This is a genomic window from Bacillus cereus group sp. BfR-BA-01382 (assembly GCF_022663475.1).
Lineage (GTDB): Bacteria > Bacillota > Bacilli > Bacillales > Bacillaceae_G > Bacillus_A > Bacillus_A thuringiensis_S.
Genome location: NZ_JAKUFQ010000040.1, coordinates 1 through 46,166 on the forward strand (window position 1 = coordinate 1; position 46,166 = coordinate 46,166).

Here is a 46,166-nt window from a genome sequence, read left to right on the forward strand (position 1 = left end):
CCTCCGCCACAACCGCCACAGCGACCACAACCCCCACAGCGACGAGCAGCATCTTCAATATAGTAATATGGATATTGATTTTGCTGGTCCCAATAGACAATATTTCCAGATCGGTAATCATTAAGGCTTAACGCTTGTATTTCTTGTTGAAACTGATTCATTTTCATAACCTCCGTTTATAAAATACAACCTCATTGATGCTTCCCTATATTTCTGTTCGTTACATCTAAGTAGAAATAGCGCTATAAACTAAGTTCAATACGTACACCAACAAAGTATGACTTATCACTAGATGATGCACCTTGTTCATATACCTATTTTTACTATGGGCTCATTTTTATAAATAGAAATTATAAAATATAAATTCTAGCGTCATATCTTCATACTTACTAAGCTCAATTAATTTCTCAATAATCACGCGGACAAATCCTATATATTTCCATATATCACTTAGATTTTCTTGTACTGTAAATGCCTTTGCTATAACACCTCTAAGTAACCGGTTTCTATGACGGTTAAGAAATTCCTATAAAGAAAAAAGCCCTAATTAGGGCTTTTTATTCTATTTCTCCAGCAAAGCTCTCTATGAAATTTCTAATTGAAAAAAGACACACTTAGATTGATGCGTCTTTTTGTGATGCCTCTTTTGTGAAATCATATAATGCAATTGCGCCTAAAAGAACAAGTATACCTTGAGGAACATCTAGTAAAATAGTTTTCCAAATTTCTGGAATTACCCATTTAATATCTGCTGCTGTTTCAAGATATGTTTGGAAATAGCTGATTGTAAAATTAATTATCCCTAAAAATACAAACAACGATAAACCAAATCGAATTAATTTCTTATTTGTAAACATATAACACCTCTCAAAATTCATTGGATATTCCTGCTTTTGCTTCTTTATATTTACATATCTCTATATTTGATTTTAACACACAAAGAACTCAAAAAAATACAATATGCAAATTTGCATATTGTATGAACAGCACTTCATGTTAACTTAGAAATTCCTGCAAAGAAAAAACAACTCCGTTACAGCTAACAGCTCGGGTTTCTTTTCTTATTTAACTTCATACCACCAACATTTACGTTCTTTAATTGTAAAATAAATGTGACAGAAGTTTATCCAGTTAATGCGTAGACAATTAAATGAGCTAAATTATCGATATTCTATTTCACCATATCCGTAGCACTAATGACTTTACGCAAATTTGACAAGAAAAAATATAGAGATAGGTATGATCCATACCTATCTCTAACATTACTTCTATTCTTTATCCAATTACGTCTTTTACGTCTGTATCCACTGGCCACTTTTCTAATGTATAAGCCATTTCCCAAAATGAATATTCATATTGACTGCTAATAATAAAATGCTGTTTCATACGCTTGCGGTCTGCCTCTGTTACTTTTTCAGCAATAGTATCTAACCGTGTAATTTGTTCTTCAACTAGCGTACGGAACCAATCAGATCCATAAGCAGAAATCCATTCGTTATAAATTGGCTCTTCCGGCTGACATTCTTTTAAACGTTCCCCAATTTCGTAATACAACCAATAGCAAGGTAAAATTGCTGCAATGATATCTCCTAAATGCCCTTCATACGCAGCACGATACATATGTGAAGTATACGCATATGCAGTTGGCGCAGGAATAAAATTATCTTTTTCTTCTTTTGTTATCCCTAGCTTTTTAGCAAAATTCTCATGTAAAGATAACTCGGCCTCATATGTATTTTGAGCATGATGTGCCATACGAGCTGTCGTCTCTAATTCAAGAGCTTTTGCAGCTCCTAAAGTTTGTACTCTAGCAAAATGACTCAAATAATATGAATCTTGAAGCACATAATAGCGAAAACTAGCTAAATCTAACGTTCCTTCACCAAGTTTTTTTACAAAAGGATGGTTAAAACTCGCTTCCCAAATTGAATCTACTTCTTTACGTAATGATTGTGAAAAAGTCATTTAAATCCCTCCAATAATGTATAAAATATAAGTATTTATCCACAATTATTAAAGCTGTAAAATAAAAAAACTTTCTTTACAGGCGTAAAGAAAGTGAAATTGACAGTATTTATTTACTCATTAAATAGCAACGTCTTTCCCACTTCCCTACGCTGGCATTAACCAGATCAGGTACTAAGAGTCTCAAAATCACATTTGATCTCAGCCTATAAAAGGCCCCCCTAGTGGATAAATATTTTGTTTTTATAATGTATTCATCATAGCATACTTCGTGAAACTGTCAAAAGAATTAGTTATATAATCCCCTTAAAACCCTTCTTCTTTTCTAACTTTTAATGATGTTTCAATAATCATATCTAATAGTTTGCTATAACTAATTCCCGCTGCTTCTGCACTTTTTGGCAATAAACTTGATTGTGTCATCCCTGGTAATGTATTAATTTCCATTACATATGGAATTCCATCCTTCACCATCATATCAACTCTTGCATAAACACTACATTTTAATGCTTTATAACAAGCCAGTGACGCTTTATTTACACGTTCATTAATTTCCGCTGGAAGTTCGATAACTTCCTCAACTGTACTAGTATCATCATATTTTGCATTGTAGTCAAAGAACTCGGCTGCATGTCGAATTGAAACTATAGGTAACTGTTTTCCATCCAGAATGGAACATGTAATTTCATCACCTTTTATATACTTCTCAATTACTACTTCAGAATCCCATTCAAATACAGTTTCTAGCATTGAGATCAATTCATTTTTATTGTAAACGATTTTCACCCCGACACTCGATCCGCCAGAGTTTGGTTTTACCACTAATGGAAATCCTAACTTATCTAACTCATCAAGCTTTAGATCCTCCATTTTTGTAAGTTCAATCCAATCTGGTGTTTCTACACCTTCATAACGTAAAATCTTTTTCGAAATATTCTTATCCATACATATACTACTAGATAACATATTACTTCCGCTATAAGGAATCCCTAAACTCTCCAGTGTTCCTTGAACTGTCCCATCTTCTCCATATTTCCCGTGTAATGCGAGCAACGCAAAGTCAATGTCTTTCGCTTTTTCAATTAAATCCATTTTTTCATTTAATGTAATTGGGACTATTTCATACTTATTTTTATCTAAATGAGCAATCATTTCATTCCCTGTCATAATTGAAACTTGTTTTTCAGACGATACCCCGCCCATAATAACACCGATTTTCATTTTCTCAACTCCAAATTTCATTTTTTAATGTATCACCAATTATTTTAATTCCCCGAACTATTTCTTCTTCTTTCAAGCGCGAAAACCCTAATCGGAAAGTGTTCGCCCCTTCTCCATCAGAGTAAAAAACATCTCCAGGTGAAAACGTAACGCCTTTCTCATAACACTTTTGTAAAAGTGTGCGGGCATTCATATGCTCTTCTAGCTCTATAAATAAATGAAGTCCACCATCTCCAGTCATTCTTTTGAAAGGAATGAACTGATTACACGCGCCGACAGCTAACTCATATTTTTTCTTATAAACCGATCTTGCCTTTTTTAAATATTTCTCAAAATACCCCTCATGTAAATATTGAAATAGAACCGCTTGATCTAACGTAGATGTGTGGATTGTTCTTGCTCTTTTTACGCTTTCTAAATAATGAATCAGCTCTTTATCTGCAATAATCCAACCTACACGTAAACCAGGGAAAAGTACCTTTGAAAAGCTACTAATATAAATCACATTATTGCCAGCTCCAGCAAAAGTTAATAAGGGAGCTAAATGTGAACCTGAATAACGTAATTCTTCATTAAATCCGTCCTCTATAATAGGAACCTTATATTTCGAGAATAACCTCATCAATTCCGTTCTTTTCTCTGAACTCGTAACAATACCGGTTGGATTATGATAAGAAGGAATTAAATAAGCAAAATCAAAATCTTTTTCACGTAAGCTTTTTTCAACTTCATTCGTATCAATACCATCCTCATTCATATCAATCCCATGAACTTCAAGTCCATGTAAACGGAACAGCTTTAGTGCAGCGTGGTGAGTTGGATTCTCACAAATGACACGACCGGATTTTTTTGATAAAGAAGAAAGTACAATATCCAATCCTTCTGTAAATCCATTTGTAATTAGAATATCTTTATTCGAAATGTCTACACCTTTCATTTCCATGTAATGAAGTAAATAATTCATTAACGGTTTATATCCCTTTGCATATCCGTAGTTCAATACGATGTCCCCTTCAATGGACATACGAGTAAGAAAAGCTCTTTTGAAGTTTTCAACATCAAATAGCTTCTCATCCGGGGCTATACTATTAAAAACAATCATTCCCTTTTCCCAACGAACACCATGTTTCATTAAATCTAATTCATCCGCTAATGCGGTCACTGTATTAAGTTTATTTTTCCAATCTATTTCAACAGACGAAGTGTTAGATATATCTACCTTCGCAACAAAGTTCCCTTTTCCTTTAACTGCATAAATGAGTCCTTCTTGCTCTAAATCTGCATAAGCAGCAAGTACAGTGTTTCTACTCACACTTAGTAATTCACTTAGTTCCCTTGTTGATGGGATTTTTTGATTCCCGAGCAAGTGCCCTTTCATAATCATCTTCTTCAAATAATCTTTCAATTGAATATAAACGGGACGATCTTTAACAACTTTAAAATCCTTAAACAATTCCTTACCCCCTGCAATCATTTTTGCATATTTATTTCATTCACAAAAGGTCCACGACATATGTATTTTTTATAAAGGGCGGTACGGTCTTACAAGTCTTTTCGATATAAGTTAATTACATCTTTTAAAGCTGCAGCTGCAGCGCCTCGTGGATTAGAAGCCCCACCAATTGTAGTAACTTGTCCCATCGTATCTGTAAAGAACGTAATTCCTTTTTCGGTCCCATTTACTTTTGCTAACGGATGATCTTTTTCTATTTCGCACGGTTCAACATTTAAATTCACATTGCCACCCTCATCCTTATATATTGATGCTATTAATTTAATAATTTTATGTTGTTCCTTAGCATTTTGTATTTGTTGTTTTGTAACGTGCTCGATTCCTTTTATATGTATATCAGTAAGTGTTTTCTCTGTTTCCATTAAGCTGTTTGTCAAAAGTAACAATTTACACGCACTATCTGAACCACTTATATCTAATATAGGGTTTGTCTCAGCAATTCCTTTATTTTGCGCTTCTTTCAGTGCTTCTTCAAATGTCATATCTTCCTCATACATTTTCGTAAGAATATAATTAGTTGTTCCATTTAATATTCCTTCTATTTTTTCAATACTGCAACCGGCTAAACTAAATTGTCCGATATCTAGCGTCGGTAGTGCAGCGGCTGTTGCACCGCTATATCGAATTCGTACATTTACGCCTCTTGCTGCTTCATTTATTTCTCTCCAGTTTGTAACGAGTGCACCTTTTGAAATTGCTACTATATCCATCTGTTTCTCAATCGCTTGTTTCATATATTGTTTCCCTGGATTTCCATCTTTAAGATTTGTAACTGTTGATTCTACCAATACAGTACCACTTATGCTAGTTGTTGCACGTTCCTTCGGATGATACTCTAAATATTTTTCAATTGCAGCGGTACCGCCACCATACATCAATAAATGATGAAGAGATAAGCCGTCTTCATTATGTATTGCAATATTTCTTCCTAATACGCCACTTACAACTAATTGAATCCCATATGTTTCATATATATATGAATACTTTTCATTTAATAATTTTATAAACTCTCTGCCTACTGTTCCGTATCCTGATAATACAACTTGAATCTTCATAATATCCCCCCATATTTTTCTACCAAACCCCTCTTTCAATATAATATAAAGCGCTCTCGAATTCCATCGAGAGCGCTTTATTATTACTTATTTCGGTAAACGTGATAGCTTTTCAGCAATTGTTCTATAAAACTCTTGAATGCTAGAAAAACCTAACGAGTCTGAAACACTTAATCCTACCATGTCGAGATGATCCCAATTCGCTTTCGTTTCGATATGATTCCATTTTCCAACCTGTAATGACTCATGATTATTTACAGCAACATTAGAAATTGGTGCAATCATAGAATTGGTATTTACTACACCATCATTTTGCCACCAAGAAGTATCAACTAACGGACGGTTTTCTTCATATCTCGCATAAGAACCTAAGAAAAATGCATTCCCCATCAACACTTTATTCATCGTTATATGAGGCAAATGTAAACCTGTAATAGGTGCTGCTTGTGATGCATGTCCACTATAAGATAAGTAATAAACATCCGGTTGCGTCTTTACCCAATTATTTAACTCCTTTGCACCATCTGTACTTAAATCCCATTGACTTATATCTTTTGTATTTTTCCAAAGTGAACTATTTAGAATACGATTACTATATTGGAAAAAGGACTCTCCAGCAATCTTCTTTATACCCCATTGATCCAATTTAAAATCATATAAAGATAAATTATTGTTTCCTCCAAAGCTCGCAGCTGTAATGAGTAAATCTTTAACGAACGGCAGCAGAAGACTACCATCCGCAAGTGTTGTACCGTTGTGAGGGGTTGCTAATGTTGTAACACTATGAACATATGATTTTCCGCCTTCAAATAGTGGTGATATTTTGGTGTCTGGGTGATTTTTCGCATAATTCTTTTCTTCAAAACTACCTTCTTTTAATAGCTGTACTAATGTTCTAATCGTTTGTCCACCCATGCTATGCCCAACTAAATGAACTTTATTTGTTTCACTCCAATTCGGCGTAAAACCACTATAAGTTCTGCCAAAACGATTATGTCCATGTTTCTCAGCATGCGAGGCACCATAGTCTACTGTGCCACCGCTAATTTGCGCATACAATTCACATGCACGATCCCAGTTACTAGAAACAGGTCCAACAGCTGCGGTATGTACCGTATAACCATTTCGTTTCAAATCTTCCTGTATATCATGAACACCACCCCAATACTTTACGCCAAGCATTTCTTCTCTACCCCATCCAGCAAATCCATTCACCAATATGATAGGATAATTATTTGGTTGCCTCTCTTCAGCATATGATATTTTCGCTACGAATGAACATAAGGTCACTAATGCGAAAAAACATATTTTTAAAAATAACTTCCCCATACTTTCTCCCCCTAATAAAACGTTTACATTTTTCTTCTAAAAATTAACACAATGTTTTAACAACTTAAACATAATGTAAAGTATTTTATATACGTTGTATATATAGAAAACATATACAATTGTTGATAAATATTAATTCAAGTGAACATTTACTTTTTACAATACAACTTGTAAATCTGTTTATTTGAATTTATAATTAGATATAGTTTCCTCATGTTAAAAAAATTTAAAAACCATAAGAAAACTAATCTCATTGCTTGAAAAGGAGGAAAAAGCATGCAAATCGGATCAAATATTCATACATTATCTCAACCTACTAAAATAACTCCATCTACTCTTGAGCATAATACTATCTCTTCTACTAAACTGGAAAGTAAGAAAGTAAATGATCCTATCAAGTTTGATATTCGTTCATCTGAAAAAGAAATGAAACAGCCTGAGCATAAATTTAATGAATTAGATTTATGGAAGATGTTAAAGGATAAAGGTGTTCCTTTATGGATCATCCTTGAAATGCTACAAAAGGCTCGTAAAGAAAAAGAAGCCCAAAATAATTCAGTTCAAAATTCAAATGCGATTGAGGAAACAAACGAGACTCGATTAAATGAAGTAATGTAAAGCATAATATTTGATTGGTCTACAAACTAAAAAGAGTTCGGGGGTGATAAAGTTTCTATCAACCTCGAACTCTTTTTTTATGATTTTTCTCCAATCGTTACAAACTGGAAAGATACTTTTCCTTCCAAACCTTTAATTAGTTTTTTTACTTTAACATTTTCATTAACCAATGTATTATCTGTCGACATTTTAGGTTTTTCGTCACCTAGAGATTTTTTCAAATGAAGAAGATGCATTTTCATTTCATTTGCCTTTATTTCTTTATACACACTATTTTTTGCTACAATCATATACCATTCCGTTGAATATTTACGATTGTTACCTATCCAGGCATCACTATCGTATGTAACAGGAATCTCTTCCCCTCCTATTTTAATACTTTTCATAGTCTTATCGTCTTCACTTGTAAATAATAGTGACCCTTCTTTTGGGAATTTCGGTAACGTATCTATAATATAATTGGAGCCATTATCTTGTTTTCGAAAAAGTTTTTCTTTAATCAATGCTTGTGCTGTAGATTCATTTAAAATTAAGACATTTCCATTTCCAACTTCCCCTTTTTTCACAGAAAACACTTCATTTTCTTCCGTAATTTCCTGATAACGATTAATAATTGGTGAAATATTATTTTCATCTCCAATAATTAATACACCGTTTGCAGGAAATGAGTTGTCCTTTTTAGAACATGCACTAAAGCTTATTAAAAGTATTATAGTTAACATAAAAATAGTTAATATTCTTTTCATCACGATTCCTTTCATCATACAGTTCATTTTTCCACATACTTTAGTGTAGTCTTACAAGCTAATAAATTCTATTGCTCCATAACCTTATAAAGCTTTTGCAGGTAACGCCAACGGGTTATAAAGAAATATAAAACTTGTATACATATAAATGAAATTAAAATAACGATAGAGCTATTTATGATAGAAAAATCGACTAATTGCTGTAATGCTATATAAGCAACTACAGTATGAATCACTGCAACGAAAATTGGTAAAAAGAACATTAATAATAACTGCCTCGTTACAACTTTTTTCAACTCACCTTTACTTAATCCCATTTTCGAAATCATTTTATATTGCTGTTGGTCGCGATCCAAATCTGTATATAATCGGAAATAAATAAAACTAGCGGCGAATGTAAAGAAGACGATTCCAACTAAAATACTTACCATAAGTAATAAACCATTCTTTTGCTTTGCTTCCAACAAGTTTAATGTTAAAGCTTCAAAGTAGAAATCTCTGTCCCTAAGATTTTTATCGAATATACTCTTTAATTGATTTGAAATCTCTTTCGTTTTTATCCAATCATCTACAACAAATCCGTAAGTACGATATGGAATTTCTTTATTAACTGGGTCACTAGTAAGAGGTATTCCATCATATACCTGATCTTGAACAGCGATATAAATAGTTCTAGAATCATGTGGTAAAACTAAATTTTCTACAGCTTTTTTCACATGAAATGTCTTTGTCCAGTCACCTTGAATGACTTCTATATTCTTTTTATACTCGCCATTTTTAAATTCTTGTTTTTGTGATACGACTCCAGGAATTAATAAAATTTCATCTTCTTTTTCAATTGTTTCTTGTTGATAGCCTAGTGCTTTAGCAAGATCGTTGTATTCACTTAACTTCATTACATTTACGCCATTTTCTGTGTATATATATGAAGATGAAGCCATTCGATACGGAATATTAGCATCAGAAAGGTGTTTTTTTATAATAGAAAGATTTTTATTCAATACTTTGTCATTTTCAAAACTTCCATACAAAAATGTATACGGATTTGTCATCCTTACCAAATCCCTATTTCCAATTGCGGCCGTTGTACCAATTGCTGTAAATGCAACTGCTGAAACAATAGATACTATAAAAAACATCGTTGCATTATCTTTCATACGGTAAATTAATTCAGAAAATGTTAATATATTTGTTCTCTTTAAAAAGAAAGATTCTCTCCTTTTAGCAAGGTGCAGTATATACACGCTACACTGTGTATATAAAAAGTACGTTCCTATGATTACTAGAAGCACACCTATTCCAAGCGTAATAAAATTGGTACTTGGTATGAAGCGAAATACTGAAAAATATCCATACCCTATACTAATTAAAGAAAGTATCGATAATAAAACTGAAGATTTCGGTTCAGGTTTTGGCTTTTCCTCTGCTCGAATAAGTTCCACAAGTTCCGTTACTTTTATCATTTTAAATGTAAATAATGAAACAATTAAAAACAAGAAAAGAAATGTAATAACTGTTAATAATACAGCCTGCACTGGTATATAAAAAGGTAAACCATTATTAATCATTAATACACTTGCACTTATCAATAAGACTAGTTTAGAAAATATGAGTCCAATGAAAATCCCTATACAAATTGAACCAAGTCCAATCAACATATTTTCAATTAATAATAATTTCTTAAGCTGTCTCATTGACATACCTTGCATCATTAAAATACCAAATTCTTTCTTACGCGTTTTTAAAAACGAACTAACTGAATATAGAATGAAGAAAAATGAAAATACAAAAATCAATCCTTGCGAAACTGAAAATCCCAATGTACCAAATGCACTTATTGTTGCACTTGTCGATTTCAACTCACCTTGTAAATCAGGATGAAATAATAAAAGAGCATACGTAAAGAAAATCATAATAGAAAATGCACTACTTAAAAAATGGGCAGCATATGTACGCTTATTGCGAAAAATATTATTAAATGCGAACTGACGAAAAGTCATGCCTTTTCCCTCCTAACAAAGAAAGGACATCCATAATCTTTTGATAAAAAGTTTGCCTACTTTCACCACAATAAATTTCGTTATATAGTTGACCATCTTTAATAAAGATTACTCGGCTGCAAAAGCTCGCTGCATACGGATCATGTGTAACTAACATCATCGTTGCTTTTTCTTCTTTATTTAGAGTATCAAGCATCTCCATTACATCATTTGAAGATTTAGAGTCTAAATTCCCTGTTGGTTCATCTGCAAGTAACAATTGCGGCTTATGAACGATCGCACGAGCAATTGCTGTTCTTTGAGCTTGTCCCCCTGATATTTCAAACGTTCTTTTACTCAATATATCTATAATGTTTAATTTCTGTGCAATCTCTTCCACTCGTTTGTTCATATCTTGCACAGAAACACCATCTAAAGTCATCGGCAATACGATGTTTTCTTTTACAGTAAGTGTGCTAAGAAGATTAAATGATTGGAAAACAAATCCTAATTGTTTTCTGCGGAATAACGCTAATTCTTCTGATGATAATTGGAAAGGATTTGTACCATTAATAAATATTTCTCCCGATGATGGAGAATCAATAGTAGATACCATATTTAATAACGTTGTTTTCCCACTACCTGACGGGCCCATAATTCCTACAAATTCACCTTCTTGAATTGATAAATCAATATCTACTAATGCTTTAAAAGGTACTTTCCCTCTATATACTTTACTAATACTATTTGCCTGCAAAATTTCCATTTATATTCTCCCTTCATTTCCACCGCTCACTATAGAGTGTAAATGAATTGTCTTACAGCTCATATTGATTCATCTTTCATTTATCTTACACGCTTGTAAGATTTCTAAAAAAACTGATAACAAACCTATTTTCAATCTATAAACAAAGCATATCTATCTTATAATATTTGCATATTGGTTTGAATTACAATGCTATTTTCTAATCTTTATTTTATTAATATGAAAAGACCGATTTTTATCGGTCTTTTTACTTTCAAATATTATATTTTAACTGTTGTATGTAGTTAAAGCATATTTGAGTTACCCATTAAATACTATTTCACTTTATAATAACCTCTGCAAAAAAAAATGAGTGCTTCGGTTTCATTGCAATCAAAAACGAATTGTAAATATCTGAGGCGGAAATGAATGTGTTTATCCAACATATAAATAATAAAATTGATTTAATATTTCCTGATACAAAGAACGACATCATGGCAGGTACTACTGATAATACAATAATAGGCAAGCTCATAAAGACCCAAAATCTCGTTTTGGATAAGACTGCATTTGTATTTAGCCCAAAAAATCTTTTACTAAATGTTAAGCTAATATCCCCTTTTTTACTTATTACTAAAATGTGTAAACATTCGTGAATGATAAAGATTAAGGTACCTATGCGGGATAAAATGAATATAAAAAAGCTTAGAGTTTTAGCTCTAAGCTTTTTTATGATTTCGTATTAATTCCTTTTACTGCACAATATTTTTTATCCATTCAGATTTACTCAATACATAATGATTATATAGTTGATTTGCTATCTTGTGTTCACTCAAATAAGTAAACCCGCATTTTTTAATAACTTTATTTGATGGTACATTGTTAATTAAAGTAATTGCGTTAAGGACAATTAAATTTGTTTCTTTAAACAAATAGTCAATTAAGCCTTTAGTCGCTTTTGTAGCATAGCCATGATTTTGATGTTTATTTGAGATAGCATACATTATCTCTCTGTTTGGTGAAGGGAGTTCTTCTTTCATGCCTGTGCAGCACCATCCAATGCATTCATTTGTAGCTTCCTTAAATATTCCTAGCTTTAACATATGATTATCTATGTTATTCGTAGTTTTCACTGCCTCAAGAAATGCTTTGTTTGCTGGTATTTCATAATTTGCAATCCAATCCACCCTTTGTTCTTTCGTCGATTTCCAGTCTGGTAAAAACTTTTCTATTTCCGGTTGATTGGCTATTTTATAAATACTTTCTGCATCTTTGACCATAAACCCTTGCAAGTATATATCTCCACAATCTATTCTAAATAACTTAGTTGAACTCTCTTCTCCCATGTTAATTCCCCTTACTTACGTTATAACGCCTTTATCTGCTTCGTAAGTTCTATAAATCGTTCATCAAGTTCTTTATATTCTTTGTCGTTAGAAGTTAAAAAGCTTAATTTCCCTAATACTTCTTGTCTCTCTGTTTCTAACGTTAAACGTAGCTCTTCAATATTATCTCTTGTTTTAGTAGGTTCTTCTAGCTGCTTTTGTATCGTATTGTTTAAAAACACGAGTTTTATGTTAGTTGTTTTCTCTAGAAAATATCGATCGTGAGAAACAATTATTAATGTTCCGTTATACTCAGCTAATGTATTTTCAAGTTGTTCACGTGAAGGTAAATCCAAGTGATTCGTCGGTTCATCTAAAATGAGTACATCTTTTTCATCTAAAATATAAGCCATTAGCTTACATTTTACTCTTTCTCCCATACTCATATGCTCAATCGGCTCTTTCCATTGAGAAGCTTGGAACCCTAAATGTTTCATTAAATTTTGGACTTTTCCTCTTTCTTCAAACGTCTCTTTAAAAAATAAATCTTCTGGCGTTTTGTCCAGTGGCAAATCAAAAACCTCTTGTGTTAAATAACCGATGTTTGCAGATGGTGAAATCCATATTTCTCCTTCAGCAGTTTCCGCTCCCATAATCATCTTCAGTAATGTTGTTTTCCCGCTACCGTTTGGTCCAACAATTGCAACTTTCTCACCGTGCTGAATTGTAAAATTAACGTTTTCAAATAATGCTTTTCCATTAAATTCTTTTTTTAATTGCTTTACTTCTAAAAAGCGTTTTCCTACTTTTTTACTCGCTTGAATAGAGAACTCAATTGAATACTCTTCTTTCACACGTTCTACTTTCGTTTTCTCCAGCTCTTTTTCGAGACGTTTTCTTTTTGACTTCACTTGCGCATCCATTCGTTTCGCTTTTACACGATAAAACTCTTTAAAACTTTCTTGTTTTGTAGACTGCGCGTGTGCCTTTTGTGACCATGAACTTAATTCTTTTATATGTGTTTCTACTTGTTCTATCTTTTTTTGCTGCTTTTCATATTCTCGCTGCTGCGACTTCCTTCTTTGCTCACGTGCTTTCATGTAACTTGTATAATTACCACTATGGTCAATTAATTTTTTGTCCTCAATTGACCATATTTTTGTTGCGACAACATCTAAAAAATATCGATCATGCGATACAACGATAACTGTACCTTTCATATTTTTTATTTGTTTAATGAGAAATTCCGTACTCATTTCATCTAAATGATTTGTCGGTTCGTCTAATATTAAGACATTAGGATTTTTAGCAAATCCTTTTGCTAATCGAATTTTTAACTTTTCACCACCACTTAAAGTATGAAAATCGTTCGTTGGCACGCCCCATTTCGCAAGCAGTTCTGCTTCTTTTGCAATTACATCGTTACTAATAAAAGATTCTATTTCTTGCTCAACATATGCGGTTGTCATATTCATTTGCTGCCATTCAACAATCCCTTTTGAAGGCTCAATCTTTCCATTTATTAATTGAAGTAACGTTGATTTACCAGCACCGTTTTTACCAATTAATCCGATAACATCCCCTTGTTTTACTGTCACATTCATTTTCTCTAACAACATATTTTCTTTTATTTCAACATAAACATCATTTAATTTTAATAGTTCTTTCATAATACCGATCCCTTTCATTAAGGGAGAATAAAAAAATCCTCCCAAATAAATTTGGCAGGATTAGTCGTTAAAATATTTACACCCAAATAAGCTATTACGCAACATAAATAGCAATACCGTTGTATGGAAATCGGGCAGACTAATCCTATTTTTTAGAAATTGAAATTTATTGAATTTCAACATTTAAAAATAAGATTAGTTAATCATCGTCCACCCATCATTCCTTTCCCTCATTAGTAACCATATTGTACCATAATAGTACTGTATGAGTAAATGCAATTATTTGTGCTGCTAAAAAAGATTGCTTTCTTTTAAGGTCTATTCATTATTTCTTCACTTCATATCGAACAAGTATCAGCCACATTTGTTGTACTACTTGCTTTAGCTTTCCCTAGCAATAAAATTGTAAGCATTCCCTCTTATATAAATTTTATATAAATTCATCATAAATCATATATTATACATACTAAATTTCAGTTCTTATAATAAAGGTATCATTTTTAAGGGGTGGTTCTACAATGGAATTTAGTAAACTAGGAAACAGTGGATTAACAGTAAGTAAAATCGCATACGGGAACTGGATAAACCATGGTGGAAAAGTAAACGAAGATACTGCAAATGATTGTGTAAAAGCCGCACTAGATGTTGGAATTACAACGTTCGATACTGCTGATGTTTATTCGGACACGATAGCTGAGGAAGTACTTGGCCGATCTTTGCAAGGTATACGCCGAGAAAGTATAGAACTATGTACAAAAGTATGCCATCCGACCGGTCCTGGAAAAAATGATCGTGGATTATCAAGAAAACATATTATAGAAAATTGTAATGCATCGTTAAAACGATTACAGACAGACTATATCGATATTTATTATGCACATAGATTTGATATAACAACTCCTCTTGAGGAAACAATGTTAGCTTTCTCAGATCTTGTAAGACAAGGTAAGGTTCTCTATTTAGGCGTAAGCGAATGGACATCAGAACAAATTACCCGTGGTGCAGCACTTGCACGCGAATTGAACATTCCATTTATCGCTAGCCAACCTCAATATTCGATGTTATGGCGAGTTATTGAAACTGATGTGATTCCAACATGTCAACGTGAGGGACTTGGCCAAATCGTATGGTCGCCACTTGCACAAGGTATTCTTACAGGAAAATATCAACCTGGTAAACCATTACCGAATCAATCGCGTGCTAACTCCGATGCTGGAAAACCGTTTTTTGACAAACTCGTGCAACGTTGGATGAGTGATGATGTGCTTACCGCTATCCAGGAAATTAAACCTATCGCACAAGAAATTAACCTTACCTTATCTCAACTCGCAGTTGCTTGGGTATTACAAAATCCAGCTGTTTCTTCTGCAATTATTGGTGCTTCAAATCCGGAACAAATAAGAGAAAATGTAATTGCTTCTAGTGTTAAATTGCAACCTGAAATTATGGATCAGATTGACAGTGTATTAAAAGGTTTCGCTGAGTATGATACTAGTAAAACAGGTTGAATCATGAGTAAGTTTTATCTATAAATAAACACCCCTTGCCAACTTCCCACAGCCCATCCTATAAAGATGGGCTGTGGGAAGTCATATAAACCTCTCTAACAACTGTTAAAAAGTTCTTTAACACGACAGACTTTTCATCCTTCCTCCATCCAGCATATAAATTTATTTCCGGTGTATTTTCTAGAATATCTTTATACATCACTCCTGATTTTTTATAGCTTTCCACCGAGGATGGAACGACAGAAATCCCCATTCCAGCTGCAACTAAGTTTACAATCGTTTGCATTTGAACTGCTTCTTGAACAATATTTAAACTTACCCCATATTTCCAAAAGTAACTAATAATTAAATCATAAAAATTTGTACCGAAATGACGAGGAAATAAAATGAATGGTTCCTCCACTAATGATTTGATTGAAATATTAGGTAACGAAACGAAAGGGTGATTTTCATGCAAAACCAACTTTAAACACTCTTCAGAACAAACTTCAGAAGATAATATTTCATTATTTTGCTCCGAACGAATAAATCCAATATGAATTTGTTTTTCGTAAAGCGCTTTTATTTGTTGGTCTGTTGTCATCTCACGTAATATGAGCTGAATTTTTGGAAAACGTTCTCGAAATGTTTTTAATATGCCTATAACTGTTTCTGTAGAATCGACAAAACCGATGATTAAATGCCCGATTTTCCCTTCATCTGCAAGCTGTGTTTCTTTAATCGTTCTATCTACTTGAAGTAATGTTTGCCTAGCACCTTCTAAAAAGACTTTCCCCGCCTCGGTAAGCTCAACCATCCTTTTTGTCCGGTGAAAAAGTTGAACTCCTAATTCTTCTTCCAATTTTCGAATTTCTTGACTTAAAGGCGGTTGTGCCATCATAAGACGCTCTGCTGCACGACTAAAGTTTAATTCTTCTGCCACCGTTATGAAATATTTCATTTTACGAATATCCATTTCAAGCCTCCTATCATTCGCAACTTCTATAAGATTCTATTTTTATTATAAAAAATGGTTCATGTATGTAGTCTTACATTTATTCTTATTGGGTTCATTTTGCCTCTCTTATCTATAGAATATTTCATTCTCCAATGTTATCAAGGGTACAAAACAAGGCTAAAAAACTTATCTCCAAAGTTCTTTAGCCTTGATTACTTTTTACACATTAAAAAATATTACTCGCACTACCGTACCTTTACCAACTTCTGAATGGATTTCCACACTATGTCCTAATTGTTTTGTAATTTCATATACAAGATATAGCCCCATTCCTGTTGATTCTTTAAAATCTCTACCGTTTTCTCCTGTAAAGAAAGGTTTGAATACTCTTGGTAAATCTTGCTTCGGTATACCTACGCCATTATCAGCAATTTCAAGTATAACGGTATTACCTTCCTTACAAGCTTTCATTTTAATCTTTTCTCTACTACCTGATGAATACTTAATCGCATTCGATAGTATTTGTCCGATTAAAAACTTTAACCATTTCACATCACTTTCTACAGTAATGTCCTTATCAATTTCAAGCTCTGGATATACAAAATTCCGTATAAAGAAACGTTTATGTTCATGTACCGAATCATTCACTATTTTATGTAGTTGTAACCTTTCTACATAAAAATCTTGTGTGAACGCTTCTAATCGTGCGACATATAGAGCCATTTCCAATCCCTTTTTTAATCGGTCTGTTTCCTCATTTATACTTTCAAAACGTGAATCTACTTCATCCTGTGTAATTAATTCTATTACAGATAAAGGTGTTTTCATTTGATGGATCCACTGATTCATAAAGGTTAAATGGTCATTATTTTTTCTCTCTTGTATTTGCAGCTGATTTTGATAATGTCGATATTGCACCTCAAGTAGTTCTTGAAGAGCAGCCGATACAGCTGCAAAATCAGATTTTTGAACAGATTCATCTAAAGATTGCATCGGGTTTGCTAGGCGCTCATAAAAAGAACGATGTGTAAAATAACGAAATACTAAATAACTTCCCATAAAGAAAACACCTAGAAACATTGCGTATAACGCCGTTGTAATATGATTATGCCCATCAAACCAATATACGAGAAATATAGCTAGTAGTTGAATTATGGTAAAGCAAATAACTGGTATATGATCACGTATAAACAACCTTATCATTTTTCTATACCATTATCCCAAGTAATGTGCAATCTATATCCAACACTACGAATCGTTTCAATCGCACCTTCTATATGTAACGTTTGTAACTTTTTACGCACACGTGTTGTATTTACACTTAATGTATTATCATCAACATAAGATTCACTATCCCATAATTTATTAAGTAACACTTCTCTACTCACAACACGCGGATAATTTTTCATTAATGTCTCTAATAAAATAGCTTCGTTTCTCGTTATATCAATTTCGTCGTTTCTAAGTTTCAATACAAGCCTTTCAGGATATAAACAAAGGCCTTGTTGCTCAATCATTCGCTCTTCTAGTTTCGGTGCATAATCTCCATATGCACGTCTTAAATGACTACGAATTTTCGCCACTACAACTTCATAATGAAAAGGCTTCGGAATAAAATCATCGCCACCGTTTTCTAACGCCATAACTTGATCCATCGTGCCTTCACGGGCCGAAATGAATAGTATCGGACATGTTGAAACTCCGCGAATTTGACGACACCAAAAGTACCCATCAAAACTCGGTAAATTAATATCTAATAAAACTAACTCTGGTTGTTCTTCTAAAAAAATGTTTAATACATTTTGAAAGTCCGATACAATAACTCCTTGATAACCATATTTCGCAACATGTGTCGATAATAGTTCTGCAATTTTCATATCGTCTTCTACAATCATAATTTTGACCATTATTGAACTCCTTTTTAATCCACAATCTCAAATATACTTATATAAAATAAATACTACCTCTTTTCACAAAATCAGTAAATTAAAAAAAGGATGCTTTTATACGAAAGTATCCTTTTTCGTCCCTTATCTATTTAATATGAAATTTACTAAAAGTAAATCCTAGTTTCTCCACATAATCCATTCCTAGTTCCATACGCGCTGTTTTCAGCGGATCCACAACTTGGCAAACTTTTAAATTACCTGCTGCCGATAATAAAAGCGTTGCATCAGCTTTAGACATTGCTAATTCTTCATGTAAAAATGTCACCATATTACGTACAGCACGATTTGCTGCATCATCTAACAATTTCTCTGAAGCAATCGTCATCATTTTTCTTTTTGAATAGCCATTGGTAATGGCCATTGTTTTCCTTTTATCGTTTGAACTGTTACCGTTACCTCACCAGTAACCTCTACACCACTAACACCAATTTCACCATCACCCATTGCTGCGTGTAAATCACCTAATGCTAATAGTGCTCCTGGGACATTAACTGGTAGTAGTAGTGTTGTTCCTTCTTTAATTTCTTTACAGTCCATATTCCCGCCGTGATCATGCGGTGTGCCACATGAAATGCTCTCTTCTTTCGGTGCAGTACCAATTACCCCAATCATTGGATTAATCGGGATTTGTAGTTCACTTGAAAACAAAACATATTCATTATGTATTGGGACAATTTTCACTGTATTTTCATTTAACTCATCACCCATTACACCAAGGTTTGCACCTGTAGTTAAAACGCCCTGCTCTGCAATTTCAATTTTTTCAATCGTTACGACTAATATATCGCCAGGTTCTGCTCCTTTAACATATACAGGTCCAGTCGCTGGATTAATTCGGTTCCAATCTAATTCTTGTAACACAACATCTTCAGAATCGATTTGATTTTCAAAGCAATCATATGTTTCAAATACAAGACTGCTCCCAATTTCTACTTCCATACACGGCTTATTTTCTGGTGACATTGAGTAAATGATATGGTCTTTATGAATTCGATACATAATACCTCTCCCTTTTATATTTATCTACTATTACTAATTAGCTTTTTTTATACAAGCTCCTCTTAAAATTAAATGTTATTTTCATGTAAAAAAGCACGCAGATTGTTTTATAACATACACTCTTTACTATAACAGAAAGGTGGTATCACTATGCCCCTTATTCCATACAACGAAAGTGATGTTGATTTACTAGCTCGATTAATTCGTGCTGAAGCTGAAGGCGAAGGTCGCCAAGGTGAGGAGTTAGTTGGATGCGTTGTAGTAAACCGTGTATTTTGTGATTGCTTAGATTTTAAACAACTCCGTACCGTACGAGACGCTGTATATCAAAGCCCCGGCGGATTTGAAGCAGTACAATATGGATATTTTTATCAACGCGCTCGTGAATCAGAAAAAGAAATCGCACGAAAAGTTTTACAAGGTCAATGGCGCTGGCCTGCACGATGGGCTCTTTGGTATTTCCGTCCAGTTGGAGCTTGTCCGCCTGAATGGTATAATCAGCCATTTGTAGGACAGTTTAAAAGCCATTGTTTTTATGAACCAAGTGGTGATGAATGTCCGAAAATGTATTCACGATAGTAAAATTTGCAACGCAAGTACTTAGAAATTTTGGTACTTGCGTTGCTTTTAACTGTGTTTTAGAAATCTAATAGTGTGATGAAATTTTCTATGCCTACTACATGTATTAATAATGGTATACGAGGACCATTTGATTGATTCATAATGAGCTTATATATAATAGTGAATAATTGTTTTTGATTTTCTTTCATTATTTTTTTATTTTCATGATGACAAATCGCATATAATTGCTCCATTAAGTGAGAGTAATCTTTGTTAGAACGAAGTAGATCGCAAACTTCTACTAACCATTCTTTCTGTCTTTCATCCAATGTGTTGTAAAACTCTGTATTTCTCTCTTGATTTACCGCAATTAATTTTTCAGATTGAAAATTTCTTATCCAATACTCTGTGCGATTACTCACCGCTCTCATTTCATCTAATGCATAGCTCCTATCTATTTTCTTTAATATCCCCTGTAAAATAGTTGAATCAAAATTTAATAATGGTAACGTTCCTGCTACTTGATTAAATTTCGGATATTCTTTAAACCCGATAGTAACTCTAGAAAGTTTAATTGCATCAAGTAAATCTTCATTTTTGAGCGTTTTATTTTCATAACTATCTTTCAATCGCTCATATTCTGTATAATTGCGAATCACATCTTTATCAAGACCGATATGAAAAGCTGCGTTTGGTCTATATTTTGCAAACATAAACAGAATTACTTCTGGTAAATACACTTTTAACAACTCACTAGGTGTAATACTATTTCCTGAAGAACTAGACATTTTTTCATGATTGCCTTTAATTCCAATAAAATCATAAGCAACATAATGAGGAGCTTCACGATTGAATATTTTCCTTGCAATTTCTTTTGATACATTATAACTACCCGTTTCTGCTGAATGGTCTCTGCCACCCGGCTCAAAAACAACCTCCTCTATCATCCATCTCATCGGCCAATCGATTTTCCAATTTAGTTTCATTTTATTTGTATTTAATACGGATAACTCTTTTTCATTTCCGCATTCACATTCATACCGGATTGTTTTTAATACTTCATCAAAATGTGTAATAGTTGTTGTATCTTTTCCGCATCTCTCACAATATAATGTAGCTGGATAAAAGCTCTCTCGCTCTTCTTCACTACACTCTCCAGTTTTAAAACCCATTAAAATATCATATATTTCTTTTCGTTTATACAAGGTCTCTAATATATTTTCGTTATATCTTCCGCTTCTATATGCATCATGTTGATAAATAAATTCTACTTCAATTCCAAATGCTTGAAGCGATTTTTCAAACTCTTTTTCAAAATGCTCCGCATACGAGTTATGACATCCATACGGATCTGGAATATCACAGTATGGCATACCAATATACTTTGCAAAAGATGGATCAATATTTTTTGGAACTTTTCTAAACCTATCATAATCATCCCACGAAAATATAAAACGAGTCTTTTTCCCTAAATCTTGAAGTGCTCTTACTACGAAATAAGTCGTTACGATTTCACGAAAGTTCCCAATATGAACAGAACCTGACGGACTAATTCCAGATGCACAAACAAACGTTTCTTTATTTGGATGTTTCCTAATTAATTCATGTGCTACTTCATACGCCCAATGCATATATTACTCACCTCAATTATTTTTTTGTTTTCTAATTTCCAGTTTTATGCAACAAAAAAACTCTCACCCCCAAGATTATTCATCTTGAGGACGAGAGTTGTTAGCTTCGCGGTACCACCTCAGTTTGTTAATATGTCACCATACTAACCTCTTCAGGTACGGCAAAATATGCTTATACCCTATCTCTATAACGGGAGAACCCGTCGCACCATCCCTAAATAAATTAGTTCTTTGCGCAGCTCCAAGTCTTTTTTCGTTAAGATGTATACCGCTCTTTCTCAGCTACCAGAGCTCTCTGTACGTATTCTTTCTTAACTACTCTTCTCTTCTATGCCTTAAATATTAGTTTTTTAATATGATAATTTATAACACTTTTATTGTCAAACTTTTCCGAATCGAAATCGTAAAATTATCTAAAAAAATTCTTTATCGCTTCTAATTGAATTTTGTGGCTACACTCATCACAACAATATGCCCCTTTTGGTTTCTCTTTAAATCGCTTATATTTTTCACTACCTTCGTAAACACGAAATATATTCTTACAAGAAAAGCAAACAATTTCATAAAACATCATATGCATTTTCCTCTCCTTGTTTATACACTTTTTTAATCACTTGTGAGAAGGTCATTTTTCTACATTATAAATTTTAATATCCTTTGACTAAAAGGTTTACCTCTATTCTTATCGAATTATATTAATATCTTATAACGCGAGGTGAACATCTTGTTCAGTAATATAGAATTAGTTTTAGATGCTAAAGCAAGTTTAGCTGAAGGACCATGTTGGAATGAAAAAAAGCAACTTTTATATTGGGTTGATATTATGGAGAGAAAATTATGCATATACAATCCTACCGCTAATACGAACCGAGTAATTGCTCTCAATCAACAAATTGGCTGTGTTGTTCCATATTTAGAGGATGTACTACTCTTAGCTATGGAAAACGGCTTTTATTCTATTAATGTAAATACAGAAAAACTGACACATATTTTTGACCCCGAACAACATTTAATAGAAAATCGTTTTAACGATGGAAAATGTGATCCCGCTGGTCGTTTCTGGGCAGGTACTACAGATACATACGGTATTAATGCTGCAGGTTCCTTATATTGTTTACATAATAATTTGAGTGTAGAGAAAAAAATTTCACATGTAAATACTTCAAACGGAATGGCTTGGTCACCTGATCATACATACCTTTACTTTATAGATACACCTACTAAAAAAGTGGTTCGCTATCAATATAATATACGTACTGGAGAAATTCATAATCCAAGTGATGTAATCATTTTCTCTGAAAATGACGGTCTACCTGATGGTATGACAATTGACGAAGAAGGTTGTTTATGGATTGCACATTGGGGAGGTTCAAAAATAACTAGATGGAATCCCTCTACTGGAGAACAAATATTAAGTATTCCAATTCCTGCGTTATATGTAACATCATGTACGTTTGGTGGGCCTAACTTAACTGATTTATATGTTACAACAGCCAGAACAAGAATGACGGATGACGAATTAAAACAGTATCCACATGCTGGTGGTATTTTTCGAATTCAAACAAATGTTAAAGGCTGCCCCACCTATTCATTTTGTAATGAAAATATTGGAACTGACACAATATGAACCGTATCGATTACATAAGACAAGAAGAAAAGGAATATCACGATCTTTGCTATGAACAATATAAACTATTTGAAACTGGATCTTGGCTTCACAAGCCGGTTAAAACAGTTATGGATTTAATGGACTACTTTGAAGAGAAAAACAAATTACAAGTGCTTGATCTTGGCTCTGGCGTCGGTAGAAATAGCATTCCAATTGCACAAAAGATTAAAAATGCTAGCGGAACTGTTACATGTGTTGATTTACTTGATTCCGCTTTAACAAAGCTACAAATTTATAGCAAAGAACATGACGTATTCGAGGTTATAAAAACAGAACAAGCAGCAATTGAAAACTATCATATTAGATCTAATACTTATGACTATATCGTTGCAGTATCAAGTTTGGAACATGTCAAATCAGAAGAAGATTTTAAAAATGTACTCCAATCTATGAAAAGAGGTACAAAAAACGGCGGTATTAATTGTTTAATTATTAACTCTAACATACAAGAAATTGATTCAATAACGAATGAAGAATTAGAAGCTTTAATTGAAATTAATCTTTCAACCGAAGAAATGATAAGTGCTTTAAAAAGCATTTATAAAGAATGGAAAAAACTAAAAGTTGAAATAAAGGAATTAGCTTATAATATAGTTCGTAATGAAAGACACGTTCAATTAAAAACAAATGCCATTACGTTTGTCGTTCAGAAATAACACTATAAAAAGTAAGAATATTTCCTCATATATTCATAGGAATACCCTTACCTTTTATTTTGTTATTAGTTTTCGCATTATCTAAAATATAATTTTCATTCGAAATACTACTCAGCTATTAATTGAATTCATTAACTGGAAGAAATATTCCACTTCATGAGTCTCATTCAATTTATACCATGAATGAAGTGTATCCGGCGCAAATACATCTAATTTCCTTAATACTTCCATGGCAAATTCTAGAGGTGCTACACCCGATGCAGTAATAAGATTTTCACTGGATGCTACAGGTCCTACTTCATAAAAATTTTCTCCTTTATAAGTAGGACAAACCATTTTCATATAATCTAAATTATTACTTGTGTGATTTATAGAATCCAAGTAACCGTAATTTGCAAGACCTATAGTTGCACCGCAAATGGCAGCCACAATTGTACCAAGCCTTAAGGCTTCACCACCTTTTTTCAAAATAGGTTTATGTATTTCTTCACTCCAAGTATTCCCTCCAGGTAAAATTAATAGACCGTTACTCTCAAGGATACATTCATCTAGGGAAATATCCGGCTTTATATTCAAGCCCCCCATTGAAATAATCGTTTCTTTATTTATTCCAACTGTTACTACTTTAAAAGGCGCTACATCTTTTTTGAAATATCTTCCTGTATTAAGTTCAGCAATTAAATGTCCGTATTCCCAATCAGACATCGTGTCAAATACATATAGATATGCTTTTCTTGTTTGCATTCAATAACACTCCATTCATATACTACAGTTTTAAATAAAAAAAGTACTCTTTTCAAGTTTAACATTTTATGCAATATTTATGGTTTAAAATTCCAAATAAAAGAGCACTTGTTTCCGCAAGTGCTCTTTTCGGGGATTTTGAGATACCCTATTAACGAAAGTTAAGGTTACTTAAAGTTAAGAGGTATTTATACTATATGCTTGTCCTTTATATTTGTGCATAATCAATATATAAATATCTTTAGAAATATTTAAAAACTTTTATTTATAGTTCTGTCTGGCATTTTATCATTAAGAAATTTATTGAAGGTTTATTCTCCATGTTCTTATTTGGTTCATCAATTTCGGAAACTTGTACTAGTCCATATTTATTAAAATCTCGTTTTATAGATTCAGAATTATAGAAGAACATTTTTATGCCTTCCATTATTTCGAAATAGTCTTTATCCAACTGTTTCCCCTTCCCAAACATTGGGGCTTTTTGAGAAACAGTTGTGAAAACCATATATCCACCTGGTTTTAGCTGATTATAACAACCTTTAATAAATTGCTCTCTCTCTTGCTTATTCAACAAATGTAGAAGTGCATGACTATATATACCCTCATATGATTTGTTATTAAAAGGCATCTCATTTACCGAACCGTGATAGATACTAATATCTTCTAGGCCATTTTGCATTGCTAAATTAATGGCTGTTTTTGAAATCTCAATACCTGTTACATTTATACCATTATCGATAAAAACCTTTGCATTTCTTCCATATCCAATACCAGGAACTAATATATCCTTAACGTTCTTTTCAAGGAAAAAATCTTTTGTACAAATTGCAGATTCTGTAGGTTCAAATCCCCACATCGTTTGTTTTTCAATAAAACTTGATTCCCAAAATTCCATTATGTATCTATCTCCTTATTTTCAATCCATTTTTAGTATCAAATTAAAAGCATTTTTGTATTTGCTATACAGTTTTTTCTTCTACTTATACCACTTACCTTAGTCATCGTAGCTCCATTGAATATAGCATAATAATAAGCCCATATCTAATATAAAGATTGGTTAAAAATCTACCCTATTTTATTAATCCTTACGTTTATAGAAAATAAAAAAACAGCCAATATTTTTTTGGTAGTATTGGCTGTTTCTCATGAGAAATTATCTTTTTATATTGTACCGATCTAATACTTTTTCTAACATTTCTAAAGTTATTGGTTGTGCTTCTTTTATTAATTGATAACCAATACGCCCATTCGGTTCCGCTGTAACTTGCTGTAAACTCTTTACGTCATGAATCCCTTTTTCTCTTAATTGCATATAAAGTTGTTGTTCCGACATTTTTGCCTGCATCAAATTCTCTTTTACAATCTCTCCGTTTTCAACAATTATAATGCTACTTCCATTTAGGAATTGTTCCACCTTCCTTGATTTCAATTCAAAGAAATGAATGATAAGTAATATGCTTGCAAATATGATAGCCGCAAATATAGATGGGACTACTTTTCTACTTAATACAGGTTCTACAATAATACGGCCAATTGATACAACTATAATGATTTCAGCTCTTGTCATTTGGCTGGCAGATGTACTACCTGTCATTTTCAAAACAATTATTCCAGTAAAAGTTAATATAATACTTTCCAAAATTATATTCATAACTACCCAATCCTTTAATGGTGTATTTTACTATCATTCCCATTAAAGGTGTGTTTTACTTACCTATTAAGTTGTTAAATCCTTCAGACCATGATGGAAATAAAGGTATCCAACCATACTCTTTACGTGCCTTATTATTGGAAGCTCCTCTTTCCCAACTATTTTTCCCATCTTGAACTTTAGGCTGAGGTGCCCCTATCGCTGCTGCATATATTGGTAACCATTCTTTACTAGTTGCTGGATAATTATCTACAATATTTACGATTCCTGAAGGCCAATTAAGGGCTAGCATAGTAGCTCTTGCAGCATCTTCAACATGTATAAACGAGCTTATCCCGTCTGATGCGATAATTTCATTATTACCATCAGAAAGTATACATATTTGTCCATTAGTTTTAAGAGCTTTTTGCAATGCATGAAATCCACTATTTGTAGCAGAACATTCGAAACCATAATTATATGTTTCTATTATTTTTTCTTCTGAATCATATATGTTTTTCGCACCAAAATTCTTTGCAAAATCTCTTCTATTTTTATTAGGCTCAACAACATCCACGTGCTCAACGCCTACATAGTATTTTAAGAAATAACAAGCGAGTAAACCAATAACTCCCATTCCAGTTATAAGTACTTTTTCATCCTGTTGCGGGTTTAGTTTCAATACTCCTTTAGCGGCATCACACGAAAGAATAGATAATAAAGCAACTTTAGGTTGTATAGAACTAGGCACTCGAATTACTTTATGCCCCTTAACTATCCCTATTGTTTCATGTCCATAAAAAAAAACTACTTTATCGCCTACGTTTACATGTGTTACTTTATTACCAACTTCAATCACTTCACCATAACTTTCATATCCAGTTTTTCTTGGATAAAAAGGATTCGTATCCGTAACATCGGATCCATTATACTGTGGTAACTCGGCCCCAATGCTTATAGCTCCTGCAATTGTTTTAACAATAATTTCATCGTCCTGTATGGATCTAATTTTACCCGGTTCCCACTTAAGTTGTTTCGCACCTTCTAAAACTAACTTATACTGTTCCATTCATATCCTCTCACTTTATAAAAATATATTCTCACTAAATTTCAAACAATGTATAATAGATTCATCCAAAATTAAAGCTATAACGTTGGCTAGCACCCAACAGTGATAACATGATAATTGAATTTGATGGATATAGAATAAACGAGTATGTTATTGGCCGTAACTGTTCTATTAACGAATTAATAACGATGTATTTAAATGTAAGAAATGAAGAGATATCTAATGAGGATCTGCTACGCTTATTTTGTGTACGATATTATTACAAAAAAAATCCAAAGTTACTACAAGAAGACGTCACTAGCAATGTTGTCATTGATTTAGATACGGACTATATTTATATCCCAAATAGATAACAGTAAACTAGATTGATTAGTATTTATGATTCAGCTAAATGTTTAATAAAATAAGTAATTGCCCAAATTAATGTAGCAAATTGAGTGACAAAATACATTGTCCATTCAAAGCCAGTCAGTTTTCTCTCTCGTTTAACCTTCTTTAAGTATCTGTAAAATATGAGTGTACTTAAAAACATAAGTAACAATGATAATTGCTGTAAATCATCGACTATACGTACCCCCATAGACTCCATCGCCCTCCTATTCAAAATAAAAGCTATACTTTAAGAGTATCATTAATTGGTAGTTTATTTCCATTTTAAACAATTATGTCATAAATAAAAAGAGCACTCAGCTATTGAGTGCTCTAAAAAATATTAATTAAACTCAGTTCCTTGTAATGGTTACATGTAATTCCCCTTACTTTTTATAACTCAGTTCTATTACTTGTGGTATATACTTACTATCATATTTTCTCGTATAGATTTCTCCATCTGGAGTAACTAATTGTAAAACAATCTCACCACAAACCCCATCTAGTATTTCAAATTCACCTTGTGCATTTGAAATACTGCGTTCCTTACTTTCTTCAATTGAATCTTCATATATTTTCACATTAGATATAGGTTCGTTATTTTGATCTACGATAATACCTCTTGAATACTTACCAACCGCGATGCATTGGTCATCTTTTTTATAATATTTAGTCACAACTATAGCTCCAATTATTATAGCGGCACACACAAACAAGAGAATTATTTGGCGCCTCACAACAAACCTCCTAATTCAAATTATTCTTTTCTAAACTGAAAATTCAAGTGTCTTGATTGGTTGATTTCCTCAATTACTTTACGAATACCTTCTTCAATCTTATCTTCTTTTACATTCGAAACATTTAACTTTAACAGTTTTTCTTTAGGAAAATTCCTCATATAATTCTTATCAATAGTATCGACACTTATTTGCATGTCACCTAATTTTTGTATAAGTGTTTCTGTAACTGTGTTTTTCTGCATTTCTAAACAAGTGTGTATTCCAAATGTGTTTTGTCTATTATATGTAAATAATGATTGATCTTCATTTTGCACTTTTTCTAATGTTTCTGCTAGTTTTATTGATCTATTGTAGTAGGAAGAATTAATTTTACTTTTATGACGTTCAAACATACCGCTCTTTATATAAATTTCTAAAGCCGCTTGAGAAATCATCGGACTATCAATATCTAGTATCTTTTTGTATGTATAGAAAACATTTGCAATGGATGGTGGGATGACTGCAACTCCAACCCGTAAACCAGGAAAAATAATCTTCGAATAACTTTTCAAATATATGACATGACTACAATTATCCAAGCTATATAACGGATCTGCTTTTGAATCAGTTTCTAAATCTGCTAAATAATCATCTTCCACTATAAATACATTGTATTTCTTAGCCAATAGTGCGATTTTTTCTTTCTCATCTTTAGAATAAGAAGTTCCAAGCGGATGATGATATCTCGGTATCGTATAAAAGAATTTTATTTTTCCAGTTTGAAATATTTGCTCCAATTCATTCAAATCGATACCTTCATTCGTACGTTTAATACCGATTACAGGAACTTTATTTATTTCTAGATAATCAATATATAGATGATATGTTGGCTGTTCAATTAATACAGTTTCATTTCCATTCGGAAATGGTATAGAAGTTAATATAGCAAGCGCCTGCTGCACACCTGACGTTATAAAAATATTGTCTTCTTTCGTGAACACTTGATAATTTGCCAACTGTTTTTGAATGACTGGAATTAAAGATGGTAACCCTTTCGGTGTTCCGTATACGAACAAATCATTTTTATAAGTATCAATAGCCTTATTAATGCAATGCTGAAAATCTAAATATGGGAAAACATCTGGATCTGGTGCTGAAGAAGCGAAATCAATTATCTCGTTATTTTCTATGGTACTCCCAGATTTCTTAACAACGTAGTATCCACTTTGAGGGACAGAATATATAATGTGACGCTTTTCTAATTCATGAAGCGCACGTATAACTGTTGCCTTATTACATTCATATTGCGTAACGAGTGACCGTATAGACGGTAATTTCTTCCCTTCTTTTATTTCTCCATTTTGAATCATATTTTCTATGTCATTTAAAATATGTAAATACTTATACATATTACACCTCCTCCAGCAATTCTATATTTAATTACATCGGTTCTCTATTCATATAGCATTCATTCCTCAATTAGTTAATTTTCCGATCATCTATATCGTAAATCCCAATAGCATATGAATCATTTTCAATCCATTTCTTTACTGCTTCTGTTTTAAGTACCCCTTCAACTTCTTTTTCTATTTTCTGTCCAAGTTCTCTCGCCCCTACTTCATCATCGCTAAGCTTAGTTTTTATATCAATGGTAACAGGTTGATTCTTTTTATAATTTATTTGCTGAATACCAAACCCTTCATATCCATTTTTTCTGAATACGTCATCAAATATATGTCCAAAAACTTGATTCCATCTACTCTCTGCCTTTACAACTTCTCTATTTCTTTGAGTTATATTGATTTTATAAGACGTTACACCTTGTATCACCAATCTTTTATTAATATCATTTTTTATTTCGTTACTATCTTCGCTATCAGCAATCTCTAAATCTAATATTCTTTCTTTTTCATCTCTTATAGCAGCACTAAAAAAAGATTCCTCCTTTACCGCGGCGCTGTAGCAATATCCATCACTATAGACTCTTCACTTTTAGCATCTTCAATCTCATTCTCACAGGCACATAATAAAGTGAAACTTTAATCATTGGGGGTTTTGTTCATCCCCAATGATTATTAGTTGAACCAATCGGGCTTTTACGGGCAGTTGATCCCCCCACCTAACTTCTTTCGCTGAATTTTGAGGTGGGGATCTTACTGCCCGTTAATGCGGGATAAAACAAGTGGAAATAAAAATACAAGTAACTTCTTTCCCTTTCTCATGCAGCACCCCTCCATATATTTTCATTTACGATAAACTTTTTACTTTGACATATAAATACTTTCTTTAATTATTTAAATTTAACATTATTTCACATTTACCCCACTTAACAAGGGAATTACAATTAATAAATAGAATATCTCTATGAATAAATAAAAAGTGAGGGATATATAATGCAACGTGTAAATACGATTGATATTAGTAATGTACTACAATTGGAAAAAACTCTTTCGACTTTATTAAATAAAATGATTTCTTCAAAACTAGACCTTGAAAATTGGTTAAAAGAGCAGTCAAAAGTAATTTGGGACATCGAAGAACAATTAAGATCACATTACATCGCCTTTCAATGTAATACGGATGATGAAGAAATAAAGGATACTTTTGAACATGATCAACAATTTGTAAAGCCACTTTTAAAGCGGTACCAAAATTTATTGGATAATAAATATTTAGAGTCACCTTTTCGAATGGAATTAGATTCTAACGTATATGGTTTATTAGATACAAAAATAAAAAACGCTCAAAAGTTATTTTGTGAGGAAAATATCGAATTAGAAATAAAGGAAGACAAATTAATCACAGAGTACTTTGAAATCACTGGAGGATTAAGTGGAATTTGGGACGGAGAAGAAAAAACGATAACAGAATTACAATCCTATTTACAAGATTCGAATCGTGACACCCGTAAAAAGGCAAAAACCATTATTTCTGAACAATTTTTATCTGTTGAAAAAGAACTCCAAAACATATTAAATCAATTAATTGAAATTCGCCATCAAAAAGCAAAAAATATTCAACTAGAGAATTATCGCGATTATATGTTCAAAAAATACGAGCGTTTTGATTATTCAGCGAAAGATTGCTATGAACTAGCTGAATCCATACGTAAGTATGTTGTGCCTCTTAAAGATAAAATATTGCTAGAGAAAAAAGATAAACTGCAAGTTGATACGCTTCGCCCGTGGGATGTATCAGCTGTAACTCCAGATCAAAAAGTACTTAAACCTATTGCAAATGAAAATGATTTAATTGAAAAGAGCACTCATATCTTTAATAAACTAGATGTTGAATTTTCAGCACTTTTAAACCGAATGTATAAACACAATTGTCTTGATTTAACAAGCCGCAAAGGAAAAGCAGCTGGTGGCTTTTGTGAGTACTTACCAACTTCACAATTATCTTATATTTTTATGAACTTAAATTATACACAAGATGATATTGTCACTTTTATACATGAAATGGGTCATAGTATTCATAACGAACTCATAAAACCATTAAAATTACGACAGTATATAGAAATTCCAGCTGAAACAGCTGAGCTAGCCAGTATGACAATGGAGTTATTCTCGCTTAATTATTGGGATACCTTCTATACAGACAAAAAAGATTTAAAACAAGCAAAAATTAATTTCTTTAAAGATGTTATTTCATATTTACCTATTATGCTTATTGTCGATCAATTTCAACACTGGCTGTATGAAAATCCAAGTCATACTTCTGAAGAAAGAAATGAAAAATACTTACAACTTCAAAAACATTATCAGTCTAGCGTCATACATATTGATGGCTACGAAAACTGGATAGCAACGAGTTGGTTACCTGTACTCCATATTTTTGAAGTACCATTTTATTATATTGAATATGCGATCGCCCAACTTGGTGCATTACAAATGTATAAACAATATAAAGAGGATCCTAAGCAAGCGCTAGAAAATTATAAAAAGGCATTATCACTAGGAAGCTCGCAATCTATAAAAGAAGTGTATGATGCAGCCGGTATTCGTTTTGATTTTTCTGGTGAAACAATTAAAGAACTAATGCTATTTGTAGAAAAAGAATTAGAATTACTTGAGCAATTATAAGAAGAAAGCTGCACCTATATTTTTGGTGTAGCTTTCTTCTTTATTTTATTAATCAGCTCTATGTACTGAGTATCTCCATATCCGATTGTTGGAAAAAGATAAAACAACTTTATTAATAATTCACGAGTTGATAAATCTTTATTTTTAGAGATGAATTTCATTACTGCATTATCTTCTGTTAACATTTCTAAAAATAAGTCTATAGCCTGATACATTACAGGTGGTACCTTATGAGAGGTCTTTTTATGGTTTACTAATACTTCATTGTATATAGAAGAGTAATTCCCCAATTCAAGTTCAATTTGATTTACTTTAAATTCATCCTCTCTAAAGCTATTTAAGTATACCTTCCCTTCATAAGCAGACTGTTCAAGGTGAGAAAGTATGGTAAGTAGGTTCATTTGGCAAAACATATCTTCACCAAACCATAGAACAATACATTTATACTTTTTCGTAAAAAGGTTTTCTAACGGATCTATAACCTTTTTTATATAACTTTCTACTGAACTGTTATGTCCTTTCGCTCTTGTTTTAATAAACTCTTCATTAAAAACTTGAGTAGTAGCCGAGTTCACACACATTGCCTCATTAAATGGTGCATAATCAGAATCACCCATTAGCTTTTCGTTTTTAAATTCTTCATACATAACTTGACCATTTAATATGTTAAGTACCTCTTTATCAAATAGCTCACTCTTCCTATTTCGTAACTGCTCAACCTCTATTTTTCTAGAAATATTCATATTAAACGCCCCTTCTTTATTTAAATTTAGTTTAACAAATGATTGAATAGGCATTTTGTTAAGTTGGTATTCTCTTGGATTCATTCCAAAAACATTTTTAAAACTTCTACTATAAACCTCTTGGGAAGAGTAATCGTAATCCAATGCGACCTCAATTATCTTCCTACCATTCTTTAAATCCTCCGTAGATAAATACAACCTTCTAAGAAGAATATAACGTCTAATACTGAAACCCGTTACTTGATGAAATTTAAAAGAGCAATAATAAGGAGAATACCCCATGTAACGAGATAATTCATCTAATGAAAATCTCTTTTTTAAATTGCTCTCAATCCAATTAATCATCTGCTGTATATGTTCATTCATTTCCTTCACTCCTTATTTAAAAGTATAGGAGAAGTGCGTTTCTTTCTTTTGATATTTCTTGTGTTTTATAACATGAGCCTTTCTCTAAAGTCTTTATAATCTATATATAAGTATTAATTTTATATTTTTTCATCTATCTTATTTTGTCATACCTTCTATTCATTTTTCAATTTAGCGTTAATGAGTATGTTGGCAACACCTTACTAATTATTAAAGGTCAATTTACATCATATTTCATTTTAAAGGATTTCAAAAATTAAACACGAATTTTATAAAATAAAATTCTTTTAATTCCCAAGTTAAAAAATTAAGGTTTGGAAAGGACGTTTCAATGAACAAGCTAGAAAAAGAAATACTTCAATTCATAAATGAACAGTATCCGTTGAATTTTATTAACATTAAGCCAATAACAAATGAGATGTATGAATGTCTTACAGAACAAGGTACATACTTCAGTAGAATTACAAACTACAAAACATATGAAGAACAGATAGAGGAAGTTTTATATACAAATTTTTTATATCAAAATGGTTTAGGTGTTCCACCAATAATCCCTTCATTACAAGGGAATTTTGTAGAAAAATTCACATTAGACAAGGAGATTTTTGCTGTATTATATAAAGCTGCTCCTGGTATACATTTACCAAGGTCTGAATGGAATTCTAATATATTTAAAAAACTTGGTAAACAAATTGGAAAATTACATCGTATATCTAAAAGCTTTGAAAAGATTAAACCAGTAAAACATATAAACGATTGGTATGAAAATGAAGAATATAATTTTCTTAAATATATCCCTAAAGAAGAAAATACAATAAGAGAAATTGCATCTGACGTTTTAACTTCCATAAAAGAGCTACCAAAATCCCCTTCAAATTACGGCTTAATACACGGAGATTTATGGTTAGAAAACATTTTAGTCGAAAATAATTCAAACTTAACAATGATAGATTTTCAAGACTGCGAAAAACATTTTTACATATTCGATTTAGCCGTTCCTATTTATAGTGCAATAGAATATTCATTTGCTGGAAATGGGAATATCGTTGACTATGAGTATTCTATTACAAAAGCACTATTTGAAGGCTACCAAGAGGAAAATGAGCTACCAAAAGAGATGAAAGACAAGTTTCCGTTATTTATTAAATTAAAGGAGATTTTTGAATATAGCTTAATGCATATGTATTGGGATAAAGATGAATTAACGGAGGAACAAGTACGGATTATGAACCTTTATAGGATGAAGATCGAAAATAAGAATACCTATATCAATATTTAAGAATACTGTTGTTTAACTACAAGGAAACTTTGGTTAAACAACAGCATTTATTAATTAGCTGACAACCTTTTTTATGACTTATAAATACTGATTCAATAATCTTTTCAAATACACTTCATTTTGCGGTGATACTTTTTCAGAAAATCTAGCTGCAATAATAATAGGAGCCCATTGAAAAACTTCATCTCTTGATATGCCGGTACGACTGCAATATATATGTAAATACATCTCAGCTAATTCTACCGAAGATTGTGAGTACAACAAGTATGTTCGAAATACATCTGCGCGAATATCACCTGAACTAGCATCTACCCAATCTATAACTTTCACTTTCTCTTCCTTACTCAAAATCAAATTAAATGGATGAAAATCTCCATGACATAGCCTAAAATCAAATGTAATAGATTCTAATTTTTGTAATATATCCTTCTTTTTGCGTTCATCCAATTTATGCACAGATTTAATTTGACGCTCTAACCTTTCCCTCATTAACTCCATTTCATCTGTATTCACATGTATAGCATGGATCTTTTTTTGCTCATTAACACAAAGGCCGATATAACGCTCTGCCTCATTTAAATTATTAAGCAGAAGATCACCAATGTTGTCCCCTTTTACATGTTCCATAATAATTGCCTGTCTATTTTGTATCTTTGTCACTTCGAATACGTTTGGAGCTGGCAGCCCGCATGAATAAGCATATTTTTGTTTTTTTGCTTCATTCATAGACTCTGTATCTGGGAGGTAATCTTTAAATAATTTTACAACCTTATCATCAGTTAAATAAATTTCTGCAGTATTCCCTTTTGCAATTGGATTACCTAGATTCACTTCATTTCTCTCCTTAAAATAAGTTTGAATAACGCTTAATCCTTTTCTTTGCATTCACTCTAATCATAACGAAAACCTTCTTCACGAAGATATAAAAAACTTACCACTTTCTATCCTTAAATAGAAAGTGGTAAGTTTAGTTCTTTAGGAATATTGGAATGAAACTCTGGTGTATACACAATAGAAAATGAATATCCCTGCTCAATAAATGATACTTCATTATGTTTACATTCAAAGGGAACATTATTTTTCTTAAAGTTATTTTGGATGTGCTGTAAAAATGCTGAATCCGGTGTTCCGAAAGAAACATGAACTTTCGGTGGTAAAGCTTTCATTGCGATTGGAATCCAAGGTCTCTGCCACCAAGTCGCGACGATATATGCAGTGCCACCTATAACAAAGTTAAAAATATCCCCATCTTCCATCGTTTTCATATTTAGATTTGATTTTAACCATTCCGTAAAAACAGGTACACTTTTAACAGGAAGACCAATTTCCCTTACGTATAAAATGTTTAAAGGTGAGTGTGGTACTAATACATCTTCTTTAACATAACTATGCGCGATAATTTCGAGAAGATTTCCATCGCCATCTCTGAAATATAAGTTGAATCGGCCGCTCTCTTCATCAATTGTATGACCATCTTTCCATTTTACAATGAGTAATCCAGACTTTTCAAGCCATCTTGCAACTTCATGAAATTTTGAATATGGAATCTCAAAAGCAAAGTGCGCAGGTGCAATTGGTTCATATAATTCTTGAAAACTAATTGTAGTGTACGGTGTTACTTTAAATTGAATAAATGATTCTGTTTCTTTTTTTATTGGAAAAGATAATATGTCCCTATAAACTTGTTTTACCCCTTCTATGGAAACCGTTTGTAATTTTATATCTAATATATGTGTAATCACGTTACATTCCCCCTTGTTTCTTATTATCTATTCGTATTGTATTACACTTATAAATAGATAAAATCAAACGGAAGGATGGATTTTTCATGTAGAAACTACAACTTTAGTATGAATATGTTAGCTCCAATTATTTTTTATTTCTGCTATAACAATTTCTGGTTTATCCCAGTGCAACATATGTGTAGTATCAGGAATTACTTTTACTATACTGTCCGTTTTCTCTTTAAAAACATTTACTGTCTTATCTCTATAATCCGCCCAAACTTGTGGGACTGTAGCTCGAAGTAATACAATATTAGCCGGTAGCTTCTCATATATATCTATAGTTTCATCTTTATGCATACCTCTTATTATATTACTAGCTGTATTTCCCCTGGCATGCCACCATACTTTATTATCCATTTCGATCCCTAGATCCTTTACAGCAATTTCTATAAATCTTAAACTCGTACTACCTAATCCATGTAAACAAAAGATAACGGGCTTGTCATTATTCCCCCATTCAGTAATATGTACATTTATTTTTTCATTGCTAATATAGTAACGTTTCAAAACATTTATCCTCCATATTTTGATTTTTTAATTTACACTTTATTTATTTCTATTATTTTCAAGTATTTCCTGTATTCTTTTCCACACAAAAAGCTGCTTTTCTTTAAATGAAAAGCAGCTTTTACACTAAAATATATTATAATTTAACAGCAATAATCATAAATCTTTTTGAATTAGTACGAATCCCTTTTTCAAAACTATACGTATCAATGAACTTTTGTAAAATAGTAAAATCCTCTTCCTGTTCTCCGAATCTAGGAATAATAGGGGTATGTTTTAATAAGAAAATGAGATCTTCAGACCTACTGTAATAATCAGTAACATCATATTCACGTACTTGCACGAGATCAAATCCTGCACTAATAAGTTCATTCATATACTTTTCTTTTAAAGTACCATCCCGTTCACCTAAGCATTGCCCTCTACCAAATGCTTCTTTCAGGTTTAATTTATCATTCTCACTTACTTGTTGTGTTAAGAAAAAGGCACCCTTTTTCATTACTTTCGCTAACTCAGATGCCAGAAACGGGGCATGACAACTTGAAGCAATATCAAAATGTGCATGTGGAAATGTTAAAGCTTCAGAACCCATTTGAAGAAACTCAACATTTTGTACACCTGATTTTTTCAAGTTAGAATGTGCCGTTGCAATCATGCCGTTAGAATTATCAATTCCAATCAACAATTTAGCTGATGATGCTATGTTAAGTACATTTTCTCCTCCCCCTGTACCAACATCAAGTAAAATATGTGATGGTTTACACCTTTCTTTTACCTCACTATAAAAGTCCCATGTATCTCCTACAGTTTCACATTTTATTTTACTAAAATCCCATCCATTTAATCTTCCTACTTTATCATAGAAGCTTTTATACTCTAATTCGTTCATCTTATTACTTCCCCTTTGTAAAAATAAATTAAATATGTATAATAACCTACGACACTCCTTAATTATATATTATAAATTACAAATTATTAAAACAATATTTCCCTTCACACTACAATAAGTTTACATAACATTTTTATGGTTTATCTTTATCTATATATTCTAAATGCCCTCTTCCCCAACTACACATACTATCCAAAACAGTACTGACTGTTTTTCCATGTTCAGTTAAGCTATATTCTACTTTAGGTGGTATTTCTTGATAAATTTCGCGTTTTATTAGTTGATCTTGCTCTAATTCACGTAATTGCTTCGCTAACGTCCCTTGAGATATATCTGGTATCAATCGCTTTAATTCACCAAAACGTTTCATTCCATCTGTTAGCAAAATAAACAAAATGAGTGGCTTCCATTTCCCACCGATTATTTGTAATGTTGCTATTACCCCTTTTAACTTCGGTTCTTGTAAATCCATTTTTCTCACCTCTCCTCAGATATCATAAAGTGAAACTTTAATCAGTGAGGGTTTTGTTCATCCCAAACTGATTATTAGTTGAACCAATCGGGCTTTTACGGGCAATTGATCTCTTACCTAACTTCCTTGCATTTTCCTAACTTTGAGGTGAGAGTTTTACTGCCCGTTAATGCGGGATAAACCATATTTAGCGATTTTTCCAATTACTTATCCGCATAAATAGCGATTAGTACGAAATTTACGACTATGTACATATAAAGTGCGTACTTTTCACTTGCTCCCTTTTAGCGAATAATAAAAGCATAGCACAGTTATATTCTAAATTTTTTATTAAAGGAGTGGCTAAAATATGTCTATTACTACATTAGAAAATAGTCGTATTGTTATCATTGGCGGGAGTTCTGGTATTGGATTGGCAACGGCAAAACAAGTAATTGAACAAGGAGCACATGTTATTATTGCAGGGCGTTCGGAAGAAAAATTAAAAGTTGCTAAAAAATTAATAAATAGCAATCATCTTCAAACTTATATATTGGATAATCAAAATAAAGAGCAATTACAAATTTTTTTCAAGACAGTTGGGAACTTTGATCATTTATTCACACCGGGAGCCTCTTACACACTTGGACCAATTACCTCTACAGAGGAAATTGCTGAAAGTAGCTTCATCGGAAAGTTTTGGCCTCAATATTATGCCGTAAAATATGCAATTCCTTTTCTTTCAAACTCTGGATCTATCGTGTTAATGTCCGGTGCATTTAGTCAAAGACCACTTAAAGGCGCACCTGCTTATGGAGCTTGCAATGGTGCTATTGAAAGTTTAGGGAAGGCTTTAGCTGTGGAATTAGCTCCTATTAGAGTTAATGTGGTTTCTCCTGGAACAATACAAAAAGAAAATGAACAAAATGAAAATAGACTAGTTGCTTACGAAGCTTATAAATCTCTTTCACTTGTACAACGAGCTGGATATAATGATGAAATTGCACATACTGTCCTATATTTAATGCAAAATAGTTTTACTACGGGTAATGTATTGTTTCCTGATGGAGGGTACACATATCATTAAATTATTTAAGACAAAAGCCCCTTATTACGGTGGCTTTTGTTGCTCATTTAAACATTGCTGAAATTTCCAAATAGATGATTACATTACTTTAGTACCAACTGGTTGGTTTTTAGATGATTCATTACAATCCGCTCATTTTGTACATTTGCAAATAAAATTGTGCTAGTAGTTGACGAATCGAATCTCGAAGTAATTTGTCTTGATATTTATGGATAAGTTTCCAAAGAAAAAAGGCATATAATTAATGCCTTTTTTCTTTATCATTATTTAACTGGATAACAAACTTCTGTAACCCACTTATTAGGATCCGATTCCATCGCTGGGCTCACATGATAAATATTAAACATCGGGCCTGCTAATTTGTAACCTTCTGTCTCAATCCATTTTGCCGCAGCCTCATTTACAGCTGTCATCTGTTCATAACTTCCATTAACTGTTATAGAAGCTATATTGGTTGATTTCATATTTTTAAATGTAACGTCTTTTGTATTTTCGTGCTTACCTAGAATACTTAGCTGTATTTCTATATCTACATCATTTTCTTTGTATTCACGATCATGGAAAACCGCAATACTATAACTCGGATGGGCAATACTAATATTTTCCATTTGAATTTCTTGCATTAATACACTCCATAAATCACCTTCGCAATTATACGATGGAATAATCTTTCTAACACTAGCTACAGTTCTTTCTGGAATTTCTTTTATTGAAACATGATAATTCATCTCAACAACATCCTCTCTCATCGTTTTCATTGAGTCTTCGAGGAGACGTAATTGTTTTTGGAGGTTATTCATGTCTTCTTTAATTTGAGCACTACGATTTAAAAATTGCTCTTTTATGCTATCTATATTATCGCATTCTATTATTTCTTTGATGGTAGCAATATTAAACCCCATAGCTTTTAATGTTTGAATTTGATTTACTTTTTTTAATTGGTCAGCTGAATAAAATCGATATCCACTCTGCTCATCGACTTTTACTGGTTGTAATAATTCCACTTTATCGTAGTGTCTCAACATACGTATACTAATGGAAGATAGTTTCGAAAAATCCCCTATTTTAAACATGATTTCCTCCTATAAGTTACATCTACTTTGAAGCTCAACTTCATCATAAACAATGACATTATGTGAGGGTCAACTATTTTTAACGATTTAAATAATAATTTAACATGTTATATTTATATAATTAAAAACCTATATTCCTGTTTTTATGACTACTGCAATTGATAACCATTAGTTATTTTTCTCAAGACATTCATAAACCGCCATCATATCTCGTTTATCCAACTCACGAATACGATTAAAAATTGGTATTTGCCCAACAGCTTCTGTTAATAAGCTCTCATCCACAACATCACTAACTTTTCCAGTTAACCACGTTTGTACATCCACGCCCTCGACAACTTCTTTTAACCCTTCGTCATTAATACCACTTGCATTACAAGTTACACATGGAATTGTTAGTTTAAAGACACCATCATGTAGATTATCTTCGGTTATCACTTTCTTACCTTTACAAAATGGACATGGATTACTTTTTTTAATTTTATTAATTTGGGTAACTATTTTTTTGTATCCAAACGCTTCGTATACATACGTAAGTTTTTTATATTTACCATTTGTGAAATACTTATCTATAATGTTTTCTCTCGTTTCATAAACATTAGGGAAATCACAAACAGTTACTTGATTATTAACACTAATGGATTCGATATTTCCTTTTATTTCACCCCAGAATGGTAAGACATTTTGTAACACCATTTCATAGTTTGAAAAGCTTGCTTGTTCTAATTCAAACATCTTCAGTGCAACTTGTGCTTTTCTTGGCAATAAAGAAACATCTTCTGTCAATACCATATCGCCACCAACAATAGACTTCAATTTAACAAGTGTCGGTAAATCACCAACTGTTTTCACTACTTCATTAATAGGCTGATTAATTATTTCACGAATATCTACGTTATCAAATTTAAGTGGTTTATGATGATTTAAAACCGTCCCCTCGCAAATTGGACATTTCATCATTTTTTTTGAACTTTTAATTTCTTCTTTAATAGGTGCTTTTGAAATAACAATATATCCACCAATAATTGTATTAAATCCTACCCATGTTCTGCGTGTCTTTCCTTTTTTATCATAAAATGATTTTTCAAAATACCCGTACCAAAACGTATGCTTTTCTTCTTCTGACATATCATTATAGCTCTTTGACAAATCGTGATCAAGCTCATTTTTTATTTCTTCGAATAGAAATTCTATTTTTTCATGCTGATAAAATTTTAATACCTTCATGATTTCTGGATCGAATAGCCCATCCCAAAATGGAACACTTTTATCTTGAATGGCAATATCTTTATCAAAAACTTCAATTTGAAGACGTCCAGAACAAGATGGACAATGATTGTCCTGTGAATAGAAATCAAAACTTCTCGTATCTTTATTAATTGGATGAGCAGCTACAATATGATTAATTAATCCACCAATCTCATATAAGAAACTATATTGACTATATAAATGTCTTTCAAGATCAATAGCAATAACAGGTGCGATTGTATCAGATTCATATTCACCATAAATTAACCTAGCCATTGATGATAAACTTTTTAAAATACCGCCCTTATAAATATTTTCGGCATTTTTAAAATAGTTAATATGATTTTCTTCTAAATAGTGAACCCCTTTTTTCTGCTTAAGCATTGAAGAGATGTGTATTTTCTCTGTGCTATTCACATTACTTTTTTGACGATAGTAATCCTCATGATTGACAACATCCAAATGCTCTATAGATTCATTCTGCCTTTTTCCAAAATCAACTATATAATCAGAGCTTTCTAACATGTAACGATTATGCTCAATCATAATGATCGAAACTGATTCATCTTGCAGAATACCTCTAATACTATCGATAAATTGATTCAAAATATTTTGTGATAAACCTTTTGAAGGCTCATCAAAAATAAATAATGTATGTGGATTTCTAGTGTTTGCAAATAATTCCGAAACTAAATGAACACATTGAAACTCACCTGTCGATAATGTTTGTGTTTTTCTCTCTAATGTTAAATAGCCAAGCCCTAATTTAATTAGTAGGCTCAAACGTTTATAAGCGATATCTTCATTTGGAAGTTCATCAATAATATCCTCAATCGAGCGCTCAAAAATATCATCAATGTCTTCACTATACTTTGTCAGTTTCTTTTTAATATCTAGGAAAGTTGCTACAGTTGATCGACTTGTAATTGATTGATTTCGGTCTTGTCCTACCATAACTAATTTATCTTTTGGATATCGTTTCAAAAAATCTGTAGCTAGACATTCGTTGACAAGTGTAGATTTCCCACATCCTGATTCTCCTGTAACTGTTACAAGCCTGTTTTTAGGAATTTGAAACTCAGCCATTTGGATATTACGGCAATATAAATCATAGAATGTATAATATTCTGTTGGTATTTCTTTATTTCGATCCCACAGTATTGACTTTGGTCTTGGTGATTCTTCCACAATTTTCCCGCCATATTTTCCGCTACCAGATCCAAAGAACAATTGCTCATCAGTTGTATCTAGTACTGTATCTGAATGATCAATAAGCCAAATTTGATTTTTACACCCTAATCGTTTAATCTCTTCTAAAATTTGTAATAAAGTTTCATGATCAAGTCCAACTGAAATCTCATCAATAATAATTACAGCATTTTCACTTACTGCCATGAATTCGGCCAAATAAAGTCGTGTTAACTCTCCACCTGATAACGTACCCATAATTCGATTTAATGTTAAATAACCAATGTTCATATTAATAATATTTTGCAGTATATGCTGTTTTTCTTCACTAATATTTAACTCTTTTGCTAGTGAAAGAATAGATTCAATACTTAAATCATTAATATTTGAGATTGAATGTGGCTTGTCCAACAAATCAATTTCATGTTGTTCAATTTCTTCACTATAACGTTTTCCCTTACATTTTTTACACTCAACATTTTTTGTAGTACCACGGCCTTTACAACCAGTACACCAGCCTAATTGATTATTAAATGAAAAGACCTCTGGAGAAAGATTAAATACCTCAGCAAGTTTTTCCCGAACCTCTGTAAAAACACCAGTATGAGTACCAATCGTTGAACGCGGATTAGACGAAATCGATGATTTTCCTAGAAAAAGTACTAAAGGTATTTCTTCCATCTTAATGGCACTAAAATTTGTTTCCATAATGTTAGGAAATAAATATTGATATTCAGCCTTTGGCAATAAAGAAACTAATCGTTTTTTTGATTCTTCACCAATTGTTTGGCAAAAAGTTGTTTTACCCGATCCAGATAAACCAGCAATTCCAAACGATTTATTAAACGGTATAGTTGCATCTAATTTATTTATGTTATTAGCAATTAATTGATTTACTTTCATATTAACCTCTATTCTTATTTATTCACAAAAGCATTTTTACAATATAATAATTACATAATGAATATTACCTATTATGCAATTATCCTCTCACTTCATGAACTTATCCTTGTATATTTCAAACCACTGTTGCCATTCATCTTTAGAAAATTCTTTCTCTTCTCCTTCTAAAACGTAAGAAAAAAGATTTAAACAAATATGCCAACCAGCTATATCTCTCGGTGTATGATCTGTTAATTCATGAATGTACTCTTTTAGGAATAAAAGAGTACCATTTTCCTCTTTATGTATTTCAAATCGGACACGGTCTTTATCCCAAGTAAATTCAAGTACTGAGTTTAGTTGACACTCTAAAATATCAATGTTTATGAATGAACCGTCCATCATGTCGAACTTTATTATTCCACCAGTTTTAAGGCTTTCAATCTGTAAATTGGACATCCATTTTTTCAGCTTACTGTTTTCTGTTAATACAGACCAAACTTCCTCTACCGTATATGGAAATTCGCGTTCAAATTTTACAATATATCCACCAGTTAGTTTCCCAATTTCAGCTATCATTTTAATTGCCTCCTTATATAGAATATATGTTCTCATCTCATTTTACACGAATATAAATATAAAATAAATATTTATGTCAGCGAAGTGTTAATTTAAAGTAAATGGTGCTGAGAAAAACTTAAATATTTTCTAAATCGAGTTATATAATATTGAAAATTAAATATAGATTTGCGTACAAATAAAAAAGCCGCATTTGCGACTTATGAAATCATAGGATTAACTCCTGTTTTGTTGAATGATTAACGCTTAATCGCATCGACAATTAGCGATGGAAAACCAAGTTTATCGCCTTTATTTCTAGAATCATACCTTTTCGAACGGAAAATAACACCGTCGTTTGCATCCCATTCGTTGTAATAAAACCGACCATTTTCATCACAATATTCAAGTAAAACTACCTCGAATCCAGCAGTTTCAAACATTTCCGTTAATGTTATATAATTATGAACGATTTTATGACTTGCTGCTGGATGATCTTTCGGACCGGGTCCCCCTATTTGAACTATATTTTGATATGCCTCATCCTGAAAGAATGCATCAGGGACTCCGCACCGAATATGACCAGATGGTTTTAAAAATTCATAACAAATTTCAGCTGCTCTTACACCTTCTTAAAAAGTAAGGTGTTCCCATACATGCTCAGCTAAAATAGCTGAAATAGAGTTGTATTCAAATCTTTCTTCCCACGTAGCTTTATCTAGTAAGTTAAGTTCATCTTCTTGCGTTTGAATCCAACCTGGATTATTATTAAACACTCCAGCTCCGGCAACTACTTTAATTTCGTCTTGTTTTATTGCCACCATGTTCACCTCTTAAATATTTTAATTCATTAATATATTCTATGTTTACTATTATCCTTCCTCCTTTAACAAATTTAGTACCATGAGTCCAGTACAATACCGAACTCATGTCCTAAAACTCTCTAACGCAACGATCTGTCTAACTCTATAAAATTAGTTCATAATATACGATTTTTCTTACAGAAATATAGCACAGCAAACATTAGCATAATACCAATTACGTAAAAAATTGTTGTTCCGCTCCCACCAGTATTAGGAATTACCCAATTATTCTTCGCATTTTTCACTGTTATTTTTTGTGTCTTTACTGCTTCTGTAATTTCTATTTCTATTTCTATTGGATCCCTAAGTAACATGTATCCGTTCGGTGCTTTTATTTCTTTAATCGTATACTTTCCAATTGCTAATTGGTTGGAAATTACCTTTCCTTTTTCATCCGTTATTAATCTACTAACTTCTTTCCCTTCTTTATCTAACACTTGAAATACAGCGCCTTTTAGCTTTAATTCACTATCCTTATCATCAACTTTTTCAATTTCAAATTGCCCAGTCGGATCTGGCAATTTCTTATTTTCTATTTTAATTTCTACTACTG

The 46,166-nt window shown here is 32.3% G+C and carries 43 protein-coding genes, 5 pseudogenes, 1 riboswitch and 1 other annotated feature; of the genes and pseudogenes, 9 read left to right on the forward strand and 39 right to left on the reverse strand.

The features are described from left to right. From MR160_RS16955 to MR160_RS16985, 7 genes are all read right to left on the reverse strand, one after another. A partial coding sequence (locus MR160_RS16955) for a heterocycloanthracin/sonorensin family bacteriocin (protein WP_242297804.1) occupies positions 1-161 on the reverse strand: 161 nt, incomplete at its 3' end. A gap of 453 nt (positions 162-614) precedes the next feature. Next, positions 615-878: a DUF3937 domain-containing protein gene (locus MR160_RS16960; protein ID WP_002082716.1), complete on the reverse strand. Its 264-nt coding sequence runs from the start codon at positions 876-878 to the stop codon at positions 615-617. A gap of 397 nt (positions 879-1,275) precedes the next feature. Beyond that, positions 1,276-1,965 carry a thiaminase II gene (tenA, locus tag MR160_RS16965; RefSeq protein WP_000144509.1) on the reverse strand — a complete coding sequence of 230 codons (690 nt, stop codon included), beginning with the start codon at positions 1,963-1,965 and terminating at the stop codon, positions 1,276-1,278. A gap of 127 nt (positions 1,966-2,092) precedes the next feature. Further along, positions 2,093-2,198, reverse strand: a riboswitch (TPP riboswitch). A 73-nt stretch (positions 2,199-2,271) separates the two neighbouring features. Further along, positions 2,272-3,186, reverse strand: coding sequence for a D-alanine--D-alanine ligase (locus MR160_RS16970; RefSeq protein WP_002082718.1), 915 nt, complete (start codon positions 3,184-3,186; stop codon positions 2,272-2,274). A 4-nt stretch (positions 3,187-3,190) separates the two neighbouring features. Further along, positions 3,191-4,639: a MocR-like pyridoxine biosynthesis transcription factor PdxR gene (gene pdxR / locus MR160_RS16975; RefSeq protein ID WP_000471637.1), complete on the reverse strand. Its 1,449-nt coding sequence runs from the start codon at positions 4,637-4,639 to the stop codon at positions 3,191-3,193. A gap of 89 nt (positions 4,640-4,728) precedes the next feature. Continuing rightward, positions 4,729-5,754, reverse strand: coding sequence for a homoserine dehydrogenase (locus tag MR160_RS16980; protein ID WP_000701766.1), 1,026 nt, complete (start codon positions 5,752-5,754; stop codon positions 4,729-4,731). 87 nt (positions 5,755-5,841) lie between these two features. Continuing rightward, a complete protein-coding gene (locus MR160_RS16985) occupies positions 5,842-7,083 on the reverse strand; it encodes an esterase/lipase family protein (RefSeq protein ID WP_000517058.1) in 1,242 nt (413 codons plus the stop codon). A 276-nt stretch (positions 7,084-7,359) separates the two neighbouring features. Here MR160_RS16985 and MR160_RS16990 point away from each other — a divergent pair, with 276 nt between their 5' ends. Continuing rightward, on the forward strand, positions 7,360-7,701 hold the full coding sequence (locus MR160_RS16990) for a DUF3914 domain-containing protein (protein WP_001165517.1): 342 nt from the start codon (positions 7,360-7,362) through the stop codon (positions 7,699-7,701). A 77-nt stretch (positions 7,702-7,778) separates the two neighbouring features. Here MR160_RS16990 and MR160_RS16995 read toward each other — a convergent pair whose 3' ends face one another. The 6 genes and pseudogenes from MR160_RS16995 to abc-f all read right to left on the reverse strand — a co-directional run bounded on the left by MR160_RS16995 (position 7,779) and on the right by abc-f (position 14,166). After that, entirely contained in the window at positions 7,779-8,462 is a 684-nt protein-coding gene (locus tag MR160_RS16995; RefSeq protein ID WP_231130553.1) for a lipoprotein BA_5634 family protein, read from the reverse strand. A 53-nt stretch (positions 8,463-8,515) separates the two neighbouring features. Next, positions 8,516-10,447, reverse strand: a complete 1,932-nt coding sequence (locus MR160_RS17000) for an ABC transporter permease (protein ID WP_000144146.1) — start codon at positions 10,445-10,447, stop codon at positions 8,516-8,518. Next, positions 10,422-11,192: an ABC transporter ATP-binding protein gene (locus MR160_RS17005; RefSeq protein ID WP_000404444.1), complete on the reverse strand. Its 771-nt coding sequence runs from the start codon at positions 11,190-11,192 to the stop codon at positions 10,422-10,424. The genes MR160_RS17000 and MR160_RS17005 overlap by 26 nt, the downstream gene beginning before the upstream one ends. Before the next feature lie 314 nt (positions 11,193-11,506). After that, positions 11,507-11,868 (reverse strand): annotated as a pseudogene (locus tag MR160_RS17010) (DUF3267 domain-containing protein); the annotation flags it as partial. A gap of 55 nt (positions 11,869-11,923) precedes the next feature. Next, the gene (locus MR160_RS17015; RefSeq protein ID WP_000503550.1) at positions 11,924-12,517 is read right to left on the reverse strand and encodes a GNAT family N-acetyltransferase; all 594 of its coding nucleotides are present in this window, start codon (positions 12,515-12,517) and stop codon (positions 11,924-11,926) included. 20 nt (positions 12,518-12,537) lie between these two features. After that, positions 12,538-14,166 (reverse strand): ribosomal protection-like ABC-F family protein, encoded by a 1,629-nt coding sequence (gene abc-f / locus MR160_RS17020; RefSeq protein ID WP_002082721.1) that lies wholly within the window; start codon positions 14,164-14,166, stop codon positions 12,538-12,540. A 518-nt stretch (positions 14,167-14,684) separates the two neighbouring features. Between abc-f and MR160_RS17025 the strand changes: the two genes are divergently transcribed. Beyond that, complete coding sequence (locus tag MR160_RS17025) at positions 14,685-15,674, forward strand: aldo/keto reductase family protein (RefSeq protein ID WP_000395976.1); 990 nt, start codon at positions 14,685-14,687, stop codon at positions 15,672-15,674. Between the two features lie 58 nt (positions 15,675-15,732). Here MR160_RS17025 and MR160_RS17030 read toward each other — a convergent pair whose 3' ends face one another. The 4 genes and pseudogenes from MR160_RS17030 to MR160_RS17045 form a co-directional block, all read right to left on the reverse strand. Continuing rightward, on the reverse strand, positions 15,733-16,629 hold the full coding sequence (locus tag MR160_RS17030) for a LysR substrate-binding domain-containing protein (RefSeq protein WP_000354655.1): 897 nt from the start codon (positions 16,627-16,629) through the stop codon (positions 15,733-15,735). A 201-nt stretch (positions 16,630-16,830) separates the two neighbouring features. Beyond that, positions 16,831-17,814: a sensor histidine kinase gene (locus MR160_RS17035; RefSeq protein ID WP_025989039.1), complete on the reverse strand. Its 984-nt coding sequence runs from the start codon at positions 17,812-17,814 to the stop codon at positions 16,831-16,833. Beyond that, complete coding sequence (locus MR160_RS17040; RefSeq protein ID WP_000238995.1) at positions 17,811-18,518, reverse strand: response regulator transcription factor; 708 nt, start codon at positions 18,516-18,518, stop codon at positions 17,811-17,813. Before MR160_RS17040 ends, MR160_RS17035 begins: the two co-directional genes overlap by 4 nt. A 127-nt stretch (positions 18,519-18,645) precedes the next feature. Further along, positions 18,646-19,559 (reverse strand): annotated as a pseudogene (locus MR160_RS17045) (acetamidase/formamidase family protein). A 150-nt stretch (positions 19,560-19,709) separates the two neighbouring features. Between MR160_RS17045 and MR160_RS17050 the strand changes: the two are divergent. After that, a complete protein-coding gene (locus tag MR160_RS17050; RefSeq protein WP_001128402.1) occupies positions 19,710-20,138 on the forward strand; it encodes a cell wall hydrolase in 429 nt (142 codons plus the stop codon). Positions 20,139-20,197: 59 nt separating this feature from the next. Here the strand turns inward: MR160_RS17050 and lysS are convergent, their stop codons facing one another. Both lysS and MR160_RS17060 read right to left on the reverse strand, forming a co-directional pair. Further along, positions 20,198-21,751 carry a lysine--tRNA ligase gene (lysS, locus tag MR160_RS17055; protein ID WP_044784342.1) on the reverse strand — a complete coding sequence of 518 codons (1,554 nt, stop codon included), beginning with the start codon at positions 21,749-21,751 and terminating at the stop codon, positions 20,198-20,200. 83 nt (positions 21,752-21,834) lie between these two features. Further along, positions 21,835-22,091, reverse strand: a binding site (T-box leader). A 69-nt stretch (positions 22,092-22,160) separates the two neighbouring features. After that, positions 22,161-22,331, reverse strand: a complete 171-nt coding sequence (locus MR160_RS17060; protein ID WP_000551042.1) for a DUF2197 domain-containing protein — start codon at positions 22,329-22,331, stop codon at positions 22,161-22,163. A gap of 144 nt (positions 22,332-22,475) precedes the next feature. Between MR160_RS17060 and MR160_RS17065 the strand changes: the two genes are divergently transcribed. After that, positions 22,476-23,378 carry an SMP-30/gluconolactonase/LRE family protein gene (locus MR160_RS17065; protein ID WP_000492426.1) on the forward strand — a complete coding sequence of 301 codons (903 nt, stop codon included), beginning with the start codon at positions 22,476-22,478 and terminating at the stop codon, positions 23,376-23,378. After that, the gene (locus MR160_RS17070; protein WP_001079445.1) at positions 23,375-24,076 is read left to right on the forward strand and encodes a class I SAM-dependent methyltransferase; all 702 of its coding nucleotides are present in this window, start codon (positions 23,375-23,377) and stop codon (positions 24,074-24,076) included. Before MR160_RS17065 ends, MR160_RS17070 begins: the two co-directional genes overlap by 4 nt. Before the next feature lie 111 nt (positions 24,077-24,187). On the opposite strand, the gene MR160_RS17075 is transcribed toward MR160_RS17070, so the two are convergent. The 5 genes and pseudogenes from MR160_RS17075 to MR160_RS35145 form a co-directional block, all read right to left on the reverse strand. Next, positions 24,188-24,820 carry a type 1 glutamine amidotransferase family protein gene (locus MR160_RS17075; protein ID WP_242297793.1) on the reverse strand — a complete coding sequence of 211 codons (633 nt, stop codon included), beginning with the start codon at positions 24,818-24,820 and terminating at the stop codon, positions 24,188-24,190. A 265-nt stretch (positions 24,821-25,085) separates the two neighbouring features. Then, a complete protein-coding gene (locus MR160_RS17080; RefSeq protein ID WP_242297795.1) occupies positions 25,086-25,715 on the reverse strand; it encodes a class I SAM-dependent methyltransferase in 630 nt (209 codons plus the stop codon). 258 nt (positions 25,716-25,973) lie between these two features. Continuing rightward, positions 25,974-26,471 carry a DUF421 domain-containing protein gene (locus MR160_RS17085; protein WP_001021412.1) on the reverse strand — a complete coding sequence of 166 codons (498 nt, stop codon included), beginning with the start codon at positions 26,469-26,471 and terminating at the stop codon, positions 25,974-25,976. Positions 26,472-26,526: 55 nt separating this feature from the next. Continuing rightward, positions 26,527-27,201, reverse strand: a complete 675-nt coding sequence (locus tag MR160_RS17090; RefSeq protein WP_002082729.1) for a zinc-binding dehydrogenase — start codon at positions 27,199-27,201, stop codon at positions 26,527-26,529. Positions 27,202-27,267: 66 nt separating this feature from the next. Beyond that, a pseudogene (locus tag MR160_RS35145) lies at positions 27,268-27,519 on the reverse strand (hypothetical protein); the annotation flags it as partial. Positions 27,520-27,629: 110 nt separating this feature from the next. On the opposite strand from MR160_RS35145, the gene MR160_RS17095 reads away from it, so the two are divergent. Continuing rightward, positions 27,630-27,872 carry a hypothetical protein gene (locus tag MR160_RS17095; protein WP_015945790.1) on the forward strand — a complete coding sequence of 81 codons (243 nt, stop codon included), beginning with the start codon at positions 27,630-27,632 and terminating at the stop codon, positions 27,870-27,872. A 23-nt stretch (positions 27,873-27,895) separates the two neighbouring features. On the opposite strand, the gene MR160_RS17100 is transcribed toward MR160_RS17095, so the two are convergent. From MR160_RS17100 to MR160_RS17115, 4 genes and pseudogenes are all read right to left on the reverse strand, one after another. After that, entirely contained in the window at positions 27,896-28,099 is a 204-nt protein-coding gene (locus MR160_RS17100; protein ID WP_000538969.1) for a hypothetical protein, read from the reverse strand. A 175-nt stretch (positions 28,100-28,274) separates the two neighbouring features. Beyond that, the gene (locus MR160_RS17105) at positions 28,275-28,625 is read right to left on the reverse strand and encodes a hypothetical protein (RefSeq protein WP_001254186.1); all 351 of its coding nucleotides are present in this window, start codon (positions 28,623-28,625) and stop codon (positions 28,275-28,277) included. A 20-nt stretch (positions 28,626-28,645) separates the two neighbouring features. Next, positions 28,646-30,016: an aminotransferase-like domain-containing protein gene (locus MR160_RS17110; RefSeq protein WP_242297798.1), complete on the reverse strand. Its 1,371-nt coding sequence runs from the start codon at positions 30,014-30,016 to the stop codon at positions 28,646-28,648. A gap of 70 nt (positions 30,017-30,086) precedes the next feature. Then, positions 30,087-30,580: pseudogene (locus MR160_RS17115) on the reverse strand (DUF4030 domain-containing protein). Between the two features lie 420 nt (positions 30,581-31,000). Here MR160_RS17115 and MR160_RS17120 point away from each other — a divergent pair. Further along, positions 31,001-32,692 carry a M3 family oligoendopeptidase gene (locus MR160_RS17120; protein ID WP_001190027.1) on the forward strand — a complete coding sequence of 564 codons (1,692 nt, stop codon included), beginning with the start codon at positions 31,001-31,003 and terminating at the stop codon, positions 32,690-32,692. 14 nt (positions 32,693-32,706) lie between these two features. Here the strand turns inward: MR160_RS17120 and MR160_RS17125 are convergent, their stop codons facing one another. Beyond that, the gene (locus MR160_RS17125; RefSeq protein WP_001002111.1) at positions 32,707-33,801 is read right to left on the reverse strand and encodes a helix-turn-helix domain-containing protein; all 1,095 of its coding nucleotides are present in this window, start codon (positions 33,799-33,801) and stop codon (positions 32,707-32,709) included. A gap of 331 nt (positions 33,802-34,132) precedes the next feature. Here MR160_RS17125 and MR160_RS17130 point away from each other — a divergent pair, with 331 nt between their 5' ends. Then, positions 34,133-35,080, forward strand: a complete 948-nt coding sequence (locus tag MR160_RS17130; RefSeq protein ID WP_001037122.1) for a phosphotransferase enzyme family protein — start codon at positions 34,133-34,135, stop codon at positions 35,078-35,080. A gap of 78 nt (positions 35,081-35,158) precedes the next feature. On the opposite strand, the gene MR160_RS17135 is transcribed toward MR160_RS17130, so the two are convergent. From MR160_RS17135 to MR160_RS17155, 5 genes are all read right to left on the reverse strand, one after another. Next, positions 35,159-35,911: an aminoglycoside phosphotransferase family protein gene (locus MR160_RS17135; protein WP_025989038.1), complete on the reverse strand. Its 753-nt coding sequence runs from the start codon at positions 35,909-35,911 to the stop codon at positions 35,159-35,161. 116 nt (positions 35,912-36,027) lie between these two features. Beyond that, complete coding sequence (locus MR160_RS17140; protein WP_000627905.1) at positions 36,028-36,822, reverse strand: VOC family protein; 795 nt, start codon at positions 36,820-36,822, stop codon at positions 36,028-36,030. 117 nt (positions 36,823-36,939) lie between these two features. After that, positions 36,940-37,374: a hypothetical protein gene (locus MR160_RS17145; protein WP_063675393.1), complete on the reverse strand. Its 435-nt coding sequence runs from the start codon at positions 37,372-37,374 to the stop codon at positions 36,940-36,942. Between the two features lie 136 nt (positions 37,375-37,510). After that, complete coding sequence (locus MR160_RS17150) at positions 37,511-38,263, reverse strand: class I SAM-dependent methyltransferase (RefSeq protein ID WP_001003870.1); 753 nt, start codon at positions 38,261-38,263, stop codon at positions 37,511-37,513. 133 nt (positions 38,264-38,396) lie between these two features. Continuing rightward, the gene (locus MR160_RS17155) at positions 38,397-38,735 is read right to left on the reverse strand and encodes a winged helix-turn-helix transcriptional regulator (protein WP_000365520.1); all 339 of its coding nucleotides are present in this window, start codon (positions 38,733-38,735) and stop codon (positions 38,397-38,399) included. A 349-nt stretch (positions 38,736-39,084) separates the two neighbouring features. Between MR160_RS17155 and MR160_RS17160 the strand changes: the two genes are divergently transcribed. Then, complete coding sequence (locus MR160_RS17160; RefSeq protein ID WP_000029094.1) at positions 39,085-39,801, forward strand: SDR family oxidoreductase; 717 nt, start codon at positions 39,085-39,087, stop codon at positions 39,799-39,801. A gap of 263 nt (positions 39,802-40,064) precedes the next feature. Here the strand turns inward: MR160_RS17160 and MR160_RS17165 are convergent, their stop codons facing one another. From MR160_RS17165 to MR160_RS17185, 5 genes and pseudogenes are all read right to left on the reverse strand, one after another. Continuing rightward, positions 40,065-40,874 (reverse strand): MerR family transcriptional regulator, encoded by an 810-nt coding sequence (locus MR160_RS17165; protein WP_242297800.1) that lies wholly within the window; start codon positions 40,872-40,874, stop codon positions 40,065-40,067. A gap of 168 nt (positions 40,875-41,042) precedes the next feature. Further along, entirely contained in the window at positions 41,043-44,213 is a 3,171-nt protein-coding gene (locus MR160_RS17170) for an ATP-binding cassette domain-containing protein (RefSeq protein WP_000867738.1), read from the reverse strand. An 87-nt stretch (positions 44,214-44,300) separates the two neighbouring features. After that, positions 44,301-44,771 carry an SRPBCC family protein gene (locus tag MR160_RS17175; protein WP_000559850.1) on the reverse strand — a complete coding sequence of 157 codons (471 nt, stop codon included), beginning with the start codon at positions 44,769-44,771 and terminating at the stop codon, positions 44,301-44,303. A 239-nt stretch (positions 44,772-45,010) separates the two neighbouring features. Then, positions 45,011-45,571 (reverse strand): annotated as a pseudogene (locus MR160_RS17180) (class I SAM-dependent methyltransferase). Between the two features lie 158 nt (positions 45,572-45,729). Next, positions 45,730-46,166 (reverse strand): SpaA isopeptide-forming pilin-related protein (locus MR160_RS17185; protein ID WP_242297802.1); only part of this gene is annotated, 437 nt, incomplete at its 5' end.

Coding starts and splice junctions, on each gene's coding strand:
- MR160_RS17100 (WP_000538969.1), bottom strand. CDS start 28,099: ATGGGGGTACGTATAGTCGATGATTTACAGCAATTATCATTGTTACTT.
- MR160_RS17125 (WP_001002111.1), bottom strand. CDS start 33,801: ATGAATGAACATATACAGCAGATGATTAATTGGATTGAGAGCAATTTA.
- MR160_RS17005 (WP_000404444.1), bottom strand. CDS start 11,192: ATGGAAATTTTGCAGGCAAATAGTATTAGTAAAGTATATAGAGGGAAA.
- lysS (WP_044784342.1), bottom strand. CDS start 21,751: ATGCATTGGGCGTATGAAGTAGCACATGAATTAATTAGGAAACATCCA.
- MR160_RS17080 (WP_242297795.1), bottom strand. CDS start 25,715: ATGGAATTTTGGGAATCAAGTTTTATTGAAAAACAAACGATGTGGGGA.
- MR160_RS17165 (WP_242297800.1), bottom strand. CDS start 40,874: ATGTTTAAAATAGGGGATTTTTCGAAACTATCTTCCATTAGTATACGT.
- MR160_RS16985 (WP_000517058.1), bottom strand. CDS start 7,083: ATGGGGAAGTTATTTTTAAAAATATGTTTTTTCGCATTAGTGACCTTA.
- abc-f (WP_002082721.1), bottom strand. CDS start 14,166: ATGAAAGAACTATTAAAATTAAATGATGTTTATGTTGAAATAAAAGAA.
- MR160_RS17095 (WP_015945790.1), top strand. CDS start 27,630: ATGATAATTGAATTTGATGGATATAGAATAAACGAGTATGTTATTGGC.
- MR160_RS16990 (WP_001165517.1), top strand. CDS start 7,360: ATGCAAATCGGATCAAATATTCATACATTATCTCAACCTACTAAAATA.
- MR160_RS17050 (WP_001128402.1), top strand. CDS start 19,710: ATGCCCCTTATTCCATACAACGAAAGTGATGTTGATTTACTAGCTCGA.
- MR160_RS17035 (WP_025989039.1), bottom strand. CDS start 17,814: ATGATAAGGTTGTTTATACGTGATCATATACCAGTTATTTGCTTTACC.
- MR160_RS17070 (WP_001079445.1), top strand. CDS start 23,375: ATGAACCGTATCGATTACATAAGACAAGAAGAAAAGGAATATCACGAT.
- MR160_RS17060 (WP_000551042.1), bottom strand. CDS start 22,331: ATGCATATGATGTTTTATGAAATTGTTTGCTTTTCTTGTAAGAATATA.
- MR160_RS17025 (WP_000395976.1), top strand. CDS start 14,685: ATGGAATTTAGTAAACTAGGAAACAGTGGATTAACAGTAAGTAAAATC.
- MR160_RS17110 (WP_242297798.1), bottom strand. CDS start 30,016: ATGTATAAGTATTTACATATTTTAAATGACATAGAAAATATGATTCAA.
- MR160_RS17120 (WP_001190027.1), top strand. CDS start 31,001: ATGCAACGTGTAAATACGATTGATATTAGTAATGTACTACAATTGGAA.
- MR160_RS17030 (WP_000354655.1), bottom strand. CDS start 16,629: ATGGATATTCGTAAAATGAAATATTTCATAACGGTGGCAGAAGAATTA.
- MR160_RS17170 (WP_000867738.1), bottom strand. CDS start 44,213: ATGAAAGTAAATCAATTAATTGCTAATAACATAAATAAATTAGATGCA.
- MR160_RS16995 (WP_231130553.1), bottom strand. CDS start 8,462: ATGAAAGGAATCGTGATGAAAAGAATATTAACTATTTTTATGTTAACT.
- MR160_RS17155 (WP_000365520.1), bottom strand. CDS start 38,735: ATGGATTTACAAGAACCGAAGTTAAAAGGGGTAATAGCAACATTACAA.
- MR160_RS17085 (WP_001021412.1), bottom strand. CDS start 26,471: ATGAATATAATTTTGGAAAGTATTATATTAACTTTTACTGGAATAATT.
- MR160_RS17000 (WP_000144146.1), bottom strand. CDS start 10,447: ATGACTTTTCGTCAGTTCGCATTTAATAATATTTTTCGCAATAAGCGT.
- MR160_RS17175 (WP_000559850.1), bottom strand. CDS start 44,771: ATGATAGCTGAAATTGGGAAACTAACTGGTGGATATATTGTAAAATTT.
- MR160_RS17130 (WP_001037122.1), top strand. CDS start 34,133: ATGAACAAGCTAGAAAAAGAAATACTTCAATTCATAAATGAACAGTAT.
- MR160_RS17015 (WP_000503550.1), bottom strand. CDS start 12,517: ATGGGAGAAGAGAGTTCAACTAAGTTATTTAGAATAGATTGTGGAGAT.
- MR160_RS17160 (WP_000029094.1), top strand. CDS start 39,085: ATGTCTATTACTACATTAGAAAATAGTCGTATTGTTATCATTGGCGGG.
- MR160_RS17150 (WP_001003870.1), bottom strand. CDS start 38,263: ATGAACGAATTAGAGTATAAAAGCTTCTATGATAAAGTAGGAAGATTA.
- MR160_RS17040 (WP_000238995.1), bottom strand. CDS start 18,518: ATGGTCAAAATTATGATTGTAGAAGACGATATGAAAATTGCAGAACTA.
- MR160_RS16960 (WP_002082716.1), bottom strand. CDS start 878: ATGAATTTTGAGAGGTGTTATATGTTTACAAATAAGAAATTAATTCGA.
- MR160_RS16970 (WP_002082718.1), bottom strand. CDS start 3,186: ATGAAAATCGGTGTTATTATGGGCGGGGTATCGTCTGAAAAACAAGTT.
- MR160_RS17075 (WP_242297793.1), bottom strand. CDS start 24,820: ATGCAAACAAGAAAAGCATATCTATATGTATTTGACACGATGTCTGAT.
- MR160_RS16980 (WP_000701766.1), bottom strand. CDS start 5,754: ATGAAGATTCAAGTTGTATTATCAGGATACGGAACAGTAGGCAGAGAG.
- tenA (WP_000144509.1), bottom strand. CDS start 1,965: ATGACTTTTTCACAATCATTACGTAAAGAAGTAGATTCAATTTGGGAA.